The sequence below is a fragment of the Corynebacterium sp. HMSC034B08 genome (assembly GCF_001835805.1).
Lineage (GTDB): Bacteria > Actinomycetota > Actinomycetes > Mycobacteriales > Mycobacteriaceae > Corynebacterium > Corynebacterium coyleae.
On the sequence record NZ_KV825933.1, the window covers coordinates 113675 to 169939 of the forward strand.

The window sequence follows — 56265 nt, forward strand, 5'->3', positions numbered from 1 at the left end:
GCAACGCCCGAGTGGTCCAGTAGGTCCACGGCCAAATCAACCACGCGGTATGCGCTCGATGCATCACCAGTTAGGCGCTCGACCATTGCGCGCAGACCCGCGACGAGTTCAACCCAAGCCGCGTGAGACAGCCCCGTGGAATCGGTTAGAGCGTCAGCGGGTACGTAGTCGCCGCCTTCCAGTTCGCCCGGCGCGGGCAACGGCACATAGTCAGCAGCGGCACTGTTCAGGTACGCGGGAAGCACGCCGTCAAGCACCACACCGTCGGGCAAATGCCCAAGCATGAACTCTGCCGACACCACGCGGTTATCGGCATCTACAAGCCGCCACACGTCGCCCGCCAACCGGTCCATGTCGTACTTGGTGGCGTACACACCCCGGCGCGCCATAGCCTGCGAAAACAGGTCTAGATAGGCCGGATCGGTAGCAGAAGTGAAACGTAGTTCAGCCATTACAAAATCTCCTCATACAGTTCATCGTTCGCCACGGTGAGCGGCGCTAGGCCGTCAAGGTCACCGTCCGTGCCAAGCACCCGCGCGCGGGCATCGGTGAGCAATTCGTTCCCGAGAATGAACCATTTGGCCCCCACTTGGATCGCGGGAAGTTCAGCTTCACGGCATAACCGTTGGATCGTACGTGGGTGCGAATCGGTCGCCGCCGCGAACTCCTTCACCGGAATCAATTCCCCCAGCGCGGGTAACTCTGCCACGTTAAACAACCTCCAAAGTCACCGTGACGAAATACTTACAGGTGTAACCCTATCGCAGATTTGAACGAATCGGAATAGACGCGCACAAAATCGCGCCTAACGCTTAGCGGCTATGGAACTGCAACGTTCCGCACCCTCCTACGCGCGCGCAAGACTGGCCCGCGTTGCGGGGCCTTCCGTTGCGGCGTTAGCGGTTGAGACTGCGGTCCACTTGGGCCATGAGGTCCGTAGTTCGTTCGGGCCTGGCCTTCATGTAGACGTTGAGGATCGTTTGCACGTCCTCCTGGCCGAGTAGAGCGCCTATCTCCTTTAGGTGCGCGCCCTGTTCAGCCAAGCGGGTAATAAGCCAGTTTCGCCCACAGTGCGGGTCTATCGCTGTTGTTACGCCCGCTTCTGTTTCTGCCTTGTTGAGCAGGCTTCGAAACGTCGTATCCATGAGCGGCTGACCTTTGCCGTTCGGCGTGTAGAGCACTAGCGGCTTGTCGCTTACCTTGTTGCGGCTTGCCTTGTCCGCGTTGGGCGGCGCGAGCACGGGAACGGGCGTGGCCTTGGCTGGCAGGTGCTTTGCGTTGTGGTTGAGGAATAGCGGCACGTCGGTTGCCATGATCGGCACTGTTCGATAGCCCGCCTTCGTCTTGGGCGGCTGTACCAGCATGTACGTAGGTTTACCGTCGGCGGCGGCGATGCGCTGCGCGTTCTGTTCAACCTGCACGGTGACTTTAGGCATGAACGGTGCTGGTGTTGGTTCAACAACGACGTGCCGGGTTTCAACTGCCAGTGCTTCGCCGAGCCGTAGACCGTGCCGGAGCACGAGGGAGGTTAGGGCCTTGTATCGCGCGGGCATTGCTTCGATAATCGCGGCAATTTCGGCATCGCTAGGCAGGTACTTCTCTGCGGTAGCCACGGGCTTTCCTGCTTCGGGAATGTCTACCGGGCTTATCGGGATCATCTTGCGGCGTACGGCTTCGGCGCACGCGGCTTTGAGACGTACGTACGCCTGGCGGTTAATCGTCCTGGCATCGGGGTAATTGCGTTGTAGAGCGTCCCACCAGCGGTACACGTCGGACGTTTCCAGCTCGGAGAGGGGAATGTCTTTCAACCGGGTTACGTCCTGGTCCCCGTCGCCGGGTGCAATCGGGTCCGTGATGCGTACCCGCGTAACCCGTCGATAGTTCTGTGCGGTCGAAGGTTTAAGCGGTTGTGTGCGCTGTTCCAGCATGTCGTGGTACTGGTCCAGCCACTCCCCCACGGTGACAGATGCGCGCTTCTTTTCGTCGCGCCGGGCTGCGGGCGGTTTCCATGCTTCCAAGTCGATTAGTCGCTTCTCGGCGGATAGCCAGCCTGCGGCATCTGTTCTGGACGCGAACGAGTGTCCCGGCGTGTGGCGTTTGCCGTCGGGGCCGGTGTACTCGCAGTAGTACCTTTTGCCCTTCTTGGTCAGTTTGCCGAAATCTCGCCTTGTTCTGCGAGCCATTGCATTCCCCTTACGTTCCCTTAGTGGGGTCAATTCGTGTCCGAATGTGACCGCTTGGGTCAAAAGGGTATCACCGTTCCAACCAGCGCAAATACAGAAAAACCGCTGGTCTTTGCTGACCAGCGGTTTTGTTCCTTGTGGAGCATAGGAGAATCGAACTCCTGACATCCTGCTTGCAAAGCAGGTGCTCTACCAACTGAGCTAATGCCCCGTGCCCTTTCGGGCTGTGGGCCTAGCAAGAATCGAACTTGCGACCTCATCGTTATCAGCGATGCGCTCTAACCGACTGAGCTATAGGCCCTGGGAACGAATAGGAATATTACAGAGCACTGCTATAACCGCCAAATCGCCAGGTTGTTGCGGGTATTTATGCTTATCGTCTAGCTCGTTGTGCATTGCTACTAGACGACCCGCCTGCACCCTCCACATATCCCCAGGTGATGTTGGCGGTGGTTTTCAGTATCAGCGTGATCGTCTGGTTCGCCGGAACGGGAGCTAGACGATCAGGGCACAACAACCGCACTCCAACGACACCTCAACGACACCCTCGCGGAACGGGGGCAATTTGCGGGGGTAGGAGGCCTGCACAAATTGGTGAACAATCCGCCCAACCTGGCCTTTTCGCCACTCAGCAGCGCCCCAAGACGGCGCCAAAACCTGTTTTTATACGAGCGTGACAGGCAAAACTCCTGGTGAGGGCCAGATCCCAAGTTGTATACCCATCCGTATGCAAATCAATACATAGTATGCTGCTTCTCCGGATTGTTGAACGAACCGAACCGGAGCGCAAAAGATCGTTCAACAACCCAACGCGACAGCCCTAAAATCAGCTCGGATTGATGAACAATCCGCACGATAAACGGGGTGAAAACGTTGAACAATCCAAAATAAACGTTGAACAATCCGGCCTCGAAAGGGCCGAAAATTCGGCGGGTTTACCAGCGCATACTTGGTGCATAAACTCGAAGGCAGCAAAGGAAATGCGGTGTTTACCGCAAACACCGCAGATAAGTAAGGAGCAGGAAAATGCGCGCAGCACTTCGTACCGGTCTCGCAGCAGCCCTCGCCGCCACCGTCGCCTTCGGTGGAGTTGTTCCGGCTAAGGCTGCAGAGCCTGCTGACGTTGTCGTCGATAATCAAGCGATCTCCGCGGAGCTCATCGACTCCGACGGCGACGGCATCCCCGACCTCTGGGAGCGCAACGGCGTTGTCCTCGAGGACGGCACCGTGCTTAACCTGCCTGCTTACGGTGCGGACCCGAGCCGCCCGGACCTGTTCCTCCAGCTCAACTGGATGGAGTCCGAGTACAAGACCCTCGGCTGCGACGTCGAGCCCTCCGAGGCTTGTGCCAACGCCAACACCAGGGAATACGGCGTGAAGGCCGAGTCCCTGCAGGAGATGGTTGATCTTTTCGACGACCACGGCATCAACCTCCACGTCGACGCCGGCGAAACCTTCAACAACATCCCCGGCTACGAGGCTCGCGGCGGTGAGACCCTGAAGTACGTCAAGAACTACTTCGAGAACGAAAGCCAGGGTTCGAAGCTGCTGAACAACATCGACGAGATGCTCGGTGAGCGCCAGAACATCTTCCGCATCGGTGTTATCGGCGACCAGATCGACGCCTACAACCTGTCGTCCGGTGCCTCGCTGGTCAACGACACCTCGTTCTTCGTGGCTAACCACCGCTTCATGAACTCGGAAGAGATGCTGCGCAACACCATCCTGCACGAGCTAGGCCACACCCTCGGCCTGCGCCACCAGGGTGCGCACGCGGTGGTCAAGGACATCCAGGGCATGCGTCTGGATACCTCGGCCTACAAGTCGGTGATGAACTACGACTACCAGTTCGACTACTTCAACTACTCGGAGAAGCCGTACCTGCTCGACACCCCGTTCGGTGTGCGCGAGGTTCCGGCGGACTGGGAAGCACTGGCCATCAACGCTTGGCGCATCGGTGCCCGTGGTGTTGCCTCGGCTCCGTCGCAGGAAGGGGCAGTTAACGACCCGGCTCCGAAGGAGCAGCCTGAGGAGGAGCAGCCGGCAGAGCAGCCCGCACCTGAGGCCGAGAAGCCCGCTGAGAACCAGCCGGAAAAGCCCGCCGAGAAGCCAGCCGAGCACGAGCAGCAGGCTGAGCAGAAGGACAAGCCGGCTCCGGTTGTTGAGAAGGACGTCAACGTCGCGGCGATCGTCGCCCCGATCGTGGCAATCCTGGCCTTGATCGGCATCGGCTTCGCGGTGATGAACATGATGCCGGGCCTGGGGTTCTAACCCAGCACAAGCCAGCACAGAAAAGACTTAACGCGCCCCGGGAGGTACGACCCGGGGCGCGTTTGGTGTCGTCGATAAGCGCTATTTTGCCCTGTTAGACATGGTGTAGCGCACACCACCGACGAGGTCCGCGACGGCGTTGTACATGATCGCGGTCAGCGGCGCCATGATGGACATGAACACCACACCGGCCAGGCCGAACAGGGCCGCAGCCATCATGGCGAGTTTCATGTCCACCACTTGGTCGCCGCCCACGCCGCCGATGAGCGAGTTGATGGACTCGACCACCCCGGCGCGGTCCAGCGCGAGGTACACCAGCACTGCGGCGAGCATCCAGGCGATGAACCCGAACAAGGCAAGCAGCGTCGCAACCTTAAAGACGGATCCGGCGCTGACGTTCCGGATTGTCACTTTGCGAGCGGCCATGGGCTACTCCTTCGCATCGTCGAGGGTCTTCTGGCCGGTTGCCACGGCAGTGGCTTCCTCTTCGCCCTCGTCTTCGACGTTGCGGTCGATGGCGAGCAGCTCGACACCGTCGTTGAGGTCCACGAGGCGCACGCCCATGGTTGCGCGTGACGACGGGCGGATCTGGTTGACCTCAGTACGGATCACGCCACCCGCGGAGGTGATGGCGAAGATCTGGTCCTCCTCGGTCACGGCCAGGGCGCCGATGAGCTTGCCGCGCTTCGGGGTGTACTTGAAGGTCATCACACCCATGCCGCCGCGGCCCTGGGTGTTGTACTCCTCGATGGCGGTGCGCTTGCCGTAGCCGCCGGAGGTGGCCACGAGCAGGAACTGGCCGTCTTGGACGACGGTCATGGCGAGCAGTTGGTCGTCGCCACGGAAGCGCATGCCCTTCACGCCGGCGGTTGCGCGGCCCATCGGGCGCAGCTGCTCGTCGTCGGCGGAGAAGCGGATCGCCTGGCCCTGTTCGGAGACGAGCAGGATGTCGTCGTCCTCACCAACGAGGGACGCGCCGATGAGGGCGTCGCCTTCGTTGAGGTTCAGGGCGATCAGGCCGGAGGAACGTGCGGATTCGTAGTCGGTCAGGCGCGACTTCTTCACACGACCATCGCGGGTGGCCAGGACCAGGTAGGGGGCGTCCTCGTAGGACTGGATCTGGATGACCTGGGCGATCTTCTCTTCCGGCTGGAACTCCAGCAGGTTAGCCACGTGCTGGCCGCGGGCCGTGCGGCCTGCTTCCGGCAGTTCGTAGGCCTTGAGGCGGTAGACGCGGCCGAAGTTGGTGAAGAACAGGATCCAGTCGTGGGTGGAGCAGATGAAGAAGTTCTTCACCACGTCGTCCTGCTTCAGCTCGGCGCCGCGCACGCCCTTGCCGCCGCGCTTCTGGGACTTGTAGGCATCCACCTTGGTGCGCTTGGCGTAGCCCGTGGAGGTGATCGTGACCACGACGTTTTCGCGGGCGATGAGATCCTCTTCGGTGACGTCGCCGGTTGCGGCAACGATCTGGGTGCGGCGCTCGTCGCCATACTTGTCGACGATCTCACCCAGCTCCTCGCCAACAATCTGACGCTGACGCTCCGGCTTGGCCAAGATGTCCTTGTAGTCGGCGATTTGTTCCTCGATGGCTGCGAGGTCGTCGACAATCTTCTGGCGCTCCAGCGCTGCCAGGCGGCGCAGCTGCATGGCTAGGATTTCGTTGGCCTGGATCTCGTCGACATCGAGAAGCTTCATCAGGCCCTGGCGGGCGTCGTCGACAGTCGGCGAGTTGCGGATCAGGGCAATGACCTCATCCAACGCATCCAGCGCCTTGACCAGACCACGCAGGATGTGGGCGCGCTTCTCGGCCTCGTCCAGGCGGTACTGGGTACGGCGGACGATGACTTCGATCTGGTGCTTGACGTAGTAACGCAGCATCTGATCCAGGCGCAGGGTGCGCGGCACACCGTCGACGATGGACAGCATGTTGGCGGAGAAGTTCGTCTCCAGCTGGGAGTGCTTGTACAGGTTGTTTAGCACCACGCGCGGCACAGCGTCGCGCTTGAGGGTGACCACGATGCGCATGCCCACACGGTCGGAGGACTCGTCCTCGATCTTGGAGATGCCCACCATCTTGCCGTTGGTGACCTGCTCCGCAATATTGTGGATGAAGTTATCCGGGTTGACCTGGTACGGCAGCTCGGTGATCGTGATGACCTGGCGGTTGCCAATCTCCTCGATCTCCGTCACGCCACGCATGCGGATGGAGCCGCGGCCGGTGGTGTAGGCGTCCTTAATACCCTGATCGCCCACGATGAGGCCGGCGGTTGGGAAGTCCGGGCCCTTCACGCGCTCCATGACGGCGTCGAGCGTGGTCTGCTCGTCCGCGTCGTGGTTGTCCAGGATCCACTGGATCGCGGCCGCCAGCTCATTCAGGTTGTGCGGCGGGATGTTGGTGGCCATACCCACGGCGATGCCGTTGGAGCCGTTCATCAGAAGGTTCGGCACACGCGACGGCAGGACGGTCGGCTCCTGGGTCTTGGAGTCGAAGTTCGGGGCGAAGTCCACGGAGTTTTCGCGGATATCGCGGACCATCTCCATGGCGATCGGGGTGAGCTTGCACTCCGTGTAACGCATGGCGGCCGGGCCGTCGTTGCCCGGCGAGCCGAAGTTGCCCTGGCCGTCCACAAGCGGGTAGCGCATCGCCCACGGCTGCGCCATGCGCACCAGGGTGTCGTAGATGGCGCTGTCGCCGTGCGGGTGGTAGTTACTCATGGTCTCACCGACGGCCTTCACGCTCTTGACGTAGGAGCGTTCCGGGCGGAAGCCGGCGTCGTACATCGCGTAGATCACGCGGCGGTGCACGGGCTTCATGCCGTCGCGCACCTCGGGGAGCGCGCGGCCCACGATCACGCTCATGGCGTAATCGATGTAGCTGGTCTGCATCTCCTCGTTGATGTCGATTGGTTGAATGCGGTCCAAGCCGCCAGTGGTGTCATCAGCCATGTGTTTGAGCTTACCGGGCTTCTGCCGCTTCTCACGTTGCGACGAAGGAGCAACGTGGTATCAAAGTGGTATGGCTATGACGCTCCGGTTGACCGCAGACGAAGACAAAGCGCTCGTTTTACTCGCATCCGCATGGGGTTGCTCCAAGCAGGAAGCCGCGCGCCGTGCGGTGGTCTCCTCCGCAACGCGTTTGCTTGACGACGCCACCGTCACCGACCTCGCACGCTCCCTCATCCCCGGCTACACCGCCATGGAATCACGCATCCGGCAGGCCCGCTCGTGATGGGCTTGAGCCGGGGGTTCAGCAGAGGCTTGAGTGCAGAGCAGTTGCTGGACATCGCCGACGAGTACTGCGACTTCCACGGCTGCCACATCACGTCCTTCGGGTTCCTGGCGGCGTGTGCTGCCGTGCCAGGCTCCCGGTTCCACGGCGTGCCGGTCTTCGACTCGGTGGACGCCGCAGCCGAGGCCTTGTCCTCTTCTATTACTGCGCTCGCACCGCTGTCGTCTGGCAACGAAGAATTCGCCGTGGTCGCCGCAGAGGTGTATCGGCGCTGGGCGGGATAAACGGGATAAATCCAAAAACTCGCATTACAGGTGTCTAGGGGTATAGTCGAAAAGTTCTTATAACTTATTGGAGGCAGCCATGAAGTTCAGTCGCACCGCAATTGCGGTCGCCACCACCGCCGCGTTGTTGGGCGGCGGTGTTGCCCTGCCCCACTCCCCCGCAACCGCCGCCACCTCTCAAGCCTTCCTGTCCGGACTCACGTGGCCGGTCAAGCAGGTTACGCCCGGCGGTACCGTGGAGATCGCCCCGCAGGGCTCCATCCCCAGCAACGTGCGCTTCGAGGGTTCCGACGACTACCTGGGCTACCGGTTCAGCACCAACCCACGCACCGGCGTGGTCACCATGCACGTCGCCGAAGACGTGATCCCGAACCAGCGCACCCAGTTCATGATCACCGGCAGCGACGGCGTGCGCGCACGCAGTTTCCCCATCATGATCCACGTCGTCGACACCATCGGCGAGATGGCAAAGAAGTATCCCCTGTCGTACTACCCAGCGTTCACCGTCGAAGACAGCTCCGATGCGGTGCTCTCCGTAGCGCAACTGCAGGGTGACTTCCCCGAAGGCACCCGATTCGAAGTCACCGCTCCCGACCATTTCAAGGTCACCGCAGCCGCCAACGGCGATCTGTCTGTCACGCAGCTCGATCCGGTCAAGCCAGGCTCCAAGAGCGTAGCCAGCGTGAAGGTGGTGTACCCCGACGGCTCGTTCCGCAACGTGCGTGCAGATATCTACGCCTACTCCAAGAAGTCAAGCGAGTCGCTTGGCAGCGGTGCGTCTATCGAGGACTTCTTCAACAACATCTACGACAACGCCTTCACCCCGAAGTGGCACGACAAGACAATGAGCGGCAGCGAGCAAGCCTCCACCGCGTTGGCGGACGCCCTGCCCGAAGGCACCACCTTCAAGGCACGACCCGATCTCAACCCGAGCATCTTCCGCTTTATTGATGTCGATGTTGACGAGGCCAGCGGGGTGGTCGTCGTCAAGCCAAAGCGCCCACTGACAGCACCTTGGACCTTCCAAATCCCAGTCGAGGTCACCACCCCGGACAACCTCGTCGGCATCGGATGGGCAACATTCACCGTCACCGAAGACGGCAAGTGGAACTCCGAAGCCTTCACCGTGAAATACCCCGCCGCGAGCGCCACCACCACGGAAATCGCCACAGCCAAACCGGTCGGCGACTTCCCCAAAGGCACCACGTTTGAGATCAACCAAACGCCCCCGGCCGGCTGGCAGGTGAAGATCGACCGCCACACCGGCGAAATCAACCTGACCCCGCCGCAGCGCACCAGGGCCGGCACCACCGTGACCATGCCGGTAACCGCTCGCTTCCCCGACGGGTCGCGCACGTACCTTGAGACCAACTTCACCTTCACCAAACCCGAGGTGGAACAGGCATCCGTGACCACCGTGCGCTACCCCACCGCAAGACTCCTTCCCGGGGAAAGCGTGACCGTGAAGCCAAACAACTGGCCGGACGGCGCCGTAGTGAGCATCACTAACTTGGTCATCCGTGACCTCACGTTTACGGCCGACACCTCCACGGGTGCCATCACCATCACAGCAGGTAAAAACGCGGACGTTGCGCAAATTGCGGCGAATGTGGTGGTGACCTACAAGGACGGCTCGCAAAACACGGCCCGCCTGCCAATCGCCATCCGCAGCAACACCACGACCGCAACGCAGCCTTCTGATGCGCCTGGTCCTGGTTCGCCCGCACCTGCGCCTGCGCCTGCGCCGAAGCCGGGGACGCCGTCCACCGCCAATCCGGCACCCGCGCCTGCGCCTGCACCGACTCCTGGCGGTACGGACAAGGAGGGGTCCAGCACCGGCGGCATCATCGCCATCGTGCTCGGCGTCCTGGCCCTGCTCGGCGCCGCAGGGTTCGCAGTGACACAGATGGGTTCATTGCCCTTCTAACGATCCCGAGCGCTTAACATGTCTGCCATGAAGAAAATCGCCACCGCCGCCACTGCGATTGCCGTGGCCGCTGCCGTCGTCACCACGGTCGCACCAGCTCACGCCGAACCCGCCGTCACGCAGCTCTCCACCACGAGCTCCGGTGGTTCCTCCAAGCCGAACTACCGTCCGGACTACGACAAGGACCTCGACGTGCCAGAAAAGCGCCCGCTTGAGGGCTCCTACACCGGCTCGGCTCCGATCTCGTTGACCATCGCGTTGGTGACCACGCTGGTTGCCATCCAGGCCATCGTCGATTTCGTGCCGCCAGTGCGCCAAGCTGTCGACGACGTAGCCAAGCAGTTCAACCTCACCCACGTCGCGGGCTCCTCCGAGAGCAACCGAATCTTCCCGGCACAGTTCATCACGTCCCAGGTCACGCAGGCGATTGACCAATTCCAGAAAAATCCTCCGTCGTTTAAGTAACGCCCCGCAACCGCGTATGTTACGGTTGTGAACTGTTGTGGTTGCAGTGACTTATGGGGCTGCGGAGGAAGAACTGCAACCAAATAGACCGCGTCCAGTCCTGGACGCGGTCTTGTCGTTTACCTCCGGTTCTAGCCCCAGTAATAGAAGTTGTACTGACTCAGGTACTCAAGCACAGGGCCGATTGCGGCAGCACCGATTTGGGTAGCATTCACCTTCGGTCCGAAGGACAGGACACCTGCGGCGTAGCGGCCATTCGGCCCCTCAACCCACACTGGGCCGCCGGAATCGCCGTGGTCCGAAATGTTCCGGAACCGGAACACCAGCGGACTTGGAGTATCGATGTAGTAGCCACACGACAAGCCGCTGCGCCAACCTAGACGGCAAAGCTTCGGCTCAGTCCTATCGATTGCCGGCAAACCAGCAACACCCTGCACACGGCCAACACCTGGAACGGTCGGGTCAATCTGCACGTTGGGGTTATCAAGGAAAATGACTGCGAAATCAGCATCGACCCCAATCCGATTCGGCATGCCGGTCGAAGAGATAAACTGCCCCGCATACATGAACTGGTTATTGGCAAGCCGCACAAACGCACGGTCACCTGTTACACCGCAGTGACCGGCGGTCAAGTTGAACACGCGGTTGGTGTTCTGCTGGCGCAGCATCCACCCAAAACTGCACTCACCCTTGGGGCGACCCGCCTGGTCAAACACCGTATATTTCACGCCCGGCGCCACCTTGCCCAAATTGACAAGTCGTTCAAAGCCCTGGGACTGGCGGTACACCTCAGTGTTGCGCATACCCGCCGTCACTCGTGGAGCAGGCTTCTGAGGTTGCTGCGAAGGGTTGGGCCGCTCCCTGTCTGGTTGCGTAATGTTCTGCTGCCCTGGGTTTTCTGAACTTAACTCCCCCGACGCCAGTCCCCCAATAAGTCCGAGAACCGTCAGAATCGCGATGACCATACCTGCGATCTCAGGAAGCCGAGAAGCGATGTCTTTAAAATCAGGCATAACGTTTCCTGTCAATTAGTGCCGAAGATACTGAAGACTATATCCCCGCTCCCTGACCGCTGCTCGTTTTCCCGCAAACACGAATCGTGTCGTACGGCAAGTACACTGCCCACTATGAGTGATCTATCCAAGCTTCTCGACGCCTCCACCCGGTCCAAGCTCGTCGAGGACCTGACCCAACTGACGGAAACCACCGTGGCCAACCAGTCCGGCCTGACCGGCATGGCCCTCAAGTCTGCCATCGCTGCAGGTAAGAAGGCTGATGCAGACGCTGTGAGCAAGGGTCTGAACAAGTTCCTGCCGGACCTCGTCGAGTCGCTGAACCCGCACTGGAACGCCTTCAAGGCAAGCGGCCAACAAGACTTCGGTGGGTTCCTCGCCGCGAACGAGGACTCCGTGATCGATTCCGTCCTCAAGGCTGGCGATACCGCCATCGAGTCCATGCCCAGCGCGCTGAAGAAGGTCTACTCCACGCTGCGCGGCAAGGCGAAGAAGATTGTGAGTCCGGCGTTGCCGGACCTGGGGCGTGTCGTCGAAAAGTACGCGTAGCGCAAAGCACCCGCAGCACCTCACAACCACCAACGCCCCGGCACTTCCACCAAGGGAAGTGCCGGGGCGTTGCTGTACGCGCCTACAGCCTAGACGTCGAGGAAGCGGACGTCCTTCGCGCGGCGGGTGATGAAGCTGCGGCGTGCCGCGACGTCGTCGCCCATCAGGATGGAGAACAACTCGTCGGCGCGCTGCGCGTCCTCGAGCTCCACGCGGCGCAGGATGCGGGTCTCCGGATCCAGGGTGGTCTCCCACAGCTCCTTGGCGTTCATCTCGCCCAGACCCTTGTAACGCTGGATGCCGTCATCGGTGTTGATCTTGCGGCCGGCCTCCAGGCCCTCCGCCAGCAGCTCGTCGCGCTCGCGGTCGGAGAAGGCGTAGCCCGGCTCGCCCTTGCCCCACTTGAGCTTGTACAACGGCGGGTTAGCCAGGTACACGTGGCCGTTCTCCACCAGTTCCGGCATGAAGCGGAATAGCAGGGTCAGCAGCAGGGTGGCGATGTGCTGGCCGTCCACGTCAGCATCGGCCATGAGCACGATCTTGTGGTAGCGCAGTTTCGCAATGTCGAACTCTTCGTGGATACCCGTGCCCAGGGCGGTGATGATGGCCTGGACCTCGGCGTTCTTGAGCACGCGGTCCATGCGGGCCTTCTCCACGTTCAGGATCTTGCCTCGCAGCGGCAGGATCGCCTGGTACTTGGAGTCGCGGCCGCCCTTTGCGGAGCCGCCTGCGGAGTCACCCTCCACGATGAACAGTTCGGACTTTGCAGGGTCCTTCGAACGGCAGTCCGCCAGCTTGCCCGGCAGGCCACCGAGGTCCGTCGCAGACTTACGACGAACCAGGTCACGCGCCTTACGCGCCGCCTGACGAGCCTGCGAGGACGCCACCGCCTTGTTCACGATGACCTTCGCCTCAGCCGGGTTCGCGTCGAACCAGTCGGACAGGTTCTCGTTGATGGCGCGCTGGACAAAGCCCTTGACTTCAGTGTTGCCCAGCTTCGTCTTCGTCTGGCCCTCGAACTGCGGGTCAGCCACGCGTACGGAGACGACAGCGGCGAGGCCTTCACGGCAGTCGTCGCCAGTAAGATTCGGCTCCTTGTCCTTGAGCAGCTTGTGCTCGCGGGCGTAGCGGTTCATCAACGTGGTCAGCGCAGCACGGAAACCTTCCTCGTGCGTACCGCCCTCATGCGTGTTGATGGTGTTGGCAAAGGTGTGGACAGACTCCTTAAAGGAGCTGTTCCACTGCATCGCCACCTCAGCCTCGAGGCCGTCACCCTTCTGGTCGAAACCGACGATGGTCGGGTGGATGGCGGTCTTCGACTTGTTCAGGTAGTTGACGTAGTCAATCAGGCCGTCTGGGTAGTGGTAGACAACCTTCTTCTCGCGCTTCTTCTTGACGTCCGGCGCAACCTCATCGCCAGCCTCAACCGGGTTTCCGTCGCCGTCCTTATCAACCTCGGACGCATCGACGGTCTCGGTGGAATCGTCGAACGAGTCGCCGCCGATCAGCGCAGCGGTGTCGCCCTCTTCGGCGATCGCCTCGAGCTCGAGCTCCTCATCGGTGACGCGCTGGTCCGTCAGCGTAATCGTCAGACCCTTGTTCAGGAACGCCATCTCCTGCAGACGGCGTGCGATGGTGTCGTAATTGAACTCGACCGTCTCAAAAATCTCCGGGTCCGGCCAAAAACGAATCGCCGTACCAGTACCGCGGGCATTACCGCCCTCTTCCAACTCATCCGGCACGGCCATGTTGAAGCGCTGGTACCAGTGCCTACCGTCACGCTTAATATCCGCCTCAACGCGAGTGGACAGCGCGTTCACCACGGAAATACCCACACCGTGCAGGCCACCGGAAACCGCGTAGGACTCCGAGTCGAACTTGCCGCCGGCGTGCAGCTGGGTCATAACCACCTGGACAGTCGGGGCGCCGGACGGGTGCATCTCCACCGGAATACCACGACCATTATCGACGACCTCAACGCCGCCATCTGCCAACAACGTCACATCGACCTGGTCGGCGTAGCCCGCCATCGCCTCGTCGACAGAGTTGTCCACGACCTCCCACACCAAGTGGTGCAGACCGCGCACACCGGTGGAACCGATGTACATGCCTGGGCGCTTACGCACCGCCTCAAGGCCCTCGAGAATAGTAATCGACGACGCGTCGTAATGGGGTTGCTGTTCAGCCACTGCGGGACGCTCCTCCATGCGTGAAATATGGGCCATAGGCCCGTTGAACTCGTTTCATCTTACACGCCGAGGGGGACATAACGGGCACCCGTCCAACCCGCGAGCGGGCGTTTCACGCCCCAATTTCACGTTTTCGGGTTTTAAAGGACAGTCAATCCGTCAAGGAAATCTTGTTGCTGGGCGATCACAGAACGAAAGCGGTTGTTTTGTCGGATAACCTCCGCAACGTCCTCGTCGATATAGCTCGCGATACTAACGAGGTTATCCGCATCACTATTAAAGTTGTGCCGTCCGAGAAGATGTTCATGATGAGCGATCCGGTTCCGTAACTTGGCAAACTGGTTTAATTCGTTCCTCAGCTGGGAACGCTTGCCTTGATAGTTCGGAAAAGCCTCAACCAAACACGGCTCCCATAGCGTCTGTTCGTAGTTGAGATAGCCGCGCCCTGGACCCGAGTCTCCGTTATTCAACAAGCTAAGCCACATTCCTAGAGAAACTTTTCCTACAAAATAGTCCCCCGAAATAGCAGAACTGGGACGCTTCCGTTTAATCTCACTCAGTTTCTGTTCAAATGCACGGTAGTCTTTTCGCGTCAGAAGGATGTACTTGCTCTTGAGCTGATTCCCTTCTTCGGAAGACGATATGGAGTCTTCTCCATTCATCACTAACGTATGCCAACCGTCTTCGTGGTCTATATCGAAGTAGTCGCACAGTTCGTCGTTCATAGCGTTGCGGACGAGAACCTCCACCAGCGCCACTGCGGGCCAAAAAGACCCCGCGATTTGTGAGTCCCAGAAATACAGTCGACTTGCAGCCCGGTTAATTCTTTCAGAAAGTTCGAGGTGTTGTTCCGCCCTTGGTAAGCGATCAACTGGCGCTTCCTGTCCATTCTTTCCTGGCGTTAAAACATAATCCCGAAACGTTGACATTCTCGGCGAAGAAGCGATGAGATTCATATTCAGATCGCTGAAATTCATTTCCACCCCCAGAAATTTCAAATGCCCCGAGCGTCCTGAAAACTCAGAACCTTCGCCGTTACTGGCTCAATCTGCGGGGCTTACATGGAAAACAATAAGCGACACTTTTCCCCAACGCAAGCTCTAACTGCGTGAGGGTATTGACATTCAAATCAGTAACCCCGGTGATGTGCTGATGCAGGGATCGCTCCGGGGCTTTCGGGGGAAACAATACCACCGTAATCCCTACCCATACGTATCCCGCGGGCCGCGGCCTTTGACGTGCAGCGGCCCGTAGCGCCAACTTTTCGTCTTCGGTCCGTAGATGTGCAGTTTGGTCACCACGTCCGGCCCGACTTTCTCGGCGATGGCGCGCAGCACTTCGCGCTGCATGTACTTCATCTGGGTCGCCCACGCGGTGGAATCACAACTCACGTGCACTTCGTCGCCCTTGATCATCTCCACGTGCGTGTGCTGTGCGATCTTCTCCCCGACCAGGTCCTCCCAGTGCCCCATCACCCAGCCATGCGCCATCTTTTCGGTCCAGTCGCGTTTGCGCACCTCTTTGCCCAGCAGGTTGGCAAAGGAGGAGACTTTGTAACTCCTCGGCAGCGCGCGTCCGTCCAGGCCGGTGGGAATCCCCCGAACATCTGCTTGTCGACGACCCCCTTCCGGCAAGTCCAACCCCGGCACCGTGATGGTGCGGTGGTCGTCGATAAGCGTTGGCTTGTTGCGCCTTGGAATCACACTTGTGCCCTGCCGGGAGAGGTCCGGCAGGCGGCCGCCGCGTTTGCGGGCGGTGGCGCGCAGGTTGTCGAAGGTGGTTTTAATGAGATCGCTCAATCGAACTCACCCCATCCTCCATGGTCACGGCGTAGCGGGCGGTGACGGCGTCGTCGAGGTTGCCGGGCAGATCGTCGCCAACCGCAGCGGTAATCAGGACCTGCTCGGCCTCTTCGGCCACGTGAACGAGGCGCTCGCGGCGTTTGGCGTCGAGTTCGGCGAAGACGTCGTCGAGAATCAGCACCGGATCCTTGCCGTCGCTGGACAACAATTGGTATTCGGCCAGGTGCAGTGACAACGCATACGACCAGGTCTCCCCGTGCGAGGCGTAACCTTTCGCAGGGTTGTCGCCGAGCATGAGCGCCAGGTCGTCGCGGTGCGGGCCGACCAGCGTGATGCCCCGGTCGATCTCCTCCTTGCGGCGCCGCCCCAACTCCGTGAGCATCGCCGCCTCAAACACGGCAGGGTCCCGCGAGGGCCCGCCGGCGAGCTCCGTGACAGCTTTGTCCAGCGTAGAGCGGTATTCCACCGACGCCGGGCGCGACTCCGGCGCCACCGAGTGGTACGCCTCCGCGATCAGGGGCCCAAGCGTATCGACGAGCCCATGCCGCCCCGCCACCACCTGCGCCCCAAAATGTGCAAGCTGGCCGTCCCACACGTCGAGGGTGCTCAAGGCGCTGGCGCCGTCGTCGTCACCATAGCCCCTGCGAAGCGCCATGTTTGAGTGCTTGAGCAGTGCGTTTCGTTGGCGCAGCACCCGCTCATAATCCGCGCGGACCCCGCCAAGACGCGGCGTGCGCAGCGCCGCCAGGTCGTCCAGGAAGCGACGCCGCTCCGCCGGCTCACCATTGATCAGCCGCAGGTCCTCCGGCGAAAACATCACCGTGCTCAACACGCCCAGGATCTCCCGGGCGGACTTCAACTTCGTGCGGTTGATCTGCGCCTGGTTCGCCCCATGCGGCTTGATCAGCAGATGGGTTGTGAGTTCGCGGCCGTCGTTGACCGTGGTGACCGAGACGCGCGCGTTCGGTTTGTTGCTGGCTACGAGCGGTGCATCCGTAGATACCCGGTGGCTCGACAACGTGGATGTGTAGTGCACGGCCTCCACAATGTTGGTCTTGCCATGGCCGTTGCGCCCAGCGATGACCGTCACCCCCGGCTCGAGCTTGAGATTCAACTCGGGCCACGAGCGGAAATCACGCAGATCAAGCTCGCGGACGTGCATACAGGCCGCCCGCGACTAACCCGGCAGGCGAACCGGCATCAGCAGGTACGTGAAGTACGTATCCGGGGTGGGGAACGTGCCGTTCTCGTCCGCCTCCGGCAGCTCCTCCGGCTCCGGGATCATGATCGCCGGACGCGACGGCTCCGTGAAGCCGAACACCACGCGGTTCGTGCCAATCACCGACAGGCCCTCGCGCAGGTAGCCGGCGTTGAAGGCGATGAACAGTTCGTCGGCACCGGTGAAGGCGGCGTCGATGGTCTCCTCAGCCGCACCCGAATCCGCGCCGGAGGAAAACAGCGTGACCTGGCCTTCCTTGAAGTGCAGGCGCAGCTGCGCGTTGCGGTCCGCGACCAGGCTGACACGACGGATCGACTCCATCAGCGGCGCAACCTCAACCGACGCGATCGACGTGTGCTCCTTCGGCAACAACGGCTCCACATTCGGGAACTCCGCATCCAACATGCGAGTCGTGGTTTCGCGGTTTCCGGTGTGCAGGCCAAACAGGCCCTCGCCGCCAATGTTGTCCTCGGAACCGACAGCGATCTCCACCGGCTCGTCGATACTCGTGTCCAGCGTACGAGCGTTATCCAGCAGCGTCTTCGCCGGAACCAGCAGATCCGCCTTCACGTTCGCGCTCGCTGGCTCCCACGTCAGGTGACGCTGCGCCAGACGGAAACGGTCCGTGGCGGTAAGGGTGACATTCTCGCCGTCGATCTCCACGTGAATACCCGTGAGCATCGGCAACGTATCATCACGGCCCGCAGCCGCAGCGACCTGAGTGACAGCACCCGTGAGCGACGCCGGCGAAATGCTACCCGTGACCTGCGGCAAGTGAGGCAACTGCGGGTAATCATCCAAGGACATAATCGGCAGCTCAAAGCGTGCCGCAGCACCCTGCAGCACCAGCTTCTGACCATCCGTGGTCACCTCAACCGGCTTATTCGGCATGTTCGCCACGATGTCCGCCAGGAGCTTGCCCGCTACAGCGACACGACCCGGGTTAGACACCTCCGCGCCGATACGCACACGCGTGGACACCTCGTAGTCAAAGCCCGCGAATTCCAAACCATTGTCATCCGCAGTGATGACCACCGCGCGAAGCACCGGCTGCGTGTTCTTCGTCGGCAAACTGCGCGCAACCCACGCCGCGGCGTCAGAAAGGTCGTCCCGTTCGACGCGGAACGACACGTTGTTGTCACCGTTGATGTCAACCATGGCGGCGCAGACTCCTTGCACGTGGGTAGGGGCCGGATGTAATTACGCAACCACTCTAGGCGGGCACCCCGACACACGCCATTTCCGGGTGCCAGTTTTGTCATTCGCTCTTTGCCTCTCGACGCCTATCGACGAAGCCCCGGCGAGTTCTGCACACCCTCTCTTTCTCTTAGAAGAATTACAAGTAAATAGATGGGAACAACAGTAAGTCCTGGGGAATCTGTGGATTACACGTTATCTTGGCCGGTCATCTCGGCGATCCGTCTTGTGATTCAGGGTGTGGATAACTTGTGGATAACTGCCCTTGCCTGTGGATAGATTTCTGCGCTTTTTGGAATTACACAATCTGTCCCGAGCTATCCACCGTTTGTACACATCTCGCTCCCCAGCCGGTCAAAGGCGTTTTGTGACCAAGATCGCCTAATTACAACGGTGTAATTACACAGGTGTGGATAGGTCTGTGGATAGATCTGTGTTGGTCGGGTTTTGGCGGGGTTTTGGTGTGGTGTGACGCTCGTTCAGGCTCGTCGGCTGACACATTCCGGCGGAATCTGTCAGCCAACGGCATCGTCGCTGGTCAAAAATGACCCCTGACAGATTTTGTTGAATCTGTCAGGAAACAGTGTGCTGGAGCAGGGTCAGGCCGGTAAGGACACCCGAAACCACAAAAAAAGGGAGCCCACCGATGTGGACTCCCCTATGAACTCAACCGCTTACCGCCCGCGGGCCCGGTTCTTCACCAGTTGCGTGAGCTCCTGGATCTCGTCGTAGGTGCCACGGTTTTCTGTCATTTCCTTGCGGATCTTGCGGTCGGCGTACATGACGGTGGTGTGGTCTTTGCCGCCGAACTCGTCACCGATCTTGGGCAGTGACAGGTCGGTGAGTTCGCGGCAGAGGTACATGGCGATCTGGCGGGCGTGCGCCACCTGACGGGTTTTACCTGCGCCGACGAGCTGCTCCATGGTGACTTCGAAGTATTCCGCGGCGGCTTCTTTGATGGTGGCGGCGTTGATGTTCACGTCGCCTTCGTCGGGAAGAATGTCGCGCAGTGCTACCTGCGCAACTTCCATGGTGATTGGCTCGTTGATCAGCGAAGAGTAGGCGGAGACGCGGATTAACGCGCCTTCGAGTTCGCGGATCGACGACTCAAACTGCGACGCGATGAGTTCGAGCACGGCGTGGTCGACTTGGGTGCCGTCGGCGGCAGCCTTCTTCATCAGAATGGCGATGCGGGTTTCTAGGTCTGGTGGCTGAACGTCGGTGATCAGGCCGCCTTCGAAGCGCGTACGCAGACGGTCTTCCAGCGTGGTCAGCTGCTTCGGCGGGCGGTCGGACGACAGGATGATCTGCTTGTTTGCCTGGTGCAGCGCGTTGAAGGTGTGGAAGAACTCTTCCTGGGTGCCTTCTTTGCCTTCGAGGAATTGGATGTCGTCGACCATCAGAATGTCGAGGTTGCGGTAGCGCCGCTTGAAGGATTCTTGGCGGTCGTCGCGCACGGAGTTGATGTAGTCGTTGGTGAATTCCTCGGACGACACATATTTAATACGCAGCCCTGGCTGTAGGACGCGCGCGTAGTTGCCGGCGGCGTGCAGCAGGTGGGTTTTGCCGAGGCCGGAGCCGCCCCAGATGAAGAGGGGGTTGTAGGCCTTGGCGGGGTTTTCGGCGACGGCGACGGCGGCGCCGTTGGCGAAGCGGTTTGAGGAGCCGATGACGAAGTTCTCAAAGGTGTACTTCGGGTTCAGGCTGGCTTCGCGGTCGGGGTCGTGAGCTGGTTTTTCGCGCGGGATGCGGCGGTCCACTGTTGGATGAGCAGCTGCTTCTCGACGACGCCCCTCAACCTGAGCGGCATGCATCCGCGCCAGCTCGTCGAGGCCCATTGGGATTTGTTCGCCGGCGGCGGGTTGTTCTGCTTCGTACTCCCCCGCCACGGTTTGGGATTGGCCCCAGGAGTGCTGCTGGACCGGCGGCGTGGGCGGCTGCACCGGTTCGGGTTCGGGCTGTGGTTCAGGCTCGGGCTCGGGTGCGGCGACGGAAACGGCCAGGTTGTAGGGCAGTCCGGTGTGGGAGGTCAGCAGCGCGGTGATGTGCGGGGAAAGGGAGTCTTCGACCACGTTTTTGGCGGCTTGGTGTGGTGCGGAGAGGAGGGCGTAGCCGTCGACAAGCACGACTGGCTTCATGAGCCGCAGGTAGGCGCGCTGCTGCGGGGTGAGTGTGGGGACCGTGGACGAGGGTTGCTCGGAGAGTCTGAGGAGTTCGTCGACGATGCCACGCCAAAGATCCTCGAGGTGTTGATCCGCCAAGGTCCGCTCCAGTCTGTCAATTTCCTGTAATTCCAAATTCACCGCTTGATCCACAAGCGCTGAGGATGATCGGCTTGGCTCTCACCTGCCGATCCACAATGTTATCCACAGGTGTGGACAGCTTCGCATTCGGGAGTTGTCCACAGGTGCATTTTCCTCTGTGGATAACTGTGTGAATTACAGAAACCTGACCTGCCCTGCGGAAATGACCGTCGAACCGGGAAAGTCTCAACCATTACTTCACAGTTATCCACAGGGCTGTGCATGAACAGCCTGTGTGATTGTGGTGTTGAAACATTGTTACCCCGCCCGACCTCGCAGTGTCTAACGTTTTGTCATTCACCAAACTGTGGACAACTCCTGTCGTCGAACATGTGTCCCCATACTCACAGCTGCTCCGCAGGAAACTTCGGCGATTCGTCGCCCGACCTGCGAAAAAACACAAGCTTGTAATTATGGGGGCACCCGTTCGGGCCAGATGAGAAACCCGGAGTGTTGATTTGGCCGCGGGCGCAAATCTCGCGTAGTCTTAACCCCGTCTTCACGCCAGTTACCCCTGGCGTGCTTCACGAGAGCACCGCCCCCGCCGGGCACCGGGCCGCTTACCAAGGCGAGCCGGCGAAGGCGCTGCACGCGACTGCGCACCGATCCACTGGTGCCGAACCGCAATCTCGACGCACTCGTTTCAACTTTGGAACGGCTACTACCCCGGGAGGCTTTCACGAGCCGTCGGCCGTTCATGACCGCACAAGGAGTCCACCGTGTCTAAGCGGACTTTCCAGCCGAATAACCGTCGCCGCGCACGCAAGCACGGCTTCCGCGCTCGTATGCAGACCCGCGCCGGCCGCGCAATCGTTTCCGCGCGCCGCAAGAAGGGCCGCGCGAACCTTTCCGCGTAGTCTTACGCAACCATCGTGCTACCCCGCCCGCACAAACTCACTTCATCCGCCGACTTCAAAACGGCGATGAAGCAGGGAGTGCGCGCGGGGTCTCGCACGTTAATGGTCCATGTGTACCCACGCCCGGACGAGGTCATCACAGGTGGCCCACGTTTCGGACTTGTGGTGTCTAAGCAGGTCGGCAACGCCGTGACCCGCCATGCGGTGTCGCGGAAGTTGAGGCATGTGGTGGTGCAACGTGGGGTCGTCGATAAGCTGCCGCGCAATTACGACGTCGTCATTCGCGCCCTGCCGAAGTCTGCCACCGCAACCAGCGATGACCTCGCGCGCGACATGGAGCGCGCCATTACCAAAGCGATGAACCGCTAATGGCGTACTACAACTTCGCCGGCGGCGAAATCCCCGCCGCCCGCGGACCGGCCGCCAAAGCGCTGGTCGGGCTGATTCGCGGCTACCAAAAATACCTCTCACCCCTTAAAATGGGCGGGACCTGTCGTTTTCTGCCGGTATGCAGCGCGTATGGGCTCGAAGCTGTGTCTCGGCACGGCGCTCTACGTGGTGGGATGCTGGCGGCGGCCCGGATCTGCAAGTGCGGACCCTGGCACCCGGGGGGCTACGACCCTGTCCCGGGCAGCATCGAATTGAGTGAGGAGTAACACCGAAACGTGCTGAATTTCATTTATTGGCCGATTTCCTGGGTGCTGAAGTTCTGGCACGAGGTTCTCGGCTTCATCCTTCCGAAGGATTCAGGTATTTCCTGGATCCTCGCCATCGTGCTGCTGACATGCACGGTGCGTCTGCTGCTGCTGAAGCCGATGGTGAACCAGATGCGGTCCACCCGCAAGATGCAGGAGATGCAGCCGCGGATGCAGGAAATCCGCGAGAAGTACAAGGGCGACCAGCAAAAAATTGCGGAGGAGACGCAGAAGCTCTACCGCGAGATGGGTACCAACCCGCTGGCATCCTGCATCGTGCCGCTGGTGCAGATGCCGATTTTTATTGGCCTGCTGCACGTGCTGCGTTCCTTCAACCGCACCGGTGACGGCGGCGGCGTTGGCCTTGGTTTCACGGTTGAGCAGAACCGCAACACCGCCAACTACGCCTTCCCGCCGTCGGACGTGCAGTCCTTCCTGGACGCGGACTTCCTCGGTGTGCCGCTGTCGGCGTACATGTCGATGCCGGAGGAGATGTTCGCAGCCTTCGGTAACGCTGACCTGACGCGTGCGAACATCATCGCCGTCTGTGCCCCGCTGGTCGTGCTGTGTGCTGCGTTTACGCACTTCAACGCTCGCATCATGATCAACCGCCAGGCCGCCCGCAAGGCTGCCGGCAAGACCGCGAAGCCGCAGGGCGAGATGGCCGCGATGATGGAATCCCAGATGGGCATGATGAACAAGATGATGCTCTGGTTCTTCCCCATCATGATTCTGGCCACCGGTGTCATCTGGCACATCGGCCTGCTGTTCTACATGCTGACCAACAACGTCTGGACCTTCTTCCAGACCCGTTTCCTGAACAACAAGATGGACGCCGAGGAGGCTGCCGAGGAGGCCCGCAAGGTGGAGATGAAGCGCACCACCGCGCCTGCCCCGGGTGCCCGCAAGGTGGATCGCCGCACGAAGAAGCAGCGCAAGCAAGGCAAGTAAGCATTTGCTTATCGACGACGCCCCGGCCCCACCCGGGGCATTTTTCATGCCCATATATATGGTGTGGGGCCGTGTCGTGGAGCCGACTACAGTGTTGTGCATGTCGGATACGTCCCCTGCAGCCGCAGCCCAAGTTTTCGGAGATCGCCTCGCATTAGCCGAGGCCTACCACCAGTCGCTGGCCACCACAGCCGCCGAGCGTGGCTTTATTGGCCCCAAGGAAGTCGCGCGCCTGTGGGAGCGCCACATCCTGAACTGCGCGGTGATCTCGGAGGCCTTCCAAGAGGGGCTGAAGGTGGCGGACATCGGCTCCGGCGCCGGGCTGCCCGGCATCCCGCTGGCGATCGCTCGGCCGGACCTGAAGATCACGCTCATCGAGCCGCTGCTGAAGCGCTCCACCTACCTGCGCGAGATCACCGAGGAGCTCGGCCTGGACAACGTCACCGTCATCCGTGGCCGCGCCGAGGAGCAGCCGAAGGCATCCTTCGACGCCGTGACCTCCCGCGCCGTGGCACCCTTGGGCAAACTTGCCGGCTGGTCGCTTCCGCTGCTGCAGGGCGGTGGGGCCATGATCGCCATGAAGGGCGAATCCGTCGCCGAGGAGCTGGAGCGCGACGCCAAGCTCATCGCCAAGGCTGGCGGTAAGGATCCCGAGATTCTCACCGTGGGTGCGACTACGCTTGAACAGCCAACCACCCTAATCCGCATCACCCGCAAGAAGAAGGGGGAATAAGTGGATCACTACGATGACACGCCTTTGATGGAGGAGGCGATGCGGGCGGCGAGGGTGTCGTCGAGAAGCGAAACGCTCCCGCGACCCGACCAGCCGCGCGTGATCACCGTTGCCAACCAAAAAGGTGGCGTGGGCAAAACCACCACCAGCGTCAACCTCGCGGCGTCACTGAGCCGCCAGGGCATGAAAGTGCTGGTGATCGACCTGGATCCGCAGGGCAACGCCTCCACCGCCCTCGGCGCCGAGCACACCTCCGGCACCACCTCTAGCTACGAAGTGCTCATCGGTGAGGCCGACGCCGCCGACGCCGTGCAGGCGCACGCCGACAACGAGAACCTGTTCTGCATCCCCGCCACCATCGACCTCGCCGGCGCGGAAATCGAGCTGGTGTCCATGGTGCGCCGCGAATACCGGCTGCACGACGCCATCCGCCGCGGTTTCATGCAAGAACACGGCTTCGACTACGTCTTCATCGACTGTCCACCCTCGCTCGGGCTGCTGACCATCAACGCGATGACCGCCGTCGACGAAGTACTCATCCCCATCCAATGCGAGTACTACGCACTCGAAGGCGTGGGGCAGCTGCTGGGCAACATCGGCATGATCCGCGAACACCTCAACCACAACCTGCACATCTCCGCGATCCTGCTGACCATGTACGACGCCCGCACCCGGCTTGCCGCCGACGTCGCCGACGAGGTCCGTGGCCAATTCGGCCAAGTCGTGCTGAACAACGTCATCCCCCGCTCCGTGAAGGTCTCCGAAGCGCCGGGCTACGGCCAGACCGTCATCGACTACGACCCCGGCTCCCGCGGCGCACTCGCCTACTTCGACGCAGCCAAAGAACTCGCGCTGCGCGGCGACTACCAACCCCACCCCACCACCGGCCCAATTGGCGTGAGCCCGGAAGTCTCCGCCCAACTCGACAGCTCTTCCGAGGAGGACTAAACCATGGCAGAACGCAAAGGCGGCCTCGGCCGCGGACTGGCAGCGCTGATCCCGTCGGCACCCGCAGACATTGACAAGAACGGCAAAACCCCCGGCATCGGCGGCAACGCCTCCGACGTGATCTTCGGTAAGCAGGACAAGGGCTCTGGTGCTGGCTCTGGCTCTGCGAAGAAGGGAGCGCCTAAGGGGGCGCCGAAGGGTGCGCCGCGGGCTGTGAAGGGCGCGCCGACCGTTACTGCGAAGCAGGACAACGTCATGCAGCCGGTGCCGGTGGGCGCCCGATACCAGGAAATCCCGATCGGCCAGATCATCCCGAACCCGAAGCAGCCACGCCAGGTCTTCGACGAGGATGAGCTCGCCGAACTGGTCCACTCCATCCGCGAGTTCGGCCTCCTCCAACCCATCGTCGTCCGCGACACCCCCGAAGGCTTTGAACTCATCATGGGCGAGCGCCGTTGGCGCGCCTCCTCCAAGGCAGGCCTCAAGCACATCCCGGCGATCGTGCGCGAAACCTCCGACGAGGACATGCTCCGCGACGCACTGCTTGAAAACATCCACCGCGTGCAGTTGAATCCCCTCGAAGAAGCTGCCGCCTACCAGCAACTTCTCGACGAGTTCGGCGTCACCCAAGAACAACTCGCCGACCGCCTCGGCCGCTCCCGCCCCGTGATCACCAACGCGATCCGCCTGCTCAACCTGCCGGTTCCGGTGCAGCGCCGCGTCGCCGCCGGTGTGCTCTCCGCCGGCCACGCCCGCGCCATCCTGGGCATCAAACTTGGCGACGACACCACCGACGCCCAGACCCAACTCGCCGACCGCATCGTCGCCGAAGGCCTGTCCGTACGCGCCACCGAAGAGGCCGTATCCATGATCAACGCAGGCGGCAAGGTGCCCGACAAGCCGAAGCGCCAACCTCTCCCCCAGCCGGAGTACCTCAGCCAGGCCGCCGACTCGCTTGCCGACATCTGGGACACCAAAGTCTCCGTCACCATGGGCAAGCGCAAGGGCAAGATCGTCGTCGAGTTCGGCGACAAGGACGACTTCGAGCGCATCATGGGGCTCATCCAAGGCACCGACTAGGGGTTTTAGGCGGCTGGTTTGGGCGGTTGGTTTGGGTCGCCTGTGCGCCCGCGGTGTCCGCATGCCCGCTGTCTGCCCGCCACGCTGTCTGCCGTGCCCGCCACCGGCAGCCGATTCTGACAGATTCTGCCGGACTTTGTCAGGGTCGTGTCTGACCTGCACGTTTACCTGCGGCTGACAGATTCTGCCGCAATGTGTCAGTGACTGGGTGCCGGCCGACGGGCGACGGGCGACTGCTGCCGCGATAGAGGTCGCGATCGAGGCCGTTGCCGCTCCCCTCACCAAAAAAGTTCCACGGAAATCGGCAGATCGCGTTAGGTCCGGGAACTATTTTCGGCCCGCGACGGCGCGACCTGGGCGAAGTGAACTATTTGGGCCCGGAATGCCAAGAAGATTCCCAGACGGGGAACTTTCTTGGGAGGAGAAGGCTGGGCGGCTTGGCGAGGGGGCCAGAACGGGCGCGAGAGCCTGGGCGTGCGGGCTGGGCAGAAAGGGCCGGGCAGAGAGGGCCGCAGCGGCGCCCAACAACCGGCGGTTAGGCCTGCTCTTCGCGCAGGAGCTCCTTGAAGGAGTAGGTGCCTGTCGGGCGGGTGTCGTGGTCCAGCAGGTAGAGGCGCTTCACGGCGACGACGACGGCTTCGGCGATGGCGTCGCGCTGGGCGGGGTCGGTAAGTACGGCCAGGTCGCCCGGGTTGGTGAGGTAGCCGGCCACGAGCTCCACCGACGGCATGCGGGTCATCCGCAGCATCTCCCAGGTGCGGGCGTGGTTTCGGCAATTCTGCAGGTCAGTGCGGGCAGCGATCTCGCGCTGGATGTAACCGGACAGGGTTTCGCCGGTCATCGAGGAGCTGCCGTGCTCGGAGCCGAAGTAGAAGGTGGCAACGCCGTTGGCCTTCTCGTTTGGGTAGGAATCCAGACGCAGTGAGATCAGCAGGTCGGCGTTGAAGCCGTTGGCCAGGTCGGCGCGGTGCTTGTTGGACGGGTTGTCGCCGCGCGGGCGGGACAGGATGGTTTCCATGCCGGTGGCGACCATGCGGCCCTCGATGCGCTGGGCGAGGTCCCAGAGGATCTCCTCCTCGGTGATGGGACCATACGGGCCCTCCACAACCAGGCCCTTGTCGGAACCACCGAGGTCAGGGTCGATGACCACGCGCTTACCGGCCAGGTTCGGGCCGGCCTGCCGGACGGTCTCACGCTCACGGATCGCCTGGGCGGAACCTCCGGTGATGCGGCGGCCAAGCAGGGACAATGCATGCAACGTGTCGGGGCCGCACACACCGTCGTCCTCCAAACCGGAGTTCAACTGGTAGTTCATCAACGCTTCGTAGGTGGCGGGGCCGAAGCGGCCGTCGATGCGGTTGGAGTAAAAGCCGAGCTCGTGAAGCTGTGTCTGCAGCTGGCCCACGTCGTCGCCGACCATTTCCTGGCCCGGCTGGTAGCTCAGCACGCGCGCGCCCAACGTGTAGGAGGCTTCACGCAGCTCGCGGAGCGTCAGGTCGTCGATGGAGCCAGACGGCAAAATGCCGCGAGATTGTTGGAAGGCTTTGAGGGCTTCGGCGAGGGTGTCGTCGAAAAGCATCTCGCTTTCGGTGAAGCGACGCGTGCTATCGATTTCGCCTTCGTATCCGTCGAGGAGACCGAGGCGGGCCAGCGACAACCGAACCTCGGCAACCCGCGAGCTGGAGTCGCCAACGTGCAGCAAGTCTTGCACTAAGCACCTAACTTTCCCGGTCGAAAAAACAAAACCAACTACAACAGCTTACGCGTCGAGCTGCGCCTGGATCTTAGCGACGATCTCCGACTTCGGACGCAGACCCACAAACTCGTCGACGCGCTTGCCGTCCTTGAACAGCAGCACGGTCGGAATGGACATGACCTGGAACATTGCGCCCAGGGTGCGCTCGTTGTCCACGTTGACCTTGGCTACCTTAACCTGGCCTGCCATCTCCGACGCGATCTCATCGAGCAACGGGGAGAGTTTGCGGCACGGGCCGCACCACTCTGCCCAGAAGTCCACGAGAACCGGGGTGTCGGACTCGATGACCTCGCTCTTGAAGGTGGCCTGGGTGACATCTACTGGAGCACTCATGGCCGTTAGTTTACAGCTCCGCGAGATAGTGCTGTGCGTCCAACGCGGCACGGCAGCCCGAACCAGCCGCCGTGATGGCCTGACGGTATGTCTTGTCCACCAGGTCACCGCAGGCGAACACGCCGGCGACGCTGGTGCGTGTCGACGGATCCTCCACCGAAACGTAACCGCCCTCGTCTACAGCAACCTGGCCCTCCAGGAAGCCGGAACGCGGATCGTGGCCAATAGCAACGAACAACGCGGTGGCATCCAGGACGGACTCTTCGCCGGTTTCCACGTTGCGTACGTTCAGTCCGCCAACCTTGCCGTCTGCCTCAACGACGGACTCGACGACGGTGTTGGTGACAAACTCGATCTTCTCGTTCTGTCGCGCGCGCTCCAGCATGATGGCGGAGGCACGGAAGTTCTCCGAACGGTGGATCAGGGTGACCTTGTAGCCAAACTTGGTCAGGAAGGTTGCTTCCTCCATTGCGGAGTCGCCACCACCGACGACGGCGATGTGCTGGTCTTTGAAGAAGAAACCGTCGCAGGTGGCGCAGGTGGACACGCCACGGCCGGTCAGTTCGGCCTCGCCCGGGATGCCCAGGTGGCGTGGGGCTGCACCGGTGGCAAGGATGACGGCGCGGGCGTGGAACTCCTCGTCGTCCACGAACACTTTCTTAATCTCGCCGGAGAAGTCCACGCGGTCTACCAGTTCAGGGCGCAGGTCTGCACCAAACTTTTCGGCCTGCTCGCGCATGTTGCCCATCAGGTCTGGGCCGAGCACGCCCTCGGGGAAGCCGGGGAAGTTCTCCACGTCGGTGGTGTTCATGAGTTCGCCGCCGAACTCGTAACCCTCGAATACGAGGGGCTTGAGCTCGGCGCGAGCGGCGTAGAGCGCGGCGGTGTAGCCGGCCGGTCCGGAGCCGATGATGATCACATCGTGGATGGTGTCTACATCGGTGCGGGCGGTGGCGGGTTCCGTTGCGGAATCGCCGCTTTCGTCGGTCTGCGGGGTAACGAAATTGAATCCGGAGAAGTTCATATCGGTGAGTCTAGCTGCTTGTTAACCTCTCCCCGATTGCTGCAGCTACTGCCTCCCGGGCACGGTATCTCCGGGACTTCACGGTGCCCGGTTTCACGCCTAATTCGTGGGCGGCGTGCTCGACGGACATGCCTGCGACATCGATCAGCCACAGTGCCTTACGCTGCCCCGACGGCAACACGTTGAGCGCCTGGCGCATCGCGATGGTGCGTTCCATGGCCTCCATGGGGTTGTAGGCGAGGTATTTGTTCATGTCGCTGCTGACGGCCACGGCGTCGTCGTCAAGACTCGCCTGTGCGCCCGCGCGCGTGAACTTGCGTTGGTGGTCGATGGCGGCGTTGATGGTCATGCGGTGCAGCCACGTGGATAGCTTCGCTTCCCCGCGGTAGGTGTGCAGGCTGCGTGCCGCCTTGAAGAACGCGTCCTGGACGATGTCCTGCGCGTCTTGGTCGTTGCGCGTGTAGTTGCGGGCCACGTAGTACATGGCTTTGTGGTGGCGTTTGACGATCTGCCTGAACGCTCGTCGGTCCCCGTCGAGGTATTGGGCGACTAGAGCCCGGTCATTGCGGTAATCCATGATTCCCCCCAGAAAAGTGTTGACCCCCAGTGTGCACGACCCCCGCCCCGAAGGGAAGGGGTCAATTGCACAATCTATTGGACATCCACATGCCCTGCCAACGAAACTTCCGAAATTTCGAGCGGTTTCTGTTCCGCCGGGGTGAAGGAGATGATGACCTCGGTCAGCGCGCCGGTGTAGTCCACATCGGCACTGATCTGGCCGGTGCGCACCGTGCCCTCCGACAGCACCACAGGCGCTTGACCACCCGCGGGCACGCCGGAGATGGTGAAGGTTGCGCCGGTTGCGCCGGAGGCGTCGATAAGCACTTGCTCGAGGTCGAACGGCTGACCGTTGCTTTGCTTGACGACGAGATCCCCTCCGACCTCCCACTTCGTGGCCCGATCACCGTCAACGGCGGCGTGAGCATCAGAGCCGGAAGAGCCAGCAGAGTCAGCAGCAGTGGCCTCCAGCGGTGCGATGAGCACGGGCACGCGTGGGGCGGGCGCCACGGATGATGTCGCGACGGCTTCCTCTTCTTCCTCCCCGGAGACGATGTCCACCAGGTAGGTCGTCAGCACACCGATCGCCACTGCGGCAGCCACGGCCACCAGGGTGACCAGCGCGATTGTCAGCGGCTTGGTGCGGCCGCTGCCGAAGCCACCGTGGATGACGTCCGGGTCCTCCACGTGCTCGGGCACGGGCTCGACGGACTCGGGCACCTCGACGACGGGGATGGTGTCGGTCGGGGTGTCGTCTTCCTCGCTGTGGCGGCGCGAGCCCGGCAGGTTGGCTGCTTCCTTCAGGGCGGTGGCGATTTCGCGGAAGGCGGCTTGGTCGACGGCGTCGGCGTCGACAAGCGCACGTGTGCGGGCGGTGATCTCGGCGAGGTCGTCGGAGGTGACGTTGGAGGTCAGCAACTCCAGGGCTGCGGCGAACGCTTCGGCGTCGGTCGGCTTCGTCGCATCCGGCAGGACGGCCGGGAATGCGAGGCGCACGATGCCGTCTGTATCAATGCGCAACTGCTGGCGGTTGTCCAGACCCAGCGGCACGCCGGCCTCGTGCGCGGTGGCCAACGCAGCAGCCAGCGGCACGAGCGCATTGGCGACGGCCTCCGTGTGCAGCGTCTGGCCCGACTCCGCAACAGCCTTCACCGAGGAGCCCTCGATCCAGTCGGACACCACGACGGCGCCGGAGCGGAACGACAGGATCTCCACGTGGTCCGGCAGCGCCGGCAGGTGCATGTTGACCAGCTGGCGGGTACGGCGCGCGATACCGGCGGCCTGGAGGGCGGCCTCGCGCGGGGTGGCGGGCGCCATCGGGGCGGAACCGGTGGTGTCCACGAACGTCAGGGCGACGTTGCGGCCGGTAGCAATCTCGCGGGCCTGCCAGAAGCGGGCGCTGGAGGACGCGCCGTGGTCACGGATGAGGCGGAATCGGCCGTCGGACACGGACGCACCCGGCACGAGGCGTGGGCCGCGGACGACACCGGCGGACATCGGTGGTGGTACCGGGGAGGCGTTGAAGGTGTCGGCGGCGAGGAACTGGTTGGACATCTCGCGCGGGTCGACCTGGCCCACCTCGAGGCCGCGGTCGGCATCCGCGGTGATGAACCGGCCCAGGCCCGGGATGCGGCCCACGGCGGAGCCCAGGTTCTGCACCTCAGGCAGGCCGGAGCGCGACAGCACGACGCCGGTGACGATGAGGAACAGCACGCCGAGCAATGCGATCTCGATGAGCGAGCCCAGCGACGGCGCACCGATCATGCGTCCAAGGGCTTCCGGGAGGTGGAGGCCGGCGACGTCGCGAAGCAACCAGCGCACACCGAACACCGCGGCAACACCGACGGCGGACGCACCGATGGCCCACAGGGACGTGCGTAGCACCTCACGGAACTGCAGGGTGCCAAGCTTGCGGCGCAGTAGCAGCGCACCGATGATCGCGCCGGCCACGAAGCCGAACCCGTTCGCGGCACCCAGCAGGATGACCACGTGGCCCGGCTCGCTCGCGATGGTCGGCGCCAGCATGGACAGCGCAATTTTGGTGCCGGTGATGCCGGCGATGATGAACGTCGGCGTCCAGGCTTCCTCGCGTGCGTAGAACACACGCAGGTGCAGCATGACCAGTGCGTACGGGATGAGTGTGAACGCGGCGGCGCTGATGGTCAGGCCGAGGGTGTACGCGGCTTCGTCGCTAAATGAGCCGTAGGCGAACAGGGCGCTGGCGATGTCAGGGCCGAGCGCCGTCATGAACACGATGATCGGCAGCAGGGCGATAAACGTCAGTTTGGTGCCCATGGTCAGGTCGTGCACAACGGCCTTGTCGTCGCCGTCGGCGGCGTTGCGCGACAGGCGCGGCATGATCGCGGTCAGCAGGGTCACGCCAATGATGCCGTACGGCATCTGCAGCAGCATCCAGTGCTGTTGGTAGATGAACTGTGCCGCCGGGTCCGCCGCGAACGCAATGCGGGTGGTGATCACGTAGCCCAGCTGGCTGATCGCCACGTAAGTGATGATCGCCAGGGCCATGCCGCCGAACTGCTTGAGGCGCTCGTCGATACCCCACAGCGGCCGCAGGTCGATGCCCAGTTTGCGCAGTGCGGGCAGCATGATCAGGCACTGCACCACCACGCCCGCGGTGGTGCCCAGGCCAAGCAGCAGGACGTGCGGATTGCTTATCGACGACGGCGCCGCCGGATTCAACGTCCCCGGCAACGCCATATACGCCACCAGCACGGCGATGGAGACGACGTTGTTCGCCACCGGCGCCCACGCGCCTGGCCGGAAGTGTTCTTTCGTGTTCAGGATGGCCATGAACAGGGAGAACATGCCGTAGAAGAAGATCTGCGGCAGCAGCAGGTAGGCAAAGGATGTGGTTTGGACGAGGTTGCCTGTGGAGTCCTCGTCCAGCATCATCTCCGTCAGCCACGGCGCACCGACGACGGCGAGCAGCGTGACCACCGTCATCAGCGTCAGCGTGAGCGTGAACAGGCGACGGATGAACGCGGCACCGTGGTCGGCGTCCTCTTTCTCCGCGCGGACCAGCACCGGCACGACCAGTGCGGTGAGCACCGATCCGAGCACGATCTCGGTGATCAGGTTCGGCAGCGTGTTGGCGGTGTTGAACGCGGAGGCGACAACCTCGCCGAGCGCCGCACCGATGAGCACGGTGCGGATGAAGCCGGTGATGCGCGAGATCAGCGTGGCAATTGCCATGGAGCCGGTGGCGCGGACAACCTTTTCGCCCTCGCTCGGTTTGGTGTCCTCGGCAGGCTCGGCGGGCTCGGCGACCGCAACGGTTGTCGCGGCTGTGGCGACAGCGGCGGCGTCGTCAGCCGTCGGCGGCGGGGCGATGGTCTCGCCCTTGGGGCTGGTGGTCAGCAGGGACTTGTCCGGCAGGCCGGTTGCCGCCGGGGTGGGCGGCTTCGGCTCGCGCGGGGCCGGTACTGGCGCCGGGGGTGCCGGGGCGACGATGCGGCGGCGCAGGCCAGCCTCGGGCTGGCTGTTGTCCTGTGCTGTCACGGCTGTCTCCGTTCACGTGGGTTGCTGGGTGGTGGGCGTTTGGTTGGGCGCCTGTTCGGCGGTGCTTTCCTGCGGGTGATGAGCAGGAGCGCCAGCATCGCGGCGATCAGCGCGCCGGCGAGCGCCCACCCGCCGAGTTGGAGCCCGGCAGTGCGCACGGAGATGTCCACCGGGCGCGAGATCGGTTGGGCCGAGGCACCCGCGAGGTAAAGCTGCAGGTCGGTGCCGCGGTTGTTGTCGGGCAGGTCGGCGGTCATCTGGACGGTGACGGAGCCGCGTGCGGGGATTTTCAGCGTCCCCGGCACGTTCAGTTTCGCGCCGTCGGGCCCCCAGTAGCGGATCTGGGTTTGCACCGGCAGCGGCATTCCGTTTTGGGCGACGATGAGCAGTGGGCTTGACGACGACGCCCTGGTGTACACGTTCCCCGGCGGGATCAACGTCACGGAATCGCGCAGATCGTTCAGCGTTGCCCGGCTGGCGGCGAGGCGGTCGCCGGTGGCGCGCACGGCGTCGTCGTAAAGCGAAAGTGCCCTGCGTCTGTTGGTGCTGAGCGCGACGAGCATGTCGCGGCGCAGTGGCAGGGTGAAGCCGTAGCGGGTCAGCGCGATGGCGGGGTCGTTTGCCATGAGCGCGGTGATGTCGTTGATGAAGCTGTTTTGCTGCGTGACCTGCAAGATTTCTGCGTCGGTGAAGGCGGCGGGGTCCGAGAATGTGGCCGTGGTGTCGGCGGGTGGGACCTCCGGCGGGGCGGCGAGGTAGTCGCCGAACGAGATCGGGCGGGAGGTTCCGTCGGCGATCAGGCCCGCGACCGTGCCCAGGAGCACTGCGGCGGTTTTCGCGTCCCACGTTGCCGGCGGGTTGATCATCACGGGTTGGGTCGGTGCGTCGCCCTCACCCGTGGTGGCGCTCTGGGCGGCAAGCCGCATCGCTGCTGCGGCGTTCACATCGCGCGCGGTATTGGAATCCCGGGTGTAGTCGAAACGCAGGCCCGGGTTGGAATACCCCGGCGTGTCCGGGTGCTCCCCCGTCGCCGCTAGCACCGCGGCCAGCGAATCCTGGTACCCGACCTCCATCACGCCGGCAGTGTTCCACGTGAAACGTTGCGCATCCGCAGGCTTTGCGACGAGCACCTGCACCGGCACCTCCGGCACCGGCGCCGCCGCGCCCGAGAAGTCTGCGAGCTCCGCGCGTTCGAGCGCGCTCTGGTGGGAGTTGGCTTCGGCGTCGGGCGCGCTGTCAGCTTGGGCCGCCTCCCACGCGGCGTGCATCCCGCCGTCGAACACCGTGGAGCGGGTGTGGTCCGCCCAGCCAAGCGCCGGCCCGGCGCCCGCCTCGATGTAGCCGGTGCCGGCGACCACCGTATTGATCGTGCCTGCCGTGCCCAGCACCCGCTGCAGCACGAACGGGCCGCGCTCGACGGCTTCGCGCATCAGCCACGGATCACCCGTACGCGCCACCGCGTTGAGGTCCGCGTTCGCCCACGGCAGCGCCACGGTGCACCCCGTCGCGGCGATGTCACGCACCTTGTCCAACCACGCCTTTGCGTCCTCGGCTCCCGTGCCTGGGGTACCGGGAGTGTCCTCGTTCGAACCCCAGCTGTCGCGCAGACGCTTCGGTTCCTCCACCACGGCGGGGCGCGAATCACTGACGGTGTAGCCGCCGGTCATGCGGTCCACTGTGTCCACCAGCGCCGGGTCGAGCGCCATGCAGGTGGCGTAGCCAACCTCAGGGGTTTCCACCGCCTTGCGGTACTGCTCCACCAGGGTGTCCAAGCGCCCGCCGGGTGCGAGTTGTTCCGCCAGTGCGTCGCTCTGCAGCACCAGCGGCGGGTCCTCGGGGGCCTCGCCGGTCTCTCCCGGCACGATATTCACCGGTGCGGACACCGGGTACAGGGCGGTCAGCCCGCCCGGTTCGACGTCGTCGGCCGACCCGCGCACGGCCAAGTGGAAGCGGTCGGTGTCCAGGGTGGCGCTGGTGTCGTCGATAAGTTGCAGCATCATCGGGTACACGCCGATGCCGCCGGGCGCGGTCATCTGCAGCGACAGCTCGGCGCTTTCGCCGGGGCGCAGCCGGGTATCCACGACCACCTCGTCGCCCACAACGCTGTACTCCCCCACCCCGGCGACGGCGGCCACGCGCTGCTCGGAGACGGAGCCCACCGGCGCGGCGCGACGCGTGAGCACTTTGAGGCCCTCGAGGGTTGTGTCGGTCTGATTGGTCACGCGAAGTTTCACGTGAAACGGATCGTGCGCGGAGACGACCGCGGGAGCGTCGATAAGCGACACGCGCGCGAGCTGGCCCTCACCCGGGCGCACCGCCGGGTTGACCCACTGCTCTGCAACCTCAGGGTTCTTCGGGCTCACCGGCACCGCAGGCACCGCGCGAGCCGGGGTCGCTGACGGGACCGCCAGCGCCACCGCAACCGCGGCCGCAGCTAGACGGGAAATCGGCCGAATCATCGCGGGGTAGACCTTCCGGCGGCGACTTCCTTCCGCGCCAGCTCAGGCATCCGGTCAAACGCGATACGCGCCAGTTTGCGCTCGTCGGCATACGCAAGGTGCTCCATCAACTCGCTCATGGGCACCCAGGCCACTTCGGTGACCTCCGGGTCTTCGTCGTTAAACACGCCGTCCACAAACCGCAGCAGGTTGTGGTGCACCGTCTTGTGGATCCGCACTCCGTCGGACACAAACCAGTAATCAATGGTGCCCAGGGTGTCGAAGGCCTCGCCGGTAATACCGGTCTCCTCCCAGACCTCACGCTCTGCGGTGCGCCACTGGTGCTCGCCATCCTCGACGTGGCCCTTCGGCATCGACCACAACAGGCGCCCACGGCGATCCAGCCGGCCAATCAGCGCGACGTAGATGCGGCTCATGTCTACCTTGCCGTCCGGGCCGACAGCCTCCGCCATACCGGAGACCACCAGACCACCGGCCGAGGTCTCGTCGCGCACCTCCATCGAAGAGTCGTGCTGGCGGTTGTACTGCGAATGACGGCGATGCTGGTTGCGGTTTCGGTTCCGCTGATTCCCGCGCCCGCCCCTCCGGCGGTTGTTCGGGTTACGGCGACGGTGTTGCTTCTTCTTCGGCTTGTCGCCGCCTTCTGACTGGTTCTTGTCCTGGCCCTGCTGGTTTTTGTTCTGGCCGCCGCGGCGCTTCCGCGGACGACGCCGCCCGCCGGATCCCCCCTTACCGCTGGGGGGACCCGGTACAGGCCGCGTGTTGTCACTCATTCGTGCCATGCTATCCGGCTTCAGGCCGGTTGTGGTACTCCACGCGCGGGGGTGGCGGGTATCGTGTCCAAGGTGACAAAGCTTTTCGACATGCCCGATCCGAACGACCCACTTGCCCCCGCCGCGTTGATGGCCCGGGCGCAGGGGGTCGTCGAGAAGCAATCTGCCCTGCTGGAGCCGCTTGCCCGACTCTTCGCCGAGCGCGGCGAGTCCCTATATATTGTCGGCGGTTCCGTTCGCGACGCCATGCTGGGCCGCGAGGTGCACGATTTGGACTTCACTACATCCGCCCGACCTGCGGTTATCCAGGAGATTCTCGCCGAGTGGGGCGAGAAAGTGTGGGACACCGGCATCGAGTTCGGCACCGTCTCCGCGATCCGGCACGGCGAAACCGTGGAAATTACGACGTTCCGCTCCGATCTTTACGACGGCATCACCCGCAACCCCGAAGTCACCTTCGGCGACACCCTCGAAGGCGACCTCGTGCGCCGCGACTTCGCCTGCAACGCGATGGCCATCGAGCTCTCGCTTGACGACGACCACCTCGCCCCCACCTTCCACGACCCCGTCAACGGCCTTGCCGACCTGGTCGTGGGCGTGCTGGACACCCCGCAGGAGCCGGAGGTGTCGTTCCGCGATGACCCGCTGCGCATGCTGCGCGCCGCCCGCTTCGTCTCCCAACTGGGCTTTACGGTGGCCGACCGCGTCTTCGATGCGATGCGCGACATGGCCGGTGAGATCCAGCGCATCACCGTCGAGCGCGTCCAGGCCGAGCTAGACAAACTCATGCTTGGCGCCCGCCCCTGGGAGGGCATCGACCTGCTCGTGGCCACCGGTGTTGCCGAGTACATCCTGCCCGAGATCCCCGCCCTGCAACTCGAGACCGACGAGCACATGCAGCACAAGGACGTCTACCGCCACTCCCTGACCGTGCTGCGCCAGGCCACCGAACTTGAAGACGCGGACGAAGGCCCTGACCTGAAGCTGCGCTGGGCGGCGCTCATGCACGACATCGGCAAACCCGCCACTCGCGCGCCGAAGGAAGGCGGCGGCGTGACCTTCTACCACCACGAAGTGGTCGGCGCGAAGATGACCCGCAAGCGCCTCAAGGCCCTGAAGTACCCGAAGCACGTCATTTCCGACGTGGGCCAGCTCGTGTTCTTGCACATGCGCTTCCACGGCTTCGGCGAGGGGCAGTGGACCGATTCTGCCGTGCGCCGTTACGTCACCGACGCCGGCGAATTGCTGCCTAAGCTTCACAAACTCGTTCGGGCCGACTGCACCACCCGCAACCCCAGGAAGGCCGCGCGCCTCCAGCGCACCTACGACCACCTGGAGGAGCGCATCGCCGACATCGCCGCCAAGGAGGACCTCGCTCGCGTGCGCCCGGACCTCGACGGCAACGAGATCATGGAGATCCTCGGCCTCAAACCGGGCCCGGAGGTTGGCAAGGCGTGGAAGTATCTGAAGGAACTGCGCCTCGAGCGTGGCGAGCTCGACCACGACAAGGCCGTCGCCGAACTCAAAACCTGGTGGGAGAACGAGAATGCCTGAGTACTTCTACGCCGATCGCCTCTTCAACGCCCTCGAGCGCACTGACCCCGAACCCGGCATGCTGCTCGTCGCCGCACCCGGCATGTACTCCCCCGAGTTCGCCCGCACCGTGGTGCTCATCATCGAGCAGAGCGCGGATCGCACCCTCGGCGTCGTGTTGAACCGACGCAGCGAAACAGCGCTTGCCAACGTGATCCCCGCGTGGGCCGACCTCGCTGCCAAGCCCCAGGCCGTGCACATTGGCGGTCCCGTCCGCCCCGAGGCCGCAGTCTGCCTCGGCGTCACCTCCCCCGGCGTGGACATCGACGCCAACCCTTACTTCCAGCGCATGGCCAACCGCCTCGTGCTGCTCAACCTCAACGTTGAACCGGAGCTTGTCTCCGCCGACATCGACGGCGTCCGCATCTTCGCCGGCTACGCCGAGTGGGAGCCGGGCCAACTCGACGACGAGATCCTCCGCGGCGACTGGTTCGTCGCCCCCGCCCTGCCCTCCGACGTGATCGCTCCGGCGGGTGCGGATTTGTGGGGGGACGTGATGCGTCGCCAAGCAATGCCCTTGCCTCTGTTCGCCACCTTCCCGGCGAATCTGGAGGACAACTAATTGGGTGTTTCACGTGAAACAAAGCGGCAGATCCGCCTCGGCCTGAAGGACTCGTGGCTCGTCTGCCTCGGTTTGGTGCCGCTCGGGCTGGCGTTCGGGTTGCTGGTTACGCAAGCCGGTTTCGCATGGTGGTGGGCTCCGATCTTCTCCGTCATTATCTATTCCGGCTCGATGGAATTCCTCGCCATCAGCATGGTGACCAGCGGGTTTGGCATCTTCTCCTCCGCGCTGACCGCGTTCATGGTGAACTTCCGCCACATCTTCTACGGCCTCACCTTCCCCCGCGACGTCGCGCGCCCGGGCCTGCCGCGCCTGTACCTCACCTACGGCGTGACCGATGAGCTCTACGCCCTGACGTCCACGCTCGTCGCTAATGGCACGCGCCTGACTCATGCCCGCTTGATGACCAGCGCGATGCTGATCAACGCGTCGTGGATCCTGCCGGGCATCATCGGCGCACTCGTGGGCAACCTCATCCCAGAGGACATCGAAGGCTTCGAATTCGCTCTCACCGCCCTGTTCGCCGTCCTCGCCTACGAGGCATTCCAAAGCAGCAAGGACCTCTCCGCCCCACTCATCGCCGGCTCGCTGGCCGTGGTCGCGGCGTTCATCTTCCCCGACCAGATGATCATCATCGGCCTGCTCGCCTACTTCGGCGTGCTATTGCTGCGGTTCTGGGCACCGCGTATCGACGACCTCCTCACCTGGCAGGTGAAATAAATGAGCACCCTCGGACTCCCCGACGGCGTCACCCTCGGCATGGCCGCCGCCGTGATCATCCCGGCCGGCATCGTGACGTTCCTGCTGCGCGCCCTGCCCTTCGCGCTCACGCGGTACCTCAAGGGCAGCCCGTTCATCGACTTCCTTGCCGTCCTCATGCCCGTCGGCGTGATGACCGTCCTGGTCGTGTACACCATCGCCGGCGAAGCCGGAAACCCCGGCCGCTTCTGGTCCGCCCTCGCGGCTTTGGTGATTACGTTCGTGCTCCACGCCTGGCGACGCCGCGCCGACCTCTCCATCTTCGCCGGCACCGCCGTGTACATGCTGCTGGTGAATCTGGTGGTGTGAGGGGTTCGCCCGTTTTGTTGTTAACGGGTGTCATGCTTAACTGACTAGGCTCAGATATCTGACAGCTCATATTCAGTTTCGGGTAAGGAGACCCCAATGAAGCGCCGTATTGTTGCAGCCTCCGTGGCAGCCACCACCGCCCTGTCGCTCGCTGTTGTTCCAACACAGTTCGCCCACGCGCAAACATCCTCCATCGCGTACTTTAATTGCGTCGCCACACTCAACGACCTTGATGAGAAGCGTGCTGAGGCGCCGACAGATGATGTAGACAAGTTTGCAAAAGATTTCTACGAGAGCATTGTTGATAATTTTGTCGAAGAGCTTGATGTCAAAGGCTCGTCTAACGAAGGCACGTGCATGAATGTGCTGCTGCACCCAAAGAATGCATATCGCCCTGGAACCATCGCGTTTTTGGTTCTGGCTCCGATTGCGGTCCTAGCTCTGCTGTACACCGCAGCAGGCAAGATCCCGGGTGTTGAGCTTCCCTCACTTTCTAGCCTTCCTCGCTAAAGCAGATAAGCCTGACGTTATTGGTGCCCCGGCTGGTTCAGTCGGGGCTTCTCCCCTTTCTAGTCGTCGAATCCTCCCCCGCTTTCTGCCCAGGTCTGCGCGTTGTCGCGGCGCCGTGGCAAGGAATAGTTGTCTGAGACGTAGCGGGTGCCATCCTGGTAGATAAAGTGCACGTCGCTGCCGTCCTTGACGGTCTCGAGGTAGCCATCGGTAACCAAGGAGTGGCAGGCGGAACAGAGTGGCAGCAGGTTTTCTAGATCGGTCATGCCGCCCTCGGACCACTCTTTGATGTGGTGGATCTCGATGAACCGCGAGTGCGTGCAGCCGGGTGCGGCACACTGTCCACCCCACATGGTGAGCAGAGCATTGACCTGTCCCGGCGTGGCGAAGCGGGAAGACCGTCCGGTGTTGATGATCAGGCCGTCGTCGTCGACAGTAGAAACGCGCAGGTCAGCGTTCGCGATCAACCCAACCAGTGCCTCGGAGCGTGCGCCGACGTTGTTGGGCATGTAGGCGCGGCCGTCCTTAGTCACCAGAACGTTGACGTGTGCGCCTGGCGTTGTCAGCGCGCTTTTGGGCTGGCTCCGCGTCATGTGCACCATGCCCATGAAGGCCTGCAACAGCATTCGGCCGATCGGCATGCCATAGCCCGAGGCGGTCTTGCGAGCCTTCTTTGCGGGTTCGACGGCGTCGGCCTTTTGCAGCATGTCCCTGATGGAGAGCTCGGCGACGCGGCCGTCTTCGTGGCGCAATGCATCCTCGAGCATTTCCTCCATCTCGTAGTAGGCGATCTCCCCGAGTTTCAGCGCGGCGATGAATGCGGCGCCGTCGGTGGCGTTGAGCACCCCGTGGAGGGCAATCTCGCCGTTATCGCGGGTGTGTACGCGCAGGTAGTGGTCCGGCTTCTCGCTATCACCATTCCCTGGTTTGTCGTATCCACTGAGTGCGATTTCGAGTTCGTGGTAGCCGAGTTCCAGGGCCATGTCGACAAGTTGGCGCTCTACCGCCGGGGTTAGGTAGCGAAGCAGCAAGCGCACCACCGAGTAGCTGATCTTGCCCGCAGAGAACTGCTGCTGAAGGTACAGAAACTCGCCGAGGCGGCAGCCGACGTGGACATATTCGTGCGCTGTGGAGATCGAGATCCCCAGGCGACGCGTCAGAAACTGCGCCGTGGTCCGTGCCCCCATCTGCGGTGCGAAACCGCCCTCCTCAAACGCGCGTATCGACGTCAACAGCTCCGCCTTACAACGCGTCATGCTTCTGTGCGACTGCTCGATTGCATCCGTAAGCAACTCCGCAAACGCACTAGGTTCAGTGCACTTCTCCTCCACTGCCGTTGTCATTGTGGTCCCCCTTAAGGCCGTATGTATGTTCGATAAAGCAAAGCATACAACCCGCCACGACACGGCTGTGACCTGCACAAACAATGTTTTATATGAGTGCTATAAAACGCACTAAAACCGAACGGAACAACTCCGCATTGCGGACAATCCCGGCCGCGCCAATCGTTGGGGAGGCCCAACGAATTCGGGCGCGTGGGGTCGTCGTCAAGCATCCGCAACTCCGCATTGCGGACAAGTGGGGACGCACCAACTAATTCACCACGCGGTACCAGAGGCGCTTGCCTTCCTTCTTCGGCGGGACGAGTTTCACGCGGACCGGCTGCGGCAGGGTGAAGTCGTAGCCGCCACTCTGGATCTGGCGGCGGATCTCGCGGGCTTTGAGCGTGTCGCCGACGTCGATCCGATGCGAGCGCTGGCGTAGGGGGCGCTTGAAAATCTGCCGACGAACCGCGCTGGGGAGGGCACCGGGACTGGCGGGGATGTCCTTGTACTTCACTACCCCATTGGGTGTGGTGGCCTCGATCGTCGCAACGACCATGTATCGGACGTTAGAGTCCACACCCGGGATGTGGGGGGTGATGTGGATGGTGCGGATGACGCCGTCGATAAGGTCGCGGCGAAATCCGATTGGTGCGCGGCCCGGGAAGATCATCCGGGCGATGAAAAACAGCACCAGGATCGGGAGGAAAATCTGGCCATAGAACGCGATGATCTGGAGCGGACCAGGTAGGAAGGGGCCTATGGTGTCGAAGAAACTACCCATAGGCGAAGAAGAAAGTTAGTGCGGGAACTTCGCTCGGGCTTCGGACCAAAGGCCTTCGAACTCATCCTCGCTGAGGTGGCGGGCGGTGATGCCCTCCATGGAGTCGTAGGTGCGCGGGTGTGGCACGGTGCCCATGGGTTGATTGGCCTGCCCGATGACGCGCCCATCGACGTAGATGCCGGTGATGGTTTCGGCGGGGTCGAGTTCAATCATGCGCACCATGGTGCACTCGTGGGCTGAGATTTCTTCCAGCTCGGCGATATTGAGCAGCTCTCCGCCGAGTTCGGGGACGTTGTAGTGAATGCGGACGTAATGTTTCACGTGAAACTCTTTCTAGAGACGTAAGCGGAACAGATCATCAACTGTGCCATGTGATAGATCATTAGCGGAATAATAAGCACGCCGAGTTGCGCGCCGCCGAAGATGACGGTGGCCATGGGCAGGCCGGTCGCAAGAGATTTCTGCGTGCCGCACATCTGCACGGCCACGACGTCCTCGCGCGGGAACCGCAGCGCCTGTGGCACGACGCGGGTCAGCCACAGCATGGCGAAGACCAGCACCACGGAGAACACAATCAGCAGCACGATCTCAAGCGCGGTCACGTTCGACCACACGCCGGAGACGACACCTTTGGAAAAGGCGGAGTAGACGACCATCCAGATGGAGCCGCGGTCGACGATCTTGGTGGTCTTGGATTTGGCCAACTCCCCCAGCCGCTTGTGCGCCAACTGGCCGAGCATAAACGGCAGGAGGAGTTGGAGGGCGATGTCGGTGAAGACGGAGGCGTCGATATGCACACCGTCGCCGGCGCCCATCAGCCACATCACGAGCAATGGCGTAGCGACGACACCCACCAACGACGACACCGACGCCGCCACAACAGCACCGGACACGTTGCCGCGTGCGATGCCGGTCAGCGCCACGGAGGACTGGACGGTGGACGGCACGAGGGTCATGAAGAGTAGGCCCTGGTAGAGGTCCTCGGAGATGAACCCGGTGGTGGGCCGCGCGAGCAGACCGATCAGCGGGTATGCCACGAAGGTAAACGCGAGGATGAGGGCATGGAGGCGCCAGTTGGTGAGGCCCCGGAGGGCTTCTTGCGTCGATAGGCGTGCGCCGTAGAGGAAAAAGAGCAGCGCGATCGCGAGTTTGACGGCCACCCCAAAGCCGTCCGCGAACGCGCCGCGCGCCGGCACGACGAAGGCGAGGATCGCAGCAACAACGATGCCGACGAGGAGAGGATCGAGCTTCTTCATGTGGCCGAGTCTACGGCCAGCAGGTTAGCTCGCCGGGTTTTGAGCTTCGACCTTGTCGCCGGCTTCGATGACCTCAACTTCGCGCAGGCCGGTCACGGCCGGGCCGGAGACACGCGCGCCGGTGGCGATGTTGAAAACGGAACCGTGGGCGACACACTTAACGGTCTCGCCCTCCACCTTGGTGATCTTCTTCTGCTGGTGCGGGCATACCGCCGAGTATGCGACGAACTGGCCGGCGGACGGCTGGGCGATGATGAACTTGTCCAGGATCACCGCGGAGCCGACCGGCACGTCGGTCTTCGCAATTTCTTCGGGGGCCTCTTCCCCGCAGGCGGCCAGGAAGGCACCGGCGAAGGTAGTGGCGGTGCCGAGCAGGAACATGCGACGTGAACAGGTCATGATGCGATCGTAGCTTGCTTCATGGCGCCCACGTAGTCGGAAAGTTCCCGCTTCAGCCCGTCCATGTTTTCCACGCGATTATCGACGACATACTTATCAATAATGTTCGTAATCGCCGACCCGGTGATCGCGCCAGCGGCCCCAGCGGCGATCGCGTCGCGCACGTGCTCGGGACGGGAGATGCCGAAGCCGAGCAGTACCGGTGCGCCACCGAAGGACTGCACATTATCGACGACCTCACGCAGGCCCTCCACCGTCGCCTCATTCTCCGCGCCGGTGACGCCGTCGCGAGAAATGGCGTAAATGTAGCCGCGGGAGTTAGCGGCCACGCCCTCGAGGACCTCGCGGGAGGCCTTTGCCGGGGCGATGAAGATCGGGTCGATGCCGGCGCGTTCGGCGGCGGCGGTGAAGGGGTCAGACTCGCGCACGGGGACGTCGGGAAGCAATACGCTATCGGCGCCGGCCTCCTTGAACTCGGTGTAGAAGCGGTCGAGGCCGCGAGTGTGGGCGACGTTGGCGTAGATCAGCATGCCGATCGGCAGGTCCGGGTAACGCTCGCGGATGGTGCGCACCTGGTCGAGGGACTGCTGCACGGTTGCTCCCCCACGGAGAGCGCGGACGTGGGCGCCCTGGATGGCGGGGCCGTCGGCGACCGGGTCGGAGAATGGCACGCCGAGCTCGAGTGCGTCGGCGCCTGCTTCGACGATGGCGGAGATGAGCTCCACCGCGTCGTCCGGGTTCGGGTCGGACAGCATGATGAAGGGGACGAACGCGCCCTCCCCCTTGGCAAAGAGTTGCTCGTAGCGCGACATTTACTTGTTCTCCTTCTGCTCGAGGGTTGCTCGCACGTGTGCGATGTCCTTGTCGCCGCGGCCGGACAGGGCGACGAGAATGTTCAGCGGCTCGGCGTCGGCCGGGTGCTCGGCGGCGCGCTTGAGCGCGTAGGCCAGGGCGTGCGAGGACTCGAGCGCCGGGATGATGCCTTCGTGGCGGGATAGGGCCTGGAAGGCGTCGAGGGCCTCGTCGTCGGTGACGGGCACGTACTTCGCACGGCCGGATTGGGCGAGGTAGGCGTGCTCCGGGCCGACGGCCGGGTAGTCCAGGCCGGCGGAGATGGAGTAGGACTCTTCAACCTGGCCGTCGTCGTCACGCATGAGGTACGAGCGGGTGCCGTGCAGGATGCCGATGGTGCCCTGGGCGATGGCGGCGCCGTGCTTGCCTTGGCCGAAGCCTTCGCCGCCGGGTTCGGCGCCGACCAGTTCGACGGTGTCGTCGTCAATGAAATCGGCGAACATGCCGATGGCGTTGGAGCCGCCGCCGACGCAGGCGACGACCACGTCGGGCAGGGCGCCGGTGCGCTCGAGGATCTGGGCGCGGGCCTCGGTGGAGATCACGCGGTGGAATTCTTTGACGATCTTCGGGAACGGGTGCGGGCCAGCAGCCGTGCCGAGGAGGTAGTGGGATTCGTGGAAGGTTGCGGTCCAGTCACGAAGCGCCTCGTTCACCGCGTCCTTGAGGGTGCCCGCGCCGGATTCCACGCCGACGACCTTCGCGCCCATCAGGCGCATGCGGTAGACGTTCGGTGCCTGGCGCTGCATGTCGGTCTTGCCCATGTAGATCACGCAGTCGAGCCCGAGGAGCGCACAGGCAAGTGCGGTCGCCGTGCCGTGTTGGCCGGCGCCGGTCTCCGCGATGATGCGGGTCTTGCCCATCTTCTTTGCCAGCAGCGCCTGGCCGATCACCTGGTTCGTCTTGTGGGCGCCGCCGTGCACGAGATCCTCGCGTTTGAGGAAGATTCGCGCGTTGCCGCCCACCGGCAGGTTGCGGCATTCGGTCAGCGGGGTCGGACGGCCGAGGTAGTCGCGCAGGAGGGAGCGGTATTCCGCCATGAAGGCCTCGTCGTTAAACGCGTCGACGAAAGCTTGCTCGAGTTGGTCGAGCGCTGGCAGGAGGGATTCGGGGACGAACTGTCCGCCGAATTCGCCGTAGTACGCAGGGAGGAGAGTCATGAGGTGTCCTTTAGTCGTGGTAGTTGCCAATTGTGTCGAAGCCGCGTCGCAGCGCGCCCGCGTCTTTGTGGCCGTTGGGGTCTTCGAAGCCGGAGTTCAGGTCCAGGCCGGCGCATCCGACGCGCAGCGCATCGGTGAGGTTGTCGGGGCTGAGGCCGCCCGCGAGGAACGCCTTCTGCTTCACGGCGTCTGGCACGCGCGTCCAGTCGAAGCGCTCCCCCGAGCCGCCGTCGTGGGCGTCGAGCACTAGCTTGTCGACGACCCCAGCAACCGCCTCGGCCACCTTTTCGCCATCCGGCTGCGTCATGGAGACTGCACGCCAGACCTCGACGTCGACCTCCTTGCGCACGGATTCGATGAGCGCCAGTTCCGCCTCAACCGAGCCCTGATACGGCGCGTGGATTTGGACGGCGGCGATGCCGGGCTGGACGAGCTCGTCGTAACCCGAGGTGCGGCGGGACACCGCGACGTAGTCCAGGCCTGGCTCGGCGGCGATGATGTCGGTGGCTGTTTCACGTGAAACATTGCGCGGGGAGGCGTCGTCGAAAATGAGCCCGCCGTAGACCGCGCCGCACGCCTTGGCGGCCTGGGCGGCGGAGGCGGTGCGCAGGCCGCAGACCTTGTTCGGGCCGTAGACGAGCTCGCGGCAGGCGCGGTCGATGTCCGGCTGGGAGGTTAGTTGGCTGCCAACCAGGAACGCATCGGAGTGACCGCCGAGGCGACGCACGGTTGCGGAGTCGCGGATGCCGGACTCGGAGACCACCACTGCCCCATCGGGAGCGAGCTCGGCGAGGCGTGCGGAGCGGTCGAGGTCGATGGAGAGATCGTGAAGATTGCGGTGGTTCACGCCGAAGATCTTCGCGCCGAGCTTGATGGCGCGGTGGGCTTCTTCCTCGTTGATCACCTCGGTGAGCACGTCCATGTGGAGTGACTCGGCGATGGAAGCCAGGTGCGCGTACTCCTCGTCGGTAAGGACGGAGAGCATGAGCAGGATCGCGTCGGCGCCGAAGTAGCGCGCGGCGTAGATCTGGACCTCGTCGATGATGAAGTCCTTGCACAGCACCGGCAAATGGGTCGTCGCGGCGACGGTGGCCAGGTGGTTGTAGTCGCCGTTAAAGAAGTCCGGCTCGCACAGCACGGAGATGCCAGCGGCGTAGCGCGAGTACACGGAGGCGATCTCGCCGGGCTTGTAGTCGTCGCGAATTGGCCCGAGCGAGGGCGACGCGGACTTACACTCCATGATGAACGCGGTGCCGGGGCGCGCGAGGGAGTCGTACAGAGAGCGCTCCGAATTGCGTAACGTGCCGAAATCAACGTGTGTAACGCGTGCTCGAATATCGTCAAGGTGACGTTTTCTGTTCTCGACGATATCGGTCAAAATCTTAGACACTGTAATCGGCCTCCTCGTGGGTGGCGAGCCAATCGGCCACCGTGCCGTCTGCAATCAACTGCTTCGCGTGCTCGGTACCCGCGGCAAGCGAATCCGCAATGCCGTAGAGGTAGAACATCGCACCCGCGGATACGGCAACGGCGTCGCGGTGGGCAGCCGGACCCTCCCCCGCGAACGTGGCGCGCATGAAGGCTGCGTTCTCGGCACCGTTGCCGCCACGCAGGTCCTCCAGGCTGTGGCGCTCCACCCCGAGCTCCTCGGGCGTGACCGTGTAGTGGGTAATCTCGCCGTCCTTGAGCTCCCAGACCTCGGTATCGCCGTGGACCGCGATCTCGTCAGTGCCCGCGCCATGGACGACGAGCGCACGGTTCCGGCCCAGCTCACGCATCGTTTCCGCAATCACCTGGCCCAACTTCGGGTTAGCGATGCCCATGATCTGGAACTCCGGGCGAGCCGGGCTGAGCAGCGGACCCATCGTGTTAAACAGCGTGGACACGCCGAGCGCCTTGCGGACCTGCTGCACGAACGCGATCGCCGGGTTATACGCCGGGGCGAACAGGAACGTGAAGTTGGAGGACTCGAACTGGCGCACAGCACGATCCGGGTCGAGGTCCAGCGGGATGTTCAGCGCCTCGAGCACGTCCGCGGAACCGGACTTCGAGGACACGGAGCGGTTGCCGCACTTGATCATCTTCACGCCACCGGCAGCTGCGGTAAGCGAAGCGGCTGTGGTGATGTTGATGGTGTTCGCGCCGTCGCCACCCGTACCGGCGGTGTCCATGATCCCCTCCCCCGTCACCGGGAACGGACGCCCGGCGGCAAGGAACGCGCGGGCCGCACCGGCGATGTCGGCAAAAGTTTCGCCGCGCGTGCGGATCATGGCCAACAGTGCGGCGATGTGCACGTCGTCGTAGTCGCCGACGGTCAGCGGGGTAAACGCCTCGATGGCTTCCTCGAGGGTGGGCTCGGGGTTGTCCATGAAGCGGCGGAAGATCTCGAGTTGGCTAGTCATTGTCGCGGCCTTTCTGTAGCAATTTCGTCACACAGTGGTCCAGGATTTGCGGGCCAGAGGGAGTAAGGATGGATTCGGGGTGGAACTGCAGTCCGATGGACATGCCGTCGTCGGTTTCGGCAGCCATGATCACGTCGCCGATCTCCGTGCCGGTCCACGCCAGCGGCGTAATACCGGGCGGCGCGGTAGTGGCGCCGAGGGAGTGGTAGCGGGCGACGGGGACGTGGCGGCCGTCTGTAAGCACCATGCTTTGCGACGACCCATGCACCGGCCCGCACGGCTCAACCCGCCCACCAAAGTGCTCCACCAGAGCCTGAAAGCCCAGGCAGATGCCCAGAATCGGGATCCGTCCCTGGGCGCGTTCGATGACCTCCATCATGCAGCCGGCGTCGGCCGGGTAGCCCGGGCCGGGCGAAAGCACGATGAGGTCCGGGTTGGCGTTCAGCACCGTGTCGGCGGTAACGGTGTTGCGGTAGACTACGGTGTCGTAGTCCGCGAATGCGTCCACCAGGTTGTACACGAAGGAGTCTTGGTTATCCAGCAGGACGATCATTTCTTCACCTCCAGGTCGCGGCCACCGGCGAGTGCATGCAGGACTGCGTAGGCCTTGTGCAGAGTTTCGTCAGCCTCGGACTGGGGCACGGAGTCGCGCACAACGCCCGCGCCGGCCTGCACGATGGCCTTGCCATTGGCCACGAAGGCGGAGCGGATGACGATGCAGGTGTCGAATTCGCCGTCGCCACGCAAGTAGCCCACCGCCCCGCCGTAGGAGCCGCGGCGCTTGCGCTCCACGGAGCGCAGCAGTTCGGTCGCACGCAGCTTCGGTGCGCCGGTGAGCGTGCCCATGTTCATGCACGCGCGGTAGGCGTCAAGCGCGTCGAGGTCCGCGGCCAGGGTTGCGGTGACCCGGCTGACCAGGTGCATCACGCGCGAGTAGCGGTCCACCTGCAGTAGGTCTTGCACCTTGCGGGTACGCGGCTCGGCCACGCGCGCCATGTCGTTGCGGGCCAGGTCCACCAGCATGGTGTGCTCGGCAACCTCTTTGGCGTCGGTGCGCAACTGCAGTTCCATGCGCGTGTCCAGTTCGTGATTGACCGTGCCGTCCGGGTTCAGCCCGCGCGGGCGCGTGCCGGCAATGGGATACAGCTGCACCTGGCGGGTGGTCGGCGAGAACTTCAGGTTCGACTCCGGCGAGGCGCCGAACAGTTCGTACCCCTCGCCGCGGATGTAGAACATGTACGGCGAGGGGTTCGCGGCACGCAGGCGGCGGTACGCACCGAAGGCGTCGTCGCAGTCGGCGGTGAAGCTGCGCGCCGGCACGACTTGGTAGATGTCGCCGTTGTAAATGTTGCCCTGCAGCTGCTCCACTACCCCACGGAACTCCTCGTCCGGCATATCCGCCTCGGCGACGAGGGTGCCGGTGAGGGTGGTTGGGTCGGTGGGTGCGGGGGCGTCGTCGATACGCGCTGCGATCTCGGCGAGATCAATGCCGTCACCTGCAGCATCAACCCCGGCGAGGTACGCCGTGCCGGTCTCGTGGTTGACGCGCAGCACGACCTCCGCGAGGACAAACTCGTAATCCGGGTAGGTGTTGTCGCCGTCCGCGACCTCGGGCAGGCGCTCGAACGTCTCCAGGTAATCAAACGCGAAACCGCCCGCGAGCAGCGGAAAGTCCTCATTGCCCTCGGTGGAGGTCAACTTGCGCAGGACATCCATCGTGGACGCCGCGGTCAGGCGCTCGCGCTCGTCCTCCACATCAACGCGCGGAAACTCGTGCTCGAGCCCGATCTCGTTCGCAATAATCTCGCCCGACGGCGTCAGCGGTGTCAGCGTCACGCGGTTGCCGGAGCAAGTAATGCGTATCGACGACCGCAGCACCGCCAACGACTGCAACCCCGAACGTGTCGTGATGTCAGCGGACTCGAGCAACACCGTGTCGGTTGCGTCGAGGCCGCCGATGTGGGCGAAGAGCCTTGCCACATCCTCGTGGTAGCGCACCTCTTGACGGGTGAATTTCATGTGATCCTCGGTTCTGTTCTTGCTTGCACCGAGGGATAAAAAAGGGCCCGCGGCGCTTGGGGGACAAGCTGGCGGGCCGTGACTTCGCTAGGTGGCGCGCCAGTTAGGCGAGCCACCACCATGTTTGAGAAGTCATGTACGTCACAAAAAGGAAGTGTAGCCGAGGATCCGGCTTCGCGGGCTCATTTTATTCGTTGTTGTCGGCGTGGTCGGCGGCTCGTCGCAAAGCATCAAGGTTCACCGCGGGCTTCTCCTCTTCTTGCGCAGGCGCCTGCTCACGCGCGTGCTCCACCAACGTCGCGGCGCGCGCACCGAAGTTGCCGCCCACGGACGCCGAAATCACCGCCGCTACCGCCGCGACCGCCGGCATAATCCACACCCAGCCGGAAGCGATGAACGAAAACGCCGCCCCGAACGCGAGCGCCAACGCGGCCAGCACCCAGAACGGGCCCGCAACCTTGTGGGCCTGATTCCAGATCCCCGGGTCCTTACGCACAGCCGGCACGTGGAGGCCGATCCACTTGTTGCCGGGCAGCTTGCCTGCGGTGGCGAGCGCACCGGGGATAAACAGTGCAAGCGTCAGCAGCGTAAAGACGATACCGAGAACAACGTTAAGGGTGGTCATGTTCGCAAACGGGCTCATAGCCCCCAAGCATACGACCGCACACTCACCTGCAAAAAAATATGATCAAAATACAGTAGATTGCATAAATACGGGCTACGCTAGGCCCATGCAAAAGAAAATCCTCCACTCATTGCTGTTCTGGGTGGTTGTAGCGATTGCCTTGGGCTTCGCCTGCAGCTTCTTCTTCCCGGACTGGCTTGCCCGCGTCTTTGTCACGTTCAACGGGCTGTTCTCTAACTTCCTCGGCTTCTTCGTCCCGGTCCTTATCTTCGCCCTCATCGCCCCCGCCATCGCGGGTCTGGGTCAGGGCGCAGGCAAGTGGCTCGGCGTCACCGCCGGTGTCGCATACGGCTCCACGTTCATCTCCGGCCTGATCGCGTGGTTCACGGCGTCCACGCTGTACCCGAGGCTTCTGGACGGCAAGACCCTCATCACCGATGTCGCCGACCCCGATGCCGGCGGCCTCTCCCCTTACTTCAGCGTTGAAATGCCGCCACCACTGGAAGTCATGTCCGCGCTGCTCCTCGCCTTCGTCGTCGGCCTGTCCATGACGGCGGTGAAGTCCGACAACCTGTTCAAGGTGCTCGGCGAGCTCAACGACATCGTGCTCAAGGTCGTGGTCACCTTCGTCATCCCGCTGCTGCCGCTGTTCATCTTCGGCACCTTCCTCAACCTGGGCATGAACGAGAACTTCGGCGACACCATGGCGGCCATGGGCGTGGTCCTCCTGCTCTCCGTCGTGATGACCGTCGTGATCGTCCTGCTGCAGTACCTCGTCGCAGGCACCGTCGCTGGCGTGAACCCGTTCAAGGCGCTGAAGAACATGCTGCCGGCATACTTCACAGCACTGGGCACCTCGTCCTCCGCGGCGACCATCCCGGTCACCTACAAGTCCACCCTGAAGAACAAGGTTGACGAGGACGTCGCCGGCTTCGTGGTCCCGCTCTGCGCGACGATTCACCTGTCCGGCTCGATGATGAAGATCACCCTCTACGCGCTCTCCATCGTGTTTATGGCCAACCTGGATATTTCCGCCGGCCAGGTCATCGGATTCATCCTCCTGCTGGGCATCATGATGATCGCCGCGCCGGGCGTGCCGGGTGGCGCCATCATGGCCGCTGTCGGTCTGCTGCAGTCCAACCTCGGTTTCGACGAGTCCATGGTCTCCCTCATGATCGCGTCCTACATCGTCGTTGACTCCTTCGGTACCGCCGCCAACGTCACCGGCGACGGCGCGATCGCCCTGATCGTGAACAAACTCGCTGCGGGCAAGATCAAGAGCGATTCGCTTAACGACGACACCGTCACCACCGCGGAGGAAGCCACCCGCTAGTCCCCCACTGATTTGAGACGACCGCCCTTCGGGGCGGTTTTCTTTTGCCTTGTTGCTCTTCGAGGTGTTTCACGTGAAACATCAGGTGTTCACTGTATCGAGGTGGCTCCTCACTGTATGAAGTGACGCCCTCACTGTAAAAAGAGGGGTGAAAATGGGTCCTCACTGTATTGAGTGATGCCCTCACTGTAAAAAGTGAGTACAGTGAGAGCATGAGTGAGCGGATGGATGACATCATGGCCAGGCTGCGGCGCCAGCGGAATGATGATCACTGGATTGAGGCGAAATCCGGTACGGGGAAGTTGGATACAGCCTTTTGGAAGGCTGTGAGCGCCTTTGCAAATACGAAGGGTGGCCTGATCGTCCTTGGCATTGAGGAAGATCATTCGACCGGTACGTTCCAGCCAGCCACTGATTTTGACTCTCGTGCGATGAATGATCGACTCATCAGTGCTTTGAGGGTCGACCAACAGAAGCCTCCGGTGACGCCGATACCCGAGACTGTCGTCGAACTCGATGAATACCAGGGTTCGCCGGTGATCTTGGTTGAGGTGCGGCCGATGCGTACCGATGAGCGCCTCGGAAAGCAGATGCCGTGTTACGTGACCTCGCAAGGACTCCGGGATGGCGCGTACAAGCGAGTACTGGATGGCGATCAGAGGCTTTCCAGCTACGAGATCTTCCAGCTCATGAATCTCTACACGCCAGATTCCTCGGAGTTGCTGCCTGTTCCTGGGGCGAGCCTCGATGACCTGGACGGCCAGACGTGGAACGGTTTGATCCAATCTTTGGAGAAGAGGGGTTCTCGGATCCGAGTGGGAACAAGAACCGATGCAGAGGTTCTGGAGCGACTGCATGTGCTTGATGCAGAGGGCGTACCAACCCTTGCGGGCGCGTTGGCATTAGGCAGTTACCCGCAACAGTTTTTCCCGCAGCTCTTCATCGATGTGGCGGTTCACCCGACGACGGAGAAGTCTACATCTGACACGCGCTTCCTTGATCGGGCTCACTGCGACGGTCCGCTTCCATTGGCGGTCGAGGATGCGATTAAAGCTGTCGTGCGCAATCTCCGGGTTCGTACTGTGGAAGTTGGGGCGAATATGGTCGACGAACCTGAGATTCCAGAGATTGCTCTGCGTGAAGCGATTGTGAATGCCGCGATGCACCGTGACTACAGTCCGCAGGTTCAGGGGCGGCAAGTGCAGGTTGATGTGTACCCGGACCGGGTCGAGGTAAACAGTCCCGGCGGACTGTGGGGAGATCGCACCGAAGACAATATCGACGAGAACAGGTCGGTAAGCAGGAACCCTTCGCTCGCGAACTTGCTAAGCAACCTTCCAACGCCTTCGGGCTCGATGCGCGTGGCTGAAAACCAGGGAAGTGGTATTCAGCGGATGAAGCAAGGGATGGAAGGCTATGGCCTGCCCCAGCCGGTGTTCGATGCGAAGATCGGAGAGTTCACCGTCATCCTCTACAGGTTCGGGATCCTCGATCCTGAAATGTCGGCATGGAGGGATCCTCGATCCTGAAATGTCGGCATGGTTGGAGTCGGTCGCACCTGACAGCACTCGAGAGGAACAGATCGCGCTGGCGATTGCCAAGGGTTTGGGTGCTGTGTCCGTGAAGGAGCTCCGTAAGCACATTGGGCTTGATAGTGACGATGCACGCAGTCTGTTGAGTGATCTCGTCACACGCGGGCTGCTCGGTCCGGGCCACACGCGGGATTCGTTTGTTCTTTCAAGCAGCGGCATCGAACTCGATGAAACGGACAACAAACTCATCGCCTACCTGGCCCAAGTTGGAGAGGCAGCAGCACGCGATATCGCGGACCACCTAGACGTGAGTGTCAATACCCTGCGCCCAAGACTCCGCAGCATGGTGGATGTGGGTGAAATTGTGCCCACTGCCCCACCGACAAGCCGCAAGCGAAAGTATCGCCTCCCCAACTAAGCGCGCCGTTTCACGTGAAACATTTCTCTACTCCCCCAATGGCGTAGTGTCATTCGCATGTCCTTCGAGATCGTCACCACTCATTTCGTGGCGCACGAGCCGGACCTCGACGGCGCGTACGAGCTTTACCTGAACCGCATCCGGGCCAGCGGCGTCGAGATTGCGGCGGTGTCGCCGCACCCCCACCCCATAGAGGACGAGTACGTGCTTTGGGATCTCCGCTGCCAAGCCGCGTACGACAACCTCGCCGCGCCGGAGGACCTCCAGCTCTACGAGCTCAACGCCCTCGTGGACTTCACCACGACCAACCGCGACGAGGCGCTTGACTACTTCTTTTTCGAGGATATGGGCGGCCCCACGCGGTTCGCGGCGGCACTCGGCGGCCTGTCGGACCTCACGCTTCGCGACGAGCCCACCGGCCCCCTCTCCCTTACCACCATCGTTTATCTCGGCGCCTCGCAGCACATGGCGGTGGCGCAACAGCTTTTCGACGACACCCTCGCCGCCCTCAACGCCGTCGCCTACCAACCCTTCGTCGCCCCACTCGAGGGCACCGAACATGCTGATCTCGTCGGCCCGCTTTGGCTTCGCGACGCCACCTTGAACATCATCGGCAAAGGCGACGGCATCTTCTCCCCCGGCAAGGACGCCTGGGCGGGTTGGGTGCTCACCTCAGACAGCAACAACACCGCCGAGCTTCAACTGCGTGAGCGCATCGAGCCTGACGCAGTGGTGATTAGCCGGGCGGTGTCTGAACCGTTCTAGCGGGCTGTACCCGCTGGCGGTGTTGGCTTAGTTGGTCGGTGCGGTGGCTGCGCTGCCAGCTGCATCGTCGGCAGCGCCACCTGCTGCACCGTCAGCCGGAATGGAGTTGGTCACTACCTCGTCGGAAATGACCGCGTCGCTCGGCGCCAACGGATCCTCGGAGACAACAGCCGTATCGGAGACGACCACATCGCCGGTGGAGTCCGTGCCACCCGTGCCACCCGTGCCACCCGTGCTGCCCGTGTCGCCGGCAGTGCCCGTGTCGCCTGCGGTGGCGCCACCGGTGGTGACGGCGTCGCTGACGTCGGAGACCACACCGTCGGTCGGGGTGGTCACGGAGTCGTTGGTGTCCTCCGAGTCGTTGCAGGCGGCAAGTCCGGTTGCGCCGAGAACAAGAGCGGTAGCGGCGGCTGCAATACGAGTGTTGGTCATGTTTACTCCTTCGCTAATTGATTCGCACGAGTTGATTCGCTCGGGCGTCGTGCCCGTCGCTATTCACTTGTACGGGCCGAATCTGTGTTGCGGGTTGGAGAAATCACACAGGTTTCGTGTTCTTCACTGACGTTTGCGTCCCCACTCCGTCACGCGACGGTGAAAACGGCTGCTCTCGGGAACTTTCCTCCCCCACCGCACCCAAATAATTCACTTTCCCCAGGAGACCACGACGGCACACCGAAGAAAGTTCCACATGGCAACACAAAACCCGGCCCCTTCAACAAGGACCGGGTTGAATTTGTAGCGCCTAAGCGCGCCGACCTAGAACGGCAGCGCCGGGAGCTGAACGCCCGGGATGGCACCGGAGAAGGCAGCGGCTGCGCCGAGTAGTGCGACGAGTGCGACCGGGACGCCGATCAGGAGGGCGAGCATGCCGGACTTGTACTCTTCCTGATCAGCGGTCTTCTTGATGCAGACGCCGGACGGGGTGGAGCTGTTGTACTCCTTTAAATATTCGGTCTTGTTTTCCTCGATGGCCTGCTTGATCTCGGCCCGCTCTTGGTCGGTCTTGGCCTCCTTCAAGGAGAGGTCGTAATTAAGGAAAACTTCGTCTATTTGGACTTTGCAATCCCTGTAGTAGAGCGAAGAGCCAAAATCTCCTTCAGCGGCGAATGCCGGGCTGGCAACGAGGGCCAGGGGCAGGGTTGCCGCCACGGCGGCGGTGGTGATGCGCTTCATGGTTTTCTCCTTGGGGTGAGGTGTGTACCTGCTATTAAACGTGTGTCGAAGAAGGTTCGCAGCACGAACAACAAAAACCTCACCACAGCAAAAGACCCGGTCTCCCACCAGGGGAGCCGGGTCAAAGTACCGCGTCTAAGTGTGACTTAGAACGGCAGTGCCGGGAGCTGCAGGCCCG

General features: G+C 62.8%; 56 protein-coding genes and 2 tRNA genes (1 of these 58 running past the window's edge). 22 read left to right on the top strand and 36 right to left on the bottom strand.

Features of this window, described 5'->3' with window-relative positions; genetic code table 11:
• The 5 genes from HMPREF2656_RS13010 to HMPREF2656_RS03630 form a co-directional block, all read right to left on the bottom strand.
• The coding region (locus HMPREF2656_RS13010; protein ID WP_168167532.1) for a hypothetical protein at positions 1-452 on the bottom strand (452 nt) is incomplete at its 3' end.
• The gene (locus HMPREF2656_RS03615; RefSeq protein ID WP_070815876.1) at positions 452-709 is read right to left on the bottom strand and encodes a helix-turn-helix domain-containing protein; all 258 of its coding nucleotides are present in this window, start codon (positions 707-709) and stop codon (positions 452-454) included. The genes HMPREF2656_RS13010 and HMPREF2656_RS03615, both read right to left, overlap by 1 nt.
• Positions 710-896: 187 nt before the next feature.
• The gene (locus HMPREF2656_RS03620; RefSeq protein ID WP_070815877.1) at positions 897-2183 is read right to left on the bottom strand and encodes a tyrosine-type recombinase/integrase; all 1287 of its coding nucleotides are present in this window, start codon (positions 2181-2183) and stop codon (positions 897-899) included.
• A 138-nt stretch (positions 2184-2321) separates the two neighbouring features.
• Positions 2322-2394, bottom strand: a tRNA-Ala gene (locus HMPREF2656_RS03625).
• A 16-nt stretch (positions 2395-2410) separates the two neighbouring features.
• Positions 2411-2484 (bottom strand) — tRNA-Ile (locus tag HMPREF2656_RS03630).
• Between the two features lie 725 nt (positions 2485-3209).
• Between HMPREF2656_RS03630 and HMPREF2656_RS03635 the strand changes: the two genes are divergently transcribed.
• Complete coding sequence (locus tag HMPREF2656_RS03635; protein ID WP_070815878.1) at positions 3210-4454, top strand: hypothetical protein; 1245 nt, start codon at positions 3210-3212, stop codon at positions 4452-4454.
• A gap of 81 nt (positions 4455-4535) precedes the next feature.
• On the opposite strand, the gene HMPREF2656_RS03640 is transcribed toward HMPREF2656_RS03635, so the two are convergent.
• Together HMPREF2656_RS03640 and gyrA are read right to left on the bottom strand one after the other, a co-directional pair.
• Complete coding sequence (locus HMPREF2656_RS03640) at positions 4536-4880, bottom strand: DUF3566 domain-containing protein (RefSeq protein WP_070421925.1); 345 nt, start codon at positions 4878-4880, stop codon at positions 4536-4538.
• 3 nt (positions 4881-4883) lie between these two features.
• Complete coding sequence (gene gyrA / locus HMPREF2656_RS03645) at positions 4884-7400, bottom strand: DNA gyrase subunit A (protein WP_070815879.1); 2517 nt, start codon at positions 7398-7400, stop codon at positions 4884-4886.
• A gap of 70 nt (positions 7401-7470) precedes the next feature.
• Between gyrA and HMPREF2656_RS03650 the strand changes: the two genes are divergently transcribed.
• The 4 genes from HMPREF2656_RS03650 (at position 7471) to HMPREF2656_RS03665 (ending at position 10359) form a co-directional block, all read left to right on the top strand.
• Positions 7471-7683, top strand: a complete 213-nt coding sequence (locus tag HMPREF2656_RS03650; protein ID WP_070421923.1) for a CopG family transcriptional regulator — start codon at positions 7471-7473, stop codon at positions 7681-7683.
• A gap of 29 nt (positions 7684-7712) precedes the next feature.
• Positions 7713-7967 (top strand): TetR family transcriptional regulator, encoded by a 255-nt coding sequence (locus HMPREF2656_RS03655; RefSeq protein WP_317985848.1) that lies wholly within the window; start codon positions 7713-7715, stop codon positions 7965-7967.
• A gap of 79 nt (positions 7968-8046) precedes the next feature.
• The gene (locus tag HMPREF2656_RS03660) at positions 8047-9894 is read left to right on the top strand and encodes a Rib/alpha-like domain-containing protein (RefSeq protein ID WP_070815881.1); all 1848 of its coding nucleotides are present in this window, start codon (positions 8047-8049) and stop codon (positions 9892-9894) included.
• Positions 9895-9921: 27 nt separating this feature from the next.
• Complete coding sequence (locus HMPREF2656_RS03665; protein ID WP_141761000.1) at positions 9922-10359, top strand: hypothetical protein; 438 nt, start codon at positions 9922-9924, stop codon at positions 10357-10359.
• 131 nt (positions 10360-10490) lie between these two features.
• Here HMPREF2656_RS03665 and HMPREF2656_RS03670 read toward each other — a convergent pair whose 3' ends face one another.
• Positions 10491-11372 (bottom strand): chymotrypsin family serine protease, encoded by an 882-nt coding sequence (locus HMPREF2656_RS03670; protein ID WP_141761001.1) that lies wholly within the window; start codon positions 11370-11372, stop codon positions 10491-10493.
• Between the two features lie 114 nt (positions 11373-11486).
• Here HMPREF2656_RS03670 and HMPREF2656_RS03675 point away from each other — a divergent pair, with 114 nt between their 5' ends.
• Entirely contained in the window at positions 11487-11921 is a 435-nt protein-coding gene (locus tag HMPREF2656_RS03675) for a DUF6918 family protein (RefSeq protein ID WP_070421918.1), read from the top strand.
• Between the two features lie 89 nt (positions 11922-12010).
• Here HMPREF2656_RS03675 and gyrB read toward each other — a convergent pair whose 3' ends face one another.
• The 6 genes from gyrB to dnaA all read right to left on the bottom strand — a co-directional run bounded on the left by gyrB (position 12011) and on the right by dnaA (position 20589).
• The gene (gene gyrB / locus HMPREF2656_RS03680; protein ID WP_210384143.1) at positions 12011-14146 is read right to left on the bottom strand and encodes a DNA topoisomerase (ATP-hydrolyzing) subunit B; all 2136 of its coding nucleotides are present in this window, start codon (positions 14144-14146) and stop codon (positions 12011-12013) included.
• A gap of 104 nt (positions 14147-14250) precedes the next feature.
• The gene (locus HMPREF2656_RS03685) at positions 14251-15093 is read right to left on the bottom strand and encodes an Abi family protein (protein ID WP_141740798.1); all 843 of its coding nucleotides are present in this window, start codon (positions 15091-15093) and stop codon (positions 14251-14253) included.
• Between the two features lie 219 nt (positions 15094-15312).
• Positions 15313-15909, bottom strand: a complete 597-nt coding sequence (locus HMPREF2656_RS03690) for a DciA family protein (RefSeq protein WP_070613778.1) — start codon at positions 15907-15909, stop codon at positions 15313-15315.
• Positions 15893-17074, bottom strand: a complete 1182-nt coding sequence (gene recF / locus HMPREF2656_RS03695) for a DNA replication/repair protein RecF (protein WP_070815884.1) — start codon at positions 17072-17074, stop codon at positions 15893-15895. Before recF ends, HMPREF2656_RS03690 begins: the two co-directional genes overlap by 17 nt.
• A gap of 15 nt (positions 17075-17089) precedes the next feature.
• Positions 17090-18289 carry a DNA polymerase III subunit beta gene (dnaN, locus tag HMPREF2656_RS03700; protein WP_070815885.1) on the bottom strand — a complete coding sequence of 400 codons (1200 nt, stop codon included), beginning with the start codon at positions 18287-18289 and terminating at the stop codon, positions 17090-17092.
• A gap of 713 nt (positions 18290-19002) precedes the next feature.
• Positions 19003-20589: a chromosomal replication initiator protein DnaA gene (gene dnaA / locus HMPREF2656_RS03705; protein ID WP_070815886.1), complete on the bottom strand. Its 1587-nt coding sequence runs from the start codon at positions 20587-20589 to the stop codon at positions 19003-19005.
• Between the two features lie 761 nt (positions 20590-21350).
• Here dnaA and rpmH point away from each other — a divergent pair.
• Genes rpmH through HMPREF2656_RS03740 form a run of 7 tightly spaced genes read left to right on the top strand, consistent with a single transcriptional unit; the run spans position 21351 to position 25895 of the window.
• Positions 21351-21488 (top strand): 50S ribosomal protein L34, encoded by a 138-nt coding sequence (gene rpmH, locus HMPREF2656_RS03710; protein WP_070421912.1) that lies wholly within the window; start codon positions 21351-21353, stop codon positions 21486-21488.
• Between the two features lie 15 nt (positions 21489-21503).
• Entirely contained in the window at positions 21504-21857 is a 354-nt protein-coding gene (gene rnpA, locus HMPREF2656_RS03715; protein WP_070568233.1) for a ribonuclease P protein component, read from the top strand.
• The gene (gene yidD / locus HMPREF2656_RS03720; protein ID WP_070421910.1) at positions 21857-22144 is read left to right on the top strand and encodes a membrane protein insertion efficiency factor YidD; all 288 of its coding nucleotides are present in this window, start codon (positions 21857-21859) and stop codon (positions 22142-22144) included. Before rnpA ends, yidD begins: the two co-directional genes overlap by 1 nt.
• 9 nt (positions 22145-22153) lie before the next feature.
• Positions 22154-23134, top strand: coding sequence for a membrane protein insertase YidC (yidC, locus tag HMPREF2656_RS03725; protein ID WP_070421909.1), 981 nt, complete (start codon positions 22154-22156; stop codon positions 23132-23134).
• A gap of 4 nt (positions 23135-23138) precedes the next feature.
• Positions 23139-23867 (top strand): 16S rRNA (guanine(527)-N(7))-methyltransferase RsmG, encoded by a 729-nt coding sequence (gene rsmG / locus HMPREF2656_RS03730; protein ID WP_371326003.1) that lies wholly within the window; start codon positions 23139-23141, stop codon positions 23865-23867.
• 27 nt (positions 23868-23894) lie between these two features.
• The gene (locus tag HMPREF2656_RS03735; protein WP_092102887.1) at positions 23895-24815 is read left to right on the top strand and encodes a ParA family protein; all 921 of its coding nucleotides are present in this window, start codon (positions 23895-23897) and stop codon (positions 24813-24815) included.
• Positions 24816-24818: 3 nt separating this feature from the next.
• On the top strand, positions 24819-25895 hold the full coding sequence (locus HMPREF2656_RS03740) for a ParB/RepB/Spo0J family partition protein (protein WP_070815887.1): 1077 nt from the start codon (positions 24819-24821) through the stop codon (positions 25893-25895).
• Positions 25896-26430: 535 nt separating this feature from the next.
• On the opposite strand, the gene HMPREF2656_RS03745 is transcribed toward HMPREF2656_RS03740, so the two are convergent.
• The 7 genes from HMPREF2656_RS03745 to HMPREF2656_RS13425 form a co-directional block, all read right to left on the bottom strand.
• Positions 26431-27606, bottom strand: coding sequence for an N-acetylmuramoyl-L-alanine amidase (locus HMPREF2656_RS03745; RefSeq protein ID WP_070568245.1), 1176 nt, complete (start codon positions 27604-27606; stop codon positions 26431-26433).
• 48 nt (positions 27607-27654) lie between these two features.
• Positions 27655-27984, bottom strand: a complete 330-nt coding sequence (gene trxA, locus HMPREF2656_RS03750) for a thioredoxin (protein WP_070421904.1) — start codon at positions 27982-27984, stop codon at positions 27655-27657.
• A 10-nt stretch (positions 27985-27994) separates the two neighbouring features.
• Positions 27995-29008: a thioredoxin-disulfide reductase gene (gene trxB, locus HMPREF2656_RS03755; RefSeq protein ID WP_083284712.1), complete on the bottom strand. Its 1014-nt coding sequence runs from the start codon at positions 29006-29008 to the stop codon at positions 27995-27997.
• A gap of 10 nt (positions 29009-29018) precedes the next feature.
• The gene (locus tag HMPREF2656_RS03760; RefSeq protein ID WP_070421903.1) at positions 29019-29585 is read right to left on the bottom strand and encodes an RNA polymerase sigma factor; all 567 of its coding nucleotides are present in this window, start codon (positions 29583-29585) and stop codon (positions 29019-29021) included.
• 74 nt (positions 29586-29659) lie between these two features.
• Positions 29660-33085, bottom strand: a complete 3426-nt coding sequence (gene murJ / locus HMPREF2656_RS03765; protein WP_070815888.1) for a murein biosynthesis integral membrane protein MurJ — start codon at positions 33083-33085, stop codon at positions 29660-29662.
• Entirely contained in the window at positions 33082-35544 is a 2463-nt protein-coding gene (locus HMPREF2656_RS03770) for a DUF6049 family protein (RefSeq protein WP_070815889.1), read from the bottom strand. Before HMPREF2656_RS03770 ends, murJ begins: the two co-directional genes overlap by 4 nt.
• Positions 35541-36317 (bottom strand): NUDIX hydrolase, encoded by a 777-nt coding sequence (locus HMPREF2656_RS13425; protein ID WP_083284711.1) that lies wholly within the window; start codon positions 36315-36317, stop codon positions 35541-35543. Before HMPREF2656_RS13425 ends, HMPREF2656_RS03770 begins: the two co-directional genes overlap by 4 nt.
• A gap of 129 nt (positions 36318-36446) precedes the next feature.
• Here HMPREF2656_RS13425 and HMPREF2656_RS03780 point away from each other — a divergent pair, with 129 nt between their 5' ends.
• The 5 genes from HMPREF2656_RS03780 (at position 36447) to HMPREF2656_RS03800 (ending at position 40050) form a co-directional block, all read left to right on the top strand.
• A complete protein-coding gene (locus HMPREF2656_RS03780) occupies positions 36447-37871 on the top strand; it encodes a CCA tRNA nucleotidyltransferase (RefSeq protein WP_246825111.1) in 1425 nt (474 codons plus the stop codon).
• Entirely contained in the window at positions 37864-38472 is a 609-nt protein-coding gene (locus HMPREF2656_RS03785; RefSeq protein WP_070421899.1) for a YqgE/AlgH family protein, read from the top strand. Before HMPREF2656_RS03780 ends, HMPREF2656_RS03785 begins: the two co-directional genes overlap by 8 nt.
• Entirely contained in the window at positions 38473-39192 is a 720-nt protein-coding gene (locus HMPREF2656_RS03790; protein ID WP_070815890.1) for an AzlC family ABC transporter permease, read from the top strand. It abuts the gene before it with no gap.
• Entirely contained in the window at positions 39193-39540 is a 348-nt protein-coding gene (locus HMPREF2656_RS03795; protein WP_070421897.1) for a branched-chain amino acid transporter permease, read from the top strand. It abuts the gene before it with no gap.
• Between the two features lie 96 nt (positions 39541-39636).
• Positions 39637-40050: a hypothetical protein gene (locus tag HMPREF2656_RS03800; protein ID WP_070815891.1), complete on the top strand. Its 414-nt coding sequence runs from the start codon at positions 39637-39639 to the stop codon at positions 40048-40050.
• A 59-nt stretch (positions 40051-40109) separates the two neighbouring features.
• On the opposite strand, the gene HMPREF2656_RS03805 is transcribed toward HMPREF2656_RS03800, so the two are convergent.
• The 12 genes from HMPREF2656_RS03805 to HMPREF2656_RS03860 all read right to left on the bottom strand — a co-directional run bounded on the left by HMPREF2656_RS03805 (position 40110) and on the right by HMPREF2656_RS03860 (position 50884).
• The gene (locus tag HMPREF2656_RS03805) at positions 40110-41393 is read right to left on the bottom strand and encodes an HNH endonuclease signature motif containing protein (protein ID WP_070815892.1); all 1284 of its coding nucleotides are present in this window, start codon (positions 41391-41393) and stop codon (positions 40110-40112) included.
• Between the two features lie 250 nt (positions 41394-41643).
• Positions 41644-42156: a hypothetical protein gene (locus HMPREF2656_RS03810; protein WP_070815893.1), complete on the bottom strand. Its 513-nt coding sequence runs from the start codon at positions 42154-42156 to the stop codon at positions 41644-41646.
• A 15-nt stretch (positions 42157-42171) separates the two neighbouring features.
• Positions 42172-42477, bottom strand: coding sequence for a hypothetical protein (locus HMPREF2656_RS03815; protein ID WP_070815894.1), 306 nt, complete (start codon positions 42475-42477; stop codon positions 42172-42174).
• A complete protein-coding gene (locus tag HMPREF2656_RS03820; RefSeq protein WP_070815895.1) occupies positions 42474-43412 on the bottom strand; it encodes a bile acid:sodium symporter family protein in 939 nt (312 codons plus the stop codon). The genes HMPREF2656_RS03815 and HMPREF2656_RS03820 overlap by 4 nt, the downstream gene beginning before the upstream one ends.
• A 24-nt stretch (positions 43413-43436) precedes the next feature.
• The gene (locus tag HMPREF2656_RS03825) at positions 43437-43811 is read right to left on the bottom strand and encodes a Rieske (2Fe-2S) protein (protein WP_070815896.1); all 375 of its coding nucleotides are present in this window, start codon (positions 43809-43811) and stop codon (positions 43437-43439) included.
• A complete protein-coding gene (gene trpA / locus HMPREF2656_RS03830; RefSeq protein ID WP_070815897.1) occupies positions 43808-44623 on the bottom strand; it encodes a tryptophan synthase subunit alpha in 816 nt (271 codons plus the stop codon). Before trpA ends, HMPREF2656_RS03825 begins: the two co-directional genes overlap by 4 nt.
• Complete coding sequence (trpB, locus tag HMPREF2656_RS03835; RefSeq protein WP_070815898.1) at positions 44624-45820, bottom strand: tryptophan synthase subunit beta; 1197 nt, start codon at positions 45818-45820, stop codon at positions 44624-44626.
• 10 nt (positions 45821-45830) lie between these two features.
• The gene (gene trpCF, locus HMPREF2656_RS03840) at positions 45831-47216 is read right to left on the bottom strand and encodes a bifunctional indole-3-glycerol-phosphate synthase TrpC/phosphoribosylanthranilate isomerase TrpF (protein ID WP_070815922.1); all 1386 of its coding nucleotides are present in this window, start codon (positions 47214-47216) and stop codon (positions 45831-45833) included.
• Positions 47203-48222 (bottom strand): anthranilate phosphoribosyltransferase, encoded by a 1020-nt coding sequence (gene trpD, locus HMPREF2656_RS03845; protein WP_070815899.1) that lies wholly within the window; start codon positions 48220-48222, stop codon positions 47203-47205. Before trpD ends, trpCF begins: the two co-directional genes overlap by 14 nt.
• Positions 48215-48775 (bottom strand): glutamine amidotransferase-related protein, encoded by a 561-nt coding sequence (locus tag HMPREF2656_RS03850; RefSeq protein ID WP_070613747.1) that lies wholly within the window; start codon positions 48773-48775, stop codon positions 48215-48217. The genes trpD and HMPREF2656_RS03850 overlap by 8 nt, the downstream gene beginning before the upstream one ends.
• Positions 48772-50241, bottom strand: a complete 1470-nt coding sequence (locus HMPREF2656_RS03855) for an anthranilate synthase component 1 (RefSeq protein WP_070815900.1) — start codon at positions 50239-50241, stop codon at positions 48772-48774. Before HMPREF2656_RS03855 ends, HMPREF2656_RS03850 begins: the two co-directional genes overlap by 4 nt.
• A gap of 187 nt (positions 50242-50428) precedes the next feature.
• Positions 50429-50884: an SdpI family protein gene (locus HMPREF2656_RS03860; RefSeq protein ID WP_246825106.1), complete on the bottom strand. Its 456-nt coding sequence runs from the start codon at positions 50882-50884 to the stop codon at positions 50429-50431.
• An 88-nt stretch (positions 50885-50972) separates the two neighbouring features.
• Between HMPREF2656_RS03860 and HMPREF2656_RS03865 the strand changes: the two genes are divergently transcribed.
• From HMPREF2656_RS03865 to HMPREF2656_RS03875, 4 genes are all read left to right on the top strand, one after another.
• Entirely contained in the window at positions 50973-52199 is a 1227-nt protein-coding gene (locus HMPREF2656_RS03865; protein ID WP_070815901.1) for a dicarboxylate/amino acid:cation symporter, read from the top strand.
• 212 nt (positions 52200-52411) lie between these two features.
• Entirely contained in the window at positions 52412-53728 is a 1317-nt protein-coding gene (locus HMPREF2656_RS03870; RefSeq protein ID WP_141761003.1) for an ATP-binding protein, read from the top strand.
• Position 53729: 1 nt separating this feature from the next.
• Entirely contained in the window at positions 53730-54149 is a 420-nt protein-coding gene (locus HMPREF2656_RS12420; RefSeq protein WP_083319423.1) for a hypothetical protein, read from the top strand.
• A gap of 57 nt (positions 54150-54206) precedes the next feature.
• On the top strand, positions 54207-54914 hold the full coding sequence (locus HMPREF2656_RS03875; protein ID WP_070815902.1) for a hypothetical protein: 708 nt from the start codon (positions 54207-54209) through the stop codon (positions 54912-54914).
• 27 nt (positions 54915-54941) lie between these two features.
• On the opposite strand, the gene HMPREF2656_RS03880 is transcribed toward HMPREF2656_RS03875, so the two are convergent.
• The 3 genes from HMPREF2656_RS03880 to HMPREF2656_RS03890 all read right to left on the bottom strand — a co-directional run.
• Positions 54942-55346, bottom strand: a complete 405-nt coding sequence (locus tag HMPREF2656_RS03880) for a hypothetical protein (protein WP_070815903.1) — start codon at positions 55344-55346, stop codon at positions 54942-54944.
• 324 nt (positions 55347-55670) lie between these two features.
• The gene (locus tag HMPREF2656_RS03885; RefSeq protein ID WP_070815904.1) at positions 55671-56087 is read right to left on the bottom strand and encodes a hypothetical protein; all 417 of its coding nucleotides are present in this window, start codon (positions 56085-56087) and stop codon (positions 55671-55673) included.
• A 146-nt stretch (positions 56088-56233) separates the two neighbouring features.
• Positions 56234-56265: the end of a hypothetical protein gene (locus HMPREF2656_RS03890; protein ID WP_141761004.1), read on the bottom strand. 397 nt of this gene lie beyond the right edge of the window; only the last 32 of its 429 coding nucleotides appear in the window; its start codon lies beyond the right edge, outside the window; the stop codon is at positions 56234-56236.

What these genes read in the sequence shown, in the direction of transcription:
- HMPREF2656_RS03850 (WP_070613747.1), bottom strand. Translation starts at nt 48,775, where the DNA reads ATGATCGTCCTGCTGGATAACCAAGACTCCTTCGTGTACAACCTGGTG.
- trxB (WP_083284712.1), bottom strand. Translation starts at nt 29,008, where the DNA reads ATGAACTTCTCCGGATTCAATTTCGTTACCCCGCAGACCGACGAAAGC.
- HMPREF2656_RS03805 (WP_070815892.1), bottom strand. Translation starts at nt 41,393, where the DNA reads ATGACAACGGCAGTGGAGGAGAAGTGCACTGAACCTAGTGCGTTTGCG.
- HMPREF2656_RS03635 (WP_070815878.1), top strand. Translation starts at nt 3,210, where the DNA reads ATGCGCGCAGCACTTCGTACCGGTCTCGCAGCAGCCCTCGCCGCCACC.
- HMPREF2656_RS03795 (WP_070421897.1), top strand. Translation starts at nt 39,193, where the DNA reads ATGAGCACCCTCGGACTCCCCGACGGCGTCACCCTCGGCATGGCCGCC.
- HMPREF2656_RS03860 (WP_246825106.1), bottom strand. Translation starts at nt 50,884, where the DNA reads ATGAGCCCGTTTGCGAACATGACCACCCTTAACGTTGTTCTCGGTATC.
- HMPREF2656_RS03810 (WP_070815893.1), bottom strand. Translation starts at nt 42,156, where the DNA reads ATGGGTAGTTTCTTCGACACCATAGGCCCCTTCCTACCTGGTCCGCTC.
- trxA (WP_070421904.1), bottom strand. Translation starts at nt 27,984, where the DNA reads ATGAGTGCTCCAGTAGATGTCACCCAGGCCACCTTCAAGAGCGAGGTC.
- HMPREF2656_RS03825 (WP_070815896.1), bottom strand. Translation starts at nt 43,811, where the DNA reads ATGACCTGTTCACGTCGCATGTTCCTGCTCGGCACCGCCACTACCTTC.
- HMPREF2656_RS03650 (WP_070421923.1), top strand. Translation starts at nt 7,471, where the DNA reads ATGGCTATGACGCTCCGGTTGACCGCAGACGAAGACAAAGCGCTCGTT.
- HMPREF2656_RS03670 (WP_141761001.1), bottom strand. Translation starts at nt 11,372, where the DNA reads ATGCCTGATTTTAAAGACATCGCTTCTCGGCTTCCTGAGATCGCAGGT.
- dnaN (WP_070815885.1), bottom strand. Translation starts at nt 18,289, where the DNA reads ATGGTTGACATCAACGGTGACAACAACGTGTCGTTCCGCGTCGAACGG.
- HMPREF2656_RS03870 (WP_141761003.1), top strand. Translation starts at nt 52,412, where the DNA reads ATGAGTGAGCGGATGGATGACATCATGGCCAGGCTGCGGCGCCAGCGG.
- trpB (WP_070815898.1), bottom strand. Translation starts at nt 45,820, where the DNA reads ATGACTCTCCTCCCTGCGTACTACGGCGAATTCGGCGGACAGTTCGTC.
- HMPREF2656_RS03740 (WP_070815887.1), top strand. Translation starts at nt 24,819, where the DNA reads ATGGCAGAACGCAAAGGCGGCCTCGGCCGCGGACTGGCAGCGCTGATC.
- trpA (WP_070815897.1), bottom strand. Translation starts at nt 44,623, where the DNA reads ATGTCGCGCTACGAGCAACTCTTTGCCAAGGGGGAGGGCGCGTTCGTC.
- HMPREF2656_RS03780 (WP_246825111.1), top strand. Translation starts at nt 36,447, where the DNA reads ATGGCCCGGGCGCAGGGGGTCGTCGAGAAGCAATCTGCCCTGCTGGAG.
- recF (WP_070815884.1), bottom strand. Translation starts at nt 17,074, where the DNA reads ATGCACGTCCGCGAGCTTGATCTGCGTGATTTCCGCTCGTGGCCCGAG.
- HMPREF2656_RS13425 (WP_083284711.1), bottom strand. Translation starts at nt 36,317, where the DNA reads ATGAGTGACAACACGCGGCCTGTACCGGGTCCCCCCAGCGGTAAGGGG.
- HMPREF2656_RS03660 (WP_070815881.1), top strand. Translation starts at nt 8,047, where the DNA reads ATGAAGTTCAGTCGCACCGCAATTGCGGTCGCCACCACCGCCGCGTTG.
- HMPREF2656_RS03865 (WP_070815901.1), top strand. Translation starts at nt 50,973, where the DNA reads ATGCAAAAGAAAATCCTCCACTCATTGCTGTTCTGGGTGGTTGTAGCG.
- HMPREF2656_RS03665 (WP_141761000.1), top strand. Translation starts at nt 9,922, where the DNA reads ATGAAGAAAATCGCCACCGCCGCCACTGCGATTGCCGTGGCCGCTGCC.
- HMPREF2656_RS03640 (WP_070421925.1), bottom strand. Translation starts at nt 4,880, where the DNA reads ATGGCCGCTCGCAAAGTGACAATCCGGAACGTCAGCGCCGGATCCGTC.
- HMPREF2656_RS03760 (WP_070421903.1), bottom strand. Translation starts at nt 29,585, where the DNA reads ATGGATTACCGCAATGACCGGGCTCTAGTCGCCCAATACCTCGACGGG.
- HMPREF2656_RS03620 (WP_070815877.1), bottom strand. Translation starts at nt 2,183, where the DNA reads ATGGCTCGCAGAACAAGGCGAGATTTCGGCAAACTGACCAAGAAGGGC.
- HMPREF2656_RS03880 (WP_070815903.1), bottom strand. Translation starts at nt 55,346, where the DNA reads ATGACCAACACTCGTATTGCAGCCGCCGCTACCGCTCTTGTTCTCGGC.
- HMPREF2656_RS03820 (WP_070815895.1), bottom strand. Translation starts at nt 43,412, where the DNA reads ATGAAGAAGCTCGATCCTCTCCTCGTCGGCATCGTTGTTGCTGCGATC.
- HMPREF2656_RS03770 (WP_070815889.1), bottom strand. Translation starts at nt 35,544, where the DNA reads ATGATTCGGCCGATTTCCCGTCTAGCTGCGGCCGCGGTTGCGGTGGCG.
- trpD (WP_070815899.1), bottom strand. Translation starts at nt 48,222, where the DNA reads ATGACTAGCCAACTCGAGATCTTCCGCCGCTTCATGGACAACCCCGAG.
- HMPREF2656_RS03675 (WP_070421918.1), top strand. Translation starts at nt 11,487, where the DNA reads ATGAGTGATCTATCCAAGCTTCTCGACGCCTCCACCCGGTCCAAGCTC.
- gyrA (WP_070815879.1), bottom strand. Translation starts at nt 7,400, where the DNA reads ATGGCTGATGACACCACTGGCGGCTTGGACCGCATTCAACCAATCGAC.
- HMPREF2656_RS12420 (WP_083319423.1), top strand. Translation starts at nt 53,730, where the DNA reads ATGTCGGCATGGTTGGAGTCGGTCGCACCTGACAGCACTCGAGAGGAA.
- yidD (WP_070421910.1), top strand. Translation starts at nt 21,857, where the DNA reads ATGGCGTACTACAACTTCGCCGGCGGCGAAATCCCCGCCGCCCGCGGA.
- HMPREF2656_RS03800 (WP_070815891.1), top strand. Translation starts at nt 39,637, where the DNA reads ATGAAGCGCCGTATTGTTGCAGCCTCCGTGGCAGCCACCACCGCCCTG.
- gyrB (WP_210384143.1), bottom strand. Translation starts at nt 14,146, where the DNA reads ATGGCCCATATTTCACGCATGGAGGAGCGTCCCGCAGTGGCTGAACAG.
- HMPREF2656_RS03855 (WP_070815900.1), bottom strand. Translation starts at nt 50,241, where the DNA reads ATGAAATTCACCCGTCAAGAGGTGCGCTACCACGAGGATGTGGCAAGG.
- HMPREF2656_RS03785 (WP_070421899.1), top strand. Translation starts at nt 37,864, where the DNA reads ATGCCTGAGTACTTCTACGCCGATCGCCTCTTCAACGCCCTCGAGCGC.
- HMPREF2656_RS03885 (WP_070815904.1), bottom strand. Translation starts at nt 56,087, where the DNA reads ATGAAGCGCATCACCACCGCCGCCGTGGCGGCAACCCTGCCCCTGGCC.
- HMPREF2656_RS03735 (WP_092102887.1), top strand. Translation starts at nt 23,895, where the DNA reads ATGGAGGAGGCGATGCGGGCGGCGAGGGTGTCGTCGAGAAGCGAAACG.
- HMPREF2656_RS03875 (WP_070815902.1), top strand. Translation starts at nt 54,207, where the DNA reads ATGTCCTTCGAGATCGTCACCACTCATTTCGTGGCGCACGAGCCGGAC.